At 55.9% G+C, this 54,970-nt stretch carries 59 protein-coding genes and 2 tRNA genes (2 of these 61 running past the window's edge); 23 read left to right on the plus strand and 38 right to left on the minus strand.

Features of this window, described 5'->3' with window-relative positions; genetic code table 11:
• Positions 1-270, plus strand: the final stretch of a protein-coding gene (locus HMPREF3143_RS08240) for a L,D-transpeptidase LdtE (protein ID WP_070532595.1). It extends 744 nt beyond the left edge of the window; the window shows 270 of its 1,014 coding nt (coding positions 745-1,014); the start codon falls outside the window, past its left edge; its stop codon occupies positions 268-270.
• Positions 271-330: 60 nt separating this feature from the next.
• Here the strand turns inward: HMPREF3143_RS08240 and lpp are convergent, their stop codons facing one another.
• The 4 genes from lpp to HMPREF3143_RS08260 all read right to left on the minus strand — a co-directional run bounded on the left by lpp (position 331) and on the right by HMPREF3143_RS08260 (position 5,194).
• On the minus strand, positions 331-567 hold the full coding sequence (gene lpp / locus HMPREF3143_RS08245) for a murein lipoprotein Lpp (protein WP_001082307.1): 237 nt from the start codon (positions 565-567) through the stop codon (positions 331-333).
• Positions 568-876: 309 nt separating this feature from the next.
• On the minus strand, positions 877-2,289 hold the full coding sequence (gene pykF, locus HMPREF3143_RS08250) for a pyruvate kinase PykF (protein WP_008500621.1): 1,413 nt from the start codon (positions 2,287-2,289) through the stop codon (positions 877-879).
• Between the two features lie 377 nt (positions 2,290-2,666).
• On the minus strand, positions 2,667-3,812 hold the full coding sequence (locus tag HMPREF3143_RS08255; protein WP_021241113.1) for a trans-sulfuration enzyme family protein: 1,146 nt from the start codon (positions 3,810-3,812) through the stop codon (positions 2,667-2,669).
• 11 nt (positions 3,813-3,823) lie between these two features.
• Positions 3,824-5,194, minus strand: a complete 1,371-nt coding sequence (locus HMPREF3143_RS08260) for a pyridoxal-phosphate dependent enzyme (RefSeq protein ID WP_070532599.1) — start codon at positions 5,192-5,194, stop codon at positions 3,824-3,826.
• A 400-nt stretch (positions 5,195-5,594) separates the two neighbouring features.
• Between HMPREF3143_RS08260 and HMPREF3143_RS08265 the strand changes: the two genes are divergently transcribed.
• From HMPREF3143_RS08265 to fumD, 4 genes are all read left to right on the plus strand, one after another.
• A complete protein-coding gene (locus HMPREF3143_RS08265; RefSeq protein ID WP_021241114.1) occupies positions 5,595-6,617 on the plus strand; it encodes a methionine ABC transporter ATP-binding protein in 1,023 nt (340 codons plus the stop codon).
• Positions 6,610-7,278, plus strand: coding sequence for a methionine ABC transporter permease (locus tag HMPREF3143_RS08270; protein WP_039266186.1), 669 nt, complete (start codon positions 6,610-6,612; stop codon positions 7,276-7,278). The genes HMPREF3143_RS08265 and HMPREF3143_RS08270 overlap by 8 nt, the downstream gene beginning before the upstream one ends.
• Before the next feature lie 148 nt (positions 7,279-7,426).
• Positions 7,427-8,239, plus strand: coding sequence for a MetQ/NlpA family ABC transporter substrate-binding protein (locus HMPREF3143_RS08275; protein WP_008500616.1), 813 nt, complete (start codon positions 7,427-7,429; stop codon positions 8,237-8,239).
• 110 nt (positions 8,240-8,349) lie between these two features.
• Positions 8,350-8,559, plus strand: a complete 210-nt coding sequence (gene fumD / locus HMPREF3143_RS08280; RefSeq protein WP_070532794.1) for a fumarate hydratase FumD — start codon at positions 8,350-8,352, stop codon at positions 8,557-8,559.
• On the opposite strand, the gene HMPREF3143_RS08285 is transcribed toward fumD, so the two are convergent.
• The 4 genes from HMPREF3143_RS08285 to HMPREF3143_RS08300 are packed head-to-tail and all read right to left on the minus strand — an operon-like array spanning position 8,540 to position 11,633.
• On the minus strand, positions 8,540-9,226 hold the full coding sequence (locus HMPREF3143_RS08285) for an amino acid ABC transporter permease (protein WP_023292645.1): 687 nt from the start codon (positions 9,224-9,226) through the stop codon (positions 8,540-8,542). The genes fumD and HMPREF3143_RS08285 overlap by 20 nt on opposite strands.
• Complete coding sequence (locus HMPREF3143_RS08290) at positions 9,210-9,986, minus strand: amino acid ABC transporter permease (RefSeq protein ID WP_008500613.1); 777 nt, start codon at positions 9,984-9,986, stop codon at positions 9,210-9,212. The genes HMPREF3143_RS08285 and HMPREF3143_RS08290 overlap by 17 nt, the downstream gene beginning before the upstream one ends.
• The gene (locus HMPREF3143_RS08295) at positions 9,986-10,801 is read right to left on the minus strand and encodes an amino acid ABC transporter ATP-binding protein (RefSeq protein WP_021241118.1); all 816 of its coding nucleotides are present in this window, start codon (positions 10,799-10,801) and stop codon (positions 9,986-9,988) included. Before HMPREF3143_RS08295 ends, HMPREF3143_RS08290 begins: the two co-directional genes overlap by 1 nt.
• Before the next feature lies 1 nt (position 10,802).
• The gene (locus tag HMPREF3143_RS08300; protein WP_084832162.1) at positions 10,803-11,633 is read right to left on the minus strand and encodes an ABC transporter substrate-binding protein; all 831 of its coding nucleotides are present in this window, start codon (positions 11,631-11,633) and stop codon (positions 10,803-10,805) included.
• 245 nt (positions 11,634-11,878) lie between these two features.
• On the opposite strand from HMPREF3143_RS08300, the gene HMPREF3143_RS25920 reads away from it, so the two are divergent.
• A complete protein-coding gene (locus HMPREF3143_RS25920; RefSeq protein WP_008500610.1) occupies positions 11,879-12,046 on the plus strand; it encodes a hypothetical protein in 168 nt (55 codons plus the stop codon).
• A gap of 144 nt (positions 12,047-12,190) precedes the next feature.
• The gene (locus HMPREF3143_RS08310) at positions 12,191-13,597 is read left to right on the plus strand and encodes a DUF1996 domain-containing protein (protein WP_070532602.1); all 1,407 of its coding nucleotides are present in this window, start codon (positions 12,191-12,193) and stop codon (positions 13,595-13,597) included.
• A 45-nt stretch (positions 13,598-13,642) separates the two neighbouring features.
• Here HMPREF3143_RS08310 and HMPREF3143_RS25570 read toward each other — a convergent pair whose 3' ends face one another.
• Positions 13,643-13,783: a hypothetical protein gene (locus HMPREF3143_RS25570; RefSeq protein WP_008500607.1), complete on the minus strand. Its 141-nt coding sequence runs from the start codon at positions 13,781-13,783 to the stop codon at positions 13,643-13,645.
• 125 nt (positions 13,784-13,908) lie between these two features.
• Here HMPREF3143_RS25570 and HMPREF3143_RS08320 point away from each other — a divergent pair, with 125 nt between their 5' ends.
• Both HMPREF3143_RS08320 and HMPREF3143_RS08325 read left to right on the plus strand, forming a co-directional pair.
• Positions 13,909-14,691, plus strand: coding sequence for an MBL fold metallo-hydrolase (locus HMPREF3143_RS08320; protein ID WP_021241121.1), 783 nt, complete (start codon positions 13,909-13,911; stop codon positions 14,689-14,691).
• Between the two features lie 72 nt (positions 14,692-14,763).
• Positions 14,764-15,399: a carbonic anhydrase gene (locus tag HMPREF3143_RS08325; protein ID WP_008500605.1), complete on the plus strand. Its 636-nt coding sequence runs from the start codon at positions 14,764-14,766 to the stop codon at positions 15,397-15,399.
• Positions 15,400-15,427: 28 nt separating this feature from the next.
• Here HMPREF3143_RS08325 and HMPREF3143_RS08330 read toward each other — a convergent pair whose 3' ends face one another.
• The 4 genes from HMPREF3143_RS08330 to mdtK form a co-directional block, all read right to left on the minus strand.
• Positions 15,428-17,023, minus strand: coding sequence for an FAD-NAD(P)-binding protein (locus HMPREF3143_RS08330; RefSeq protein ID WP_070532605.1), 1,596 nt, complete (start codon positions 17,021-17,023; stop codon positions 15,428-15,430).
• Positions 17,024-17,142: 119 nt separating this feature from the next.
• Positions 17,143-17,219: transfer RNA gene (locus HMPREF3143_RS08335), tRNA-Val, on the minus strand.
• 4 nt (positions 17,220-17,223) lie between these two features.
• Positions 17,224-17,300, minus strand: a tRNA-Val gene (locus tag HMPREF3143_RS08340).
• Positions 17,301-17,453: 153 nt separating this feature from the next.
• Positions 17,454-18,827, minus strand: coding sequence for an MdtK family multidrug efflux MATE transporter (mdtK, locus tag HMPREF3143_RS08345; RefSeq protein WP_070532608.1), 1,374 nt, complete (start codon positions 18,825-18,827; stop codon positions 17,454-17,456).
• Positions 18,828-19,052: 225 nt separating this feature from the next.
• Between mdtK and HMPREF3143_RS08350 the strand changes: the two genes are divergently transcribed.
• On the plus strand, positions 19,053-19,694 hold the full coding sequence (locus tag HMPREF3143_RS08350; RefSeq protein WP_008500602.1) for a riboflavin synthase: 642 nt from the start codon (positions 19,053-19,055) through the stop codon (positions 19,692-19,694).
• 31 nt (positions 19,695-19,725) lie between these two features.
• On the opposite strand, the gene cfa is transcribed toward HMPREF3143_RS08350, so the two are convergent.
• Complete coding sequence (gene cfa / locus HMPREF3143_RS08355; protein ID WP_008500601.1) at positions 19,726-20,874, minus strand: cyclopropane fatty acyl phospholipid synthase; 1,149 nt, start codon at positions 20,872-20,874, stop codon at positions 19,726-19,728.
• A gap of 298 nt (positions 20,875-21,172) precedes the next feature.
• On the minus strand, positions 21,173-22,372 hold the full coding sequence (punC, locus tag HMPREF3143_RS08360; RefSeq protein WP_045910322.1) for a purine nucleoside transporter PunC: 1,200 nt from the start codon (positions 22,370-22,372) through the stop codon (positions 21,173-21,175).
• Positions 22,373-22,486: 114 nt separating this feature from the next.
• Here punC and punR point away from each other — a divergent pair, with 114 nt between their 5' ends.
• On the plus strand, positions 22,487-23,398 hold the full coding sequence (gene punR / locus HMPREF3143_RS08365) for a DNA-binding transcriptional activator PunR (protein ID WP_008500598.1): 912 nt from the start codon (positions 22,487-22,489) through the stop codon (positions 23,396-23,398).
• Positions 23,399-23,415: 17 nt separating this feature from the next.
• Here punR and purR read toward each other — a convergent pair whose 3' ends face one another.
• The gene (purR, locus tag HMPREF3143_RS08370; RefSeq protein ID WP_008500597.1) at positions 23,416-24,441 is read right to left on the minus strand and encodes an HTH-type transcriptional repressor PurR; all 1,026 of its coding nucleotides are present in this window, start codon (positions 24,439-24,441) and stop codon (positions 23,416-23,418) included.
• 297 nt (positions 24,442-24,738) lie between these two features.
• Here purR and HMPREF3143_RS25575 point away from each other — a divergent pair, with 297 nt between their 5' ends.
• Positions 24,739-24,828 carry a cytochrome bd-I oxidase subunit CydH gene (locus tag HMPREF3143_RS25575; RefSeq protein WP_008500596.1) on the plus strand — a complete coding sequence of 30 codons (90 nt, stop codon included), beginning with the start codon at positions 24,739-24,741 and terminating at the stop codon, positions 24,826-24,828.
• A 163-nt stretch (positions 24,829-24,991) separates the two neighbouring features.
• Entirely contained in the window at positions 24,992-26,158 is a 1,167-nt protein-coding gene (locus tag HMPREF3143_RS08380) for an MFS transporter (protein WP_021241126.1), read from the plus strand.
• A 38-nt stretch (positions 26,159-26,196) separates the two neighbouring features.
• Here HMPREF3143_RS08380 and sodB read toward each other — a convergent pair whose 3' ends face one another.
• On the minus strand, positions 26,197-26,778 hold the full coding sequence (gene sodB / locus HMPREF3143_RS08385; RefSeq protein ID WP_023292633.1) for a superoxide dismutase [Fe]: 582 nt from the start codon (positions 26,776-26,778) through the stop codon (positions 26,197-26,199).
• Between the two features lie 122 nt (positions 26,779-26,900).
• Positions 26,901-27,674 carry a C40 family peptidase gene (locus HMPREF3143_RS08390; protein ID WP_021241128.1) on the minus strand — a complete coding sequence of 258 codons (774 nt, stop codon included), beginning with the start codon at positions 27,672-27,674 and terminating at the stop codon, positions 26,901-26,903.
• 338 nt (positions 27,675-28,012) lie between these two features.
• Here HMPREF3143_RS08390 and grxD point away from each other — a divergent pair, with 338 nt between their 5' ends.
• Positions 28,013-28,360, plus strand: a complete 348-nt coding sequence (gene grxD / locus HMPREF3143_RS08395; RefSeq protein WP_003832760.1) for a monothiol glutaredoxin 4 — start codon at positions 28,013-28,015, stop codon at positions 28,358-28,360.
• 78 nt (positions 28,361-28,438) lie between these two features.
• Here grxD and rnt read toward each other — a convergent pair whose 3' ends face one another.
• The 5 genes from rnt to eptA all read right to left on the minus strand — a co-directional run bounded on the left by rnt (position 28,439) and on the right by eptA (position 33,117).
• Positions 28,439-29,095 carry a ribonuclease T gene (gene rnt / locus HMPREF3143_RS08400; RefSeq protein ID WP_032674625.1) on the minus strand — a complete coding sequence of 219 codons (657 nt, stop codon included), beginning with the start codon at positions 29,093-29,095 and terminating at the stop codon, positions 28,439-28,441.
• 95 nt (positions 29,096-29,190) lie between these two features.
• On the minus strand, positions 29,191-29,598 hold the full coding sequence (gloA, locus tag HMPREF3143_RS08405; protein WP_008500591.1) for a lactoylglutathione lyase: 408 nt from the start codon (positions 29,596-29,598) through the stop codon (positions 29,191-29,193).
• 100 nt (positions 29,599-29,698) lie between these two features.
• A complete protein-coding gene (locus HMPREF3143_RS08410) occupies positions 29,699-30,796 on the minus strand; it encodes an alkene reductase (protein ID WP_044596746.1) in 1,098 nt (365 codons plus the stop codon).
• Positions 30,797-30,850: 54 nt separating this feature from the next.
• Positions 30,851-31,450, minus strand: coding sequence for a TetR/AcrR family transcriptional regulator (locus HMPREF3143_RS08415; RefSeq protein WP_070532611.1), 600 nt, complete (start codon positions 31,448-31,450; stop codon positions 30,851-30,853).
• Positions 31,451-31,491: 41 nt separating this feature from the next.
• Positions 31,492-33,117 (minus strand): phosphoethanolamine transferase EptA, encoded by a 1,626-nt coding sequence (gene eptA, locus HMPREF3143_RS08420; RefSeq protein ID WP_070532613.1) that lies wholly within the window; start codon positions 33,115-33,117, stop codon positions 31,492-31,494.
• A 149-nt stretch (positions 33,118-33,266) separates the two neighbouring features.
• Here eptA and HMPREF3143_RS08425 point away from each other — a divergent pair, with 149 nt between their 5' ends.
• The 3 genes from HMPREF3143_RS08425 to sodC all read left to right on the plus strand — a co-directional run bounded on the left by HMPREF3143_RS08425 (position 33,267) and on the right by sodC (position 35,050).
• On the plus strand, positions 33,267-33,506 hold the full coding sequence (locus tag HMPREF3143_RS08425; RefSeq protein WP_008500587.1) for a DUF1289 domain-containing protein: 240 nt from the start codon (positions 33,267-33,269) through the stop codon (positions 33,504-33,506).
• A gap of 48 nt (positions 33,507-33,554) precedes the next feature.
• On the plus strand, positions 33,555-34,451 hold the full coding sequence (locus HMPREF3143_RS08430; protein ID WP_008500585.1) for an aldo/keto reductase: 897 nt from the start codon (positions 33,555-33,557) through the stop codon (positions 34,449-34,451).
• Positions 34,452-34,531: 80 nt separating this feature from the next.
• Complete coding sequence (gene sodC, locus HMPREF3143_RS08435; protein WP_008500584.1) at positions 34,532-35,050, plus strand: superoxide dismutase [Cu-Zn] SodC; 519 nt, start codon at positions 34,532-34,534, stop codon at positions 35,048-35,050.
• Here the strand turns inward: sodC and HMPREF3143_RS08440 are convergent.
• The 3 genes from HMPREF3143_RS08440 to HMPREF3143_RS08450 are packed head-to-tail and all read right to left on the minus strand — an operon-like array spanning position 35,029 to position 38,161.
• Entirely contained in the window at positions 35,029-37,062 is a 2,034-nt protein-coding gene (locus tag HMPREF3143_RS08440; protein ID WP_070532616.1) for an FUSC family protein, read from the minus strand. The genes sodC and HMPREF3143_RS08440 overlap by 22 nt on opposite strands.
• A complete protein-coding gene (locus HMPREF3143_RS08445; protein WP_023292627.1) occupies positions 37,062-37,922 on the minus strand; it encodes an efflux RND transporter periplasmic adaptor subunit in 861 nt (286 codons plus the stop codon). Before HMPREF3143_RS08445 ends, HMPREF3143_RS08440 begins: the two co-directional genes overlap by 1 nt.
• A gap of 2 nt (positions 37,923-37,924) precedes the next feature.
• The gene (locus HMPREF3143_RS08450) at positions 37,925-38,161 is read right to left on the minus strand and encodes a DUF1656 domain-containing protein (protein WP_039266199.1); all 237 of its coding nucleotides are present in this window, start codon (positions 38,159-38,161) and stop codon (positions 37,925-37,927) included.
• A 186-nt stretch (positions 38,162-38,347) separates the two neighbouring features.
• On the opposite strand from HMPREF3143_RS08450, the gene slyA reads away from it, so the two are divergent.
• Complete coding sequence (slyA, locus tag HMPREF3143_RS08455) at positions 38,348-38,788, plus strand: transcriptional regulator SlyA (protein ID WP_021241135.1); 441 nt, start codon at positions 38,348-38,350, stop codon at positions 38,786-38,788.
• A 35-nt stretch (positions 38,789-38,823) separates the two neighbouring features.
• On the opposite strand, the gene HMPREF3143_RS08460 is transcribed toward slyA, so the two are convergent.
• Positions 38,824-40,185: a sensor domain-containing diguanylate cyclase gene (locus HMPREF3143_RS08460; RefSeq protein ID WP_070532619.1), complete on the minus strand. Its 1,362-nt coding sequence runs from the start codon at positions 40,183-40,185 to the stop codon at positions 38,824-38,826.
• 199 nt (positions 40,186-40,384) lie between these two features.
• The gene (slyB, locus tag HMPREF3143_RS08465; protein ID WP_008500578.1) at positions 40,385-40,852 is read right to left on the minus strand and encodes an outer membrane lipoprotein SlyB; all 468 of its coding nucleotides are present in this window, start codon (positions 40,850-40,852) and stop codon (positions 40,385-40,387) included.
• 255 nt (positions 40,853-41,107) lie between these two features.
• On the opposite strand from slyB, the gene anmK reads away from it, so the two are divergent.
• The 5 genes from anmK to pdxY all read left to right on the plus strand — a co-directional run bounded on the left by anmK (position 41,108) and on the right by pdxY (position 45,690).
• Positions 41,108-42,232 (plus strand): anhydro-N-acetylmuramic acid kinase, encoded by a 1,125-nt coding sequence (gene anmK, locus HMPREF3143_RS08470; protein WP_070532623.1) that lies wholly within the window; start codon positions 41,108-41,110, stop codon positions 42,230-42,232.
• An 87-nt stretch (positions 42,233-42,319) separates the two neighbouring features.
• Entirely contained in the window at positions 42,320-42,649 is a 330-nt protein-coding gene (mliC, locus tag HMPREF3143_RS08475; protein ID WP_085930290.1) for a C-type lysozyme inhibitor, read from the plus strand.
• Positions 42,650-42,706: 57 nt separating this feature from the next.
• Positions 42,707-43,363, plus strand: coding sequence for a pyridoxamine 5'-phosphate oxidase (gene pdxH, locus HMPREF3143_RS08480; RefSeq protein WP_008500575.1), 657 nt, complete (start codon positions 42,707-42,709; stop codon positions 43,361-43,363).
• A 125-nt stretch (positions 43,364-43,488) separates the two neighbouring features.
• Complete coding sequence (gene tyrS / locus HMPREF3143_RS08485; protein ID WP_008500574.1) at positions 43,489-44,763, plus strand: tyrosine--tRNA ligase; 1,275 nt, start codon at positions 43,489-43,491, stop codon at positions 44,761-44,763.
• Between the two features lie 66 nt (positions 44,764-44,829).
• On the plus strand, positions 44,830-45,690 hold the full coding sequence (gene pdxY / locus HMPREF3143_RS08490) for a pyridoxal kinase PdxY (RefSeq protein WP_023292624.1): 861 nt from the start codon (positions 44,830-44,832) through the stop codon (positions 45,688-45,690).
• 77 nt (positions 45,691-45,767) lie between these two features.
• Here the strand turns inward: pdxY and gstA are convergent, their stop codons facing one another.
• The 10 genes from gstA to HMPREF3143_RS08540 form a co-directional block, all read right to left on the minus strand.
• On the minus strand, positions 45,768-46,373 hold the full coding sequence (gstA, locus tag HMPREF3143_RS08495) for a glutathione transferase GstA (protein WP_008500572.1): 606 nt from the start codon (positions 46,371-46,373) through the stop codon (positions 45,768-45,770).
• 105 nt (positions 46,374-46,478) lie between these two features.
• On the minus strand, positions 46,479-47,987 hold the full coding sequence (gene dtpA / locus HMPREF3143_RS08500) for a dipeptide/tripeptide permease DtpA (RefSeq protein ID WP_008500571.1): 1,509 nt from the start codon (positions 47,985-47,987) through the stop codon (positions 46,479-46,481).
• A 592-nt stretch (positions 47,988-48,579) separates the two neighbouring features.
• Positions 48,580-49,215 carry an endonuclease III gene (gene nth, locus HMPREF3143_RS08505; protein ID WP_008500570.1) on the minus strand — a complete coding sequence of 212 codons (636 nt, stop codon included), beginning with the start codon at positions 49,213-49,215 and terminating at the stop codon, positions 48,580-48,582.
• The gene (locus HMPREF3143_RS08510) at positions 49,212-49,898 is read right to left on the minus strand and encodes an electron transport complex subunit E (RefSeq protein WP_008500569.1); all 687 of its coding nucleotides are present in this window, start codon (positions 49,896-49,898) and stop codon (positions 49,212-49,214) included. The genes nth and HMPREF3143_RS08510 overlap by 4 nt, the downstream gene beginning before the upstream one ends.
• A gap of 2 nt (positions 49,899-49,900) precedes the next feature.
• Complete coding sequence (gene rsxG / locus HMPREF3143_RS08515) at positions 49,901-50,521, minus strand: electron transport complex subunit RsxG (protein ID WP_008500568.1); 621 nt, start codon at positions 50,519-50,521, stop codon at positions 49,901-49,903.
• 10 nt (positions 50,522-50,531) lie between these two features.
• Positions 50,532-51,584 (minus strand): electron transport complex subunit RsxD, encoded by a 1,053-nt coding sequence (gene rsxD / locus HMPREF3143_RS08520; protein ID WP_059363754.1) that lies wholly within the window; start codon positions 51,582-51,584, stop codon positions 50,532-50,534.
• Positions 51,585-53,606: an electron transport complex subunit RsxC gene (gene rsxC, locus HMPREF3143_RS08525; RefSeq protein ID WP_070532626.1), complete on the minus strand. Its 2,022-nt coding sequence runs from the start codon at positions 53,604-53,606 to the stop codon at positions 51,585-51,587. It abuts the gene before it with no gap.
• A complete protein-coding gene (gene rsxB, locus HMPREF3143_RS08530) occupies positions 53,599-54,177 on the minus strand; it encodes an electron transport complex subunit RsxB (RefSeq protein ID WP_008500565.1) in 579 nt (192 codons plus the stop codon). Before rsxB ends, rsxC begins: the two co-directional genes overlap by 8 nt.
• Complete coding sequence (rsxA, locus tag HMPREF3143_RS08535; protein WP_008500564.1) at positions 54,177-54,758, minus strand: electron transport complex subunit RsxA; 582 nt, start codon at positions 54,756-54,758, stop codon at positions 54,177-54,179. The genes rsxB and rsxA overlap by 1 nt, the downstream gene beginning before the upstream one ends.
• 76 nt (positions 54,759-54,834) lie before the next feature.
• Positions 54,835-54,970, minus strand: partial view of a DUF2569 domain-containing protein gene (locus HMPREF3143_RS08540; protein WP_021241142.1) — the end only. The gene runs 305 nt beyond the window's last position; 136 of the gene's 441 nt are visible here — the last part of the coding sequence; its start codon lies off the right edge, out of view; its stop codon occupies positions 54,835-54,837.

Genomic DNA, 54,970 nt, shown 5'->3' on the forward strand with positions numbered 1-54,970 from the left:
TATATTGAGGTCCACCGTCCGCTGGCGCAGGTAGAAGGGGAAAATCCGCAGGTCTCGCCCATTACCCATTCCGCCGACTTTGCGGCCTTTGTTTCTCAGGCAGGAAGCGATAAGGCGCTGATTGATAAAGCGCTGTCACGTCGTGCCGGGATCCCGGTTATCGTGTCGTCCGGTAGCGGCCCGTCAGCCAGCAATAGCGTGTTGTCGGTGCAGAACAGCCGGGTGTCTGCTGCGGTGGCGGAAGATGAAGGGGAGAGGGTGACGCAGTAGGCGTTTGACGCAGGCAAAAAAAATGGCGCACAATGTGCGCCATTTTATTAACAGGTACTATTACTTACGGTATTTAGTAGCCTGGTTGTCCAGACGCTGGTTAGCGCGAGCTGCGTCGTCTTTAGCAGCCTGAACGTCGGAACGCATTGCGTTCACGTCGTTGCTCAGCTGGTCAACTTTAGCGTTCAGAGTCTGAACGTCAGAAGACAGCTGATCGATTTTAGCGTTGCTGGAGCAACCAGCCAGCAGAGTAGAACCCAGGATTACCGCGCCCAGTACCAGTTTAGTACGATTCATTATTAATACCCTCTAGATTGAGTTAATCTCCATGTAGCGTTACAAGTATTACACAAAGTTTTTTGGGTTGAGAATATTTTTTTGATGGGAATACACCTATTTTTGATCGTTCGCTCAAAGAAGCACCGAATCAGCCCTTTTCAGGCAAAAATCTAAGGAAAAAAAGGCATTTATCATCGGATTCATCTTAGATAATTCGCAATTAAATAGAAAAACCCGATTTGCATTTTGAATGCGTTTGGCTAATGCCGGGAATAAAAAAAGCGCCCAATGGGCGCTTTTTATCCAAATTAATTCGTTCGGGAATTATTACAGCACGTGAACAGATGCGGTATTGGTGGTGCCGCTTGGTACCAGGGCGCCAGAAACCATGACCACAACGTCGCCTTTCTGTGCCAGACCGCTTTCCAGAGCCAGTGCTTTACCCTGAATGTAGAAATCGTCAGTAGAGGCGATCTCTTTAACCAGGTGCGCAACGACGCCTTTGCTCAGCACCAGCTGACGAGCAGTGGTTTCGTTGGTGGTCAGGGCCAGGATGGTCGCATCCGGGAAGTATTTACGCACGGCGCGCGCAGATTTACCGCCCTGAGTAGCAACCACAATCAGTGGTGCTTCCAGTTTCTCAGCAGTTTCTACCGCACCGCGGCATACTGCTTCGGTGATACGCAGCTTGCGGCTGTCGTTGTTGAAGTCCAGACGGCTGGTCATCACGCGGTCAGTACGTTCACAGATGGTCGCCATGATGCCGACCGCTTCCAGCGGGTATTTACCTTTCGCGGATTCACCGGACAGCATTACTGCGTCAGTACCGTCGAGAATGGCGTTTGCCACGTCGCCTGCTTCAGCGCGGGTTGGGCGTGGGTTTTTGATCATGGAGTCCAGCATCTGCGTGGCGGTGATAACCACTTTACGCGCGCGCACACACTTCTCGATCATCATCTTCTGCGCGAAGATCACTTCTTCAACCGGGATTTCAACGCCCAGGTCACCACGTGCAACCATGATGCCGTCAGACGCTTCGAGGATTTCGTCGAAGTTGTTCAGGCCTTCCTGGTTTTCGATTTTGGAGATGATCTGGATCTTCTCGCCGCCGTGTGCTTTCAGGTGCTCACGGATTTCAACCACGTCGGAACGCTTACGGATGAAGGAGGCCGCGACGAAGTCAACGCCTTGCTCGCAGCCGAAGATCAGGTCCTGCTTGTCTTTTTCAGCCAGGGCTGGCAGCGCGATGGAGACGCCCGGCAGGTTAACGCCTTTGTTTTCGCCCAGGTCGCCGTTGTTCAGCACTTTACAGATAACTTTGTTGCCTTCGATAGCGGTGACTTCCATACCGATCAGGCCATCGTCGACCAGCACGGTGTTACCAACGGACAGATCGCTGGTGAAGCCTTCGTAGGTCACTGCAACGATTTCGCTGTTGCCGATAACGGATTTGTCGGTGGTGAAGGTGAAGGTCTGGCCCGCTTTCAGAGAGACGTCGTTACCGCCTTCCAGCTTGATGGTACGGATTTCTGGACCTTTGGTATCCAGCAGGATGGCCGCTTTTTTACCGGTCTTGCTCATCACGTTGCGCAAGTTCTGGATGCGCTGGCCGTGCTCTGCGTAGTCACCGTGGGAGAAGTTCAGACGCATCACGTTCATGCCGGCATCCAGCATTTTGCTCAGCATCTCTTCAGATTCGGTTTTCGGGCCGATAGTACAAACAATTTTCGTCTTTTTCATGACAGTCTTAGTCTTTAAGTTGGGAAGGATATGGAAATCTCGCTCCGGGGGCGCACCGCCGCGGAGTCAAACCTGTGTTGCAAAAGAGTATATGACACGCACTAAGGATAGGAGACATCAAATGAGCGTGCAGAAGAAAGTGTGCCTGAGTGACAGCCCAACGAAGGAGAGGAGAAGTTGTACGTTGTTTTTTGTATTCCAAGCGCTGAAACCATTCACCAGGGATTAGGCGCGCATTATACGCTGATTTTAAGATAAAAGGAAAATGGAAACGGTGTTTCAGAAATAATCTGTGCTGTTTCACATAATATTGTTATCAAGGCGTTAAGCCATGATGACAACTTATCGCGGCAGGTGAGGGACCTGCCGCACTTTGCTTATTTTTGCAGCGCCTGGCTGAGGTCGGCAATCAGGTCTTTAGGATCTTCAATCCCCACCGACAGACGGATCAGCTGCGGCACAATGCCGTTCGCCAGACGTTGCTCAAGCGGAATTGAGGCGTGGGTCATGCTGTAAGGCTGGCTCACCAGACTTTCCACGCCGCCCAGGCTTTCCGCAAGGGTGAACAACTTCAGGTTGCGAATCACCTCGGTGGCGCGTTGCGCATCGCCTTTTACCACGACGGAAATCATGCCACCGGGCAGCGCCATCTGCGTGCGGGCAAGCTGGTACTGCGGATGCGATTCCAGTCCTGGATAGTACACGTTTTCGACCAGCGGATGCTGCTCCAGCCATTGCGCAATGGCCAGCGCGTTGGTGCTGTGCTTTTCGACCCTCAGCGCGAGCGTGCGAATACCGCGCAGCGTCAGGAAGCTGCTGAACGGATCCAGAACGCCGCCCACCGCGTTCTGCAGATAGCCGAGCTTGTCCGCCAGCGCCTTGTTATCGCCCACCACCGCCAGCCCGGCGACGACGTCAGAGTGGCCGTTAAGGTATTTAGTGGCCGAGTGAACTACGATATCGAACCCGGACTCCAGCGGACGGTGGATCACCGGCGACGCGAAGGTGTTATCCGCCACGCTGATGACGTTATGACGACGGGCGATCGCCGCAATCGCCGCCAGATCCGCCAGCTTCAGCAGCGGGTTGGTTGGCGTTTCGACCCAGACCATACGCGTTTCCGGGCGAATGGCGGCCTCGAGCCCGGCCAGGTCGTCCGGTTTGACCCAGCTGACCTGCAGCCCGGTGCTGCGCTTGCGCACGTTTTCAATCAGGCGGTACGTCCCGCCGTATACGTCATCAATGGCGACAATATGGCTGTCTTTATCCAGCAGCTCGAGCACCGTGGAGATGGCCGCCAGACCGGAGGCAAAAGCGTAGCCGCGCGTGCCGCCTTCCAGTTCGGCAATCGCCGTTTCCAGCGCATGGCGGGTAGGGTTGCCGCTGCGGGAGTACTCGTAGCCGGTATGCTCCCCGGGCGCGGGTTGCGCAAACGTCGAGGTGGCGTAAATTGGCGGCATAACGGCGCCGTGCTGGTCGTTAAATTCGCCGCTGTGAACGCTGAGGGTGGCCAGATTTTTCATCATTGATTCCTTTATTGCTGTAGACGGTTGCGCCAGGCGGTCAGAACGTCGCTGCGCGTAATCAGACCGAGAAAACGGTCGTTGTCATTAATGACGGCCACCAGGCCGCGGTCGAAGATGGCGTGCAGGGCGCTTTCCGGCGCGTGCTTGTCAAGGAACTCGACCTGACGCGTCATGGCTGCCGTCACCGGCAGCGCGAAGCGATCGCCGTCGCCGCCGATATGCCGCAGGAGATCCCACTCGTCGATAATGCCCCCCACCTTGCCGTTCTCCAGCACCGGCAGCTGGGAGATGTCATACAGACGCATGCGCGCCAGGACGGTGGAAAGCGTGTCGTCCGGGGCCGCGGTGACGGTGGCACCTTCGTCGTGGCGCAGGGCGATGTAGTCGGAGAGATCGCCGGCCTGAGGACGCGTGATAAGCCCCTGCTGTCGCATCCAGTCGTCGTTAAACATCTTCGAAAGATATTTATTGCCGCTGTCGCAGGCGAAGGTCACCACGCGCTTCGGTGTGCTCTGCGCCTGGCAATATTTCAGCGCGGCCGCCAGCAGCGTGCCGCTGGAGGAGCCCGCCAAAATGCCTTCCGTTTTCAGCAGCTCGCGCGCGGTGGTGAACGCTTCGCGGTCGGTGATGCGCCAGGCGCGATTCACCCCTTCAATGTGGGCCAGCGGAGGAACAAAGTCTTCGCCAATGCCCTCAACCAGCCAGGAGCCCGCGTCGTGGTAGCGTCCGGTTTCCACCTGGTCGGCGAGAACGGATCCGGCCGGGTCAGCCAGGACAAATTCCGTGTGCGGAGAGTGCTCGGCGAACCACGCCTGCAGGCCGCCCAGCGTGCCGCCTGAGCCGACACCCACGACGATGGCGTCGATCCTGCCGTCAAGCTGTTCATACAGCTCAGGCGCCGTGGTGGTGCGGTGCGCCAGCGGGTTGGCTTCGTTGTTGAATTGGTCGATGTAAAACGCGCCCGGCAGTTCGTTAGCCAGACGCTGGGCGTAATCCTGGTAATAGGCAGGATGGCCTTTGTTAACGTCGGAGCGGGTCAGCACCACCTGGGCACCCAGCGCGCGCAGGTGGAAAATCTTCTCGCGGCTCATTTTGTCCGGCACCACCAGGATCAGCGAGTAGCCTTTCTGGGCGGCGATCAGGGCCAGGCCGAGACCGGTATTGCCCGCCGTGGCTTCAATTATCGTGCCGCCAGGCTGCAGCTTACCGGTACGTTCCGCTTCGTTAATCATCGACAGCGCAACGCGATCCTTAATCGAACCGCCCGGATTTTGGTTTTCCAGCTTCAGAAAGAGCGAGCAGGGACCGGTATCAAGCTTATGCAGCTGGATCAGCGGGGTACGACCAATCAGTTCGGTGACGGAGTGATAAATCGTCATGATGTTTTCCTTTCTGGATGTCATGACGGGATGATAGGGCGGTGAAATTTTCTCAATAAAGAACCATTCACTGCTTTTTAGAACAGAAAGGAATATAAATGATGTTTTTGGATGTCAGGACAGCAAGACGTAAAGTTGTCTGGATGTGAGGATGGCTATATCCGCATAAAATGCTGCAAAAATGAGCGTTTTTGCAGGGTGTCAGCCAGCAGATATACATCAGGCAGATAATCATTGCTGAAATTCATCTAAATGCTGCCCACCCGGTAAATCCGCTATTTATTCCCCAAAGTTATAACACATTCTTTTTTGTTCATTTAAAAGCTGATAACGCCTGTTTACTATCGTTTGGACATCCATACTTCTAAACCGCCGCGGGCGGCACGGATAACGAATAAGAATGATAGTTCTCAGCAATATTTCGAAGGTTTTTGACAACGGAAAGGTGGCGCTCACGGCCGTTGATAACGTCAATTTGACGATAGCACAGGGACAGATATACGGGATCATCGGTTACAGCGGCGCAGGTAAAAGTACGCTTATTCGCTTGCTGAATGGTCTGGAAAAACCGAGCAGCGGCAGCGTAACCATCAACGGGCAGAACATTTCTGCCGCAAAAGGTGAAGCCCTGCGCCAGGCGCGTCTGAAGATCAGCATGGTGTTTCAGCACTTCAACCTGCTGTGGTCGCGCACGGTCAGCGAGAATATTGCGTTCTCGATGCAAATTGCCGGCGTACCGAAAGCCGACATTAAGGCCCGCGTGGCCGAGCTTATTGAACTCGTTGGCCTGAAAGGTCGCGAGCATGCCTATCCATCACAGCTGAGCGGTGGGCAAAAGCAGCGCGTGGGCATTGCGCGTGCGCTGGCTAATCGCCCGGATGTGCTGCTCTGCGATGAAGCCACCTCCGCGCTTGACCCGCAGACCACCGATCAGATCCTCGATCTGCTGCTGGATATTAACCGTCGTTTCAGGCTGACCATCGTGCTGATCACGCACGAGATGCACGTAGTGCGCAAAATCTGCGACCGCGTGGCGGTGATGGAGAACGGTAAAGTGGTGGAAGAGGGAGACGTGCTGAGCGTCTTTACCCATCCGCAGCAGCCGATTACGCAGCAGTTTGTCCGTCAGGTGAGCCAGTATGCTGAAGAAGAAACCTTCAATACCGAACTGGCAAACGATCTGGAAGGCACGGTCATCAGGCTGACCTTTACCGGGCACAGCACGCACAAACCGATTGTGGGCGAACTGACGCTGCGCTACGGCCTGCCGTTTAACATTCTGCACGGAAAAATGACCCAAACCGCTCACGGCGTGTTTGGTCAGCTCTGGGTGCACGTCGTGGCATCTGATGAACAACTGAACAATATCCTCGCCGACCTGCAGCACAGCGATATTGAAGGCGAGGTGATTAAACATGGCTGAGAATTTCTTTCCGCATCTCAAGTGGGATCAGCTCTGGGCGGCGACGCTGGAGACGCTGTACATGACTGCGCTGTCCGGCGTGGCAACTTTCGTCCTGGGCATCGTGCTGGGCCTGGCGCTGTTTTTAACCGCGCGCGGCGGACTGTTCCACAACCGCACGGTATATAGCGTCATTTCGATTGTGGTGAACGTGTTCCGCTCGATTCCGTTCATCATCCTGATCGTTCTGCTGATCCCGTTCACCAAGACCGTTGTCGGCACCATTCTTGGCGCCAACGCGGCGCTGCCGGCCCTGATTGTGGGTGCCGCACCGTTCTACGCACGCCTGGTGGAGATCGCCCTGCGTGAAGTGGATAAAGGCGTCATCGAAGCCACACGCTCGATGGGCGCACGACTGAGCACGCTCGTGTTTCGGGTTTTACTGCCGGAATCATCACCTGCACTGGTATCGGGTATTACGGTGACGCTGATTGCGCTGGTGAGCTACAGCGCCATGGCGGGGGTGATTGGCGCCGGTGGTTTGGGAAATCTGGCTTATCTGGAAGGATTCCAGCGCAACCATGGTGACGTCACGCTGGTGGCAACGGTGACCATTCTGATCATCGTTTTCATTATCCAGTTCTGCGGCGATGTCATTACTTCACTGTTAGATAAACGCTAATACCCGTCATATTTCGAGCCTCAGGCGCGTTGGCTGCATTCGTTCACCCCAGTCACTTACTGTATGTAAGCTCCTGGGGATTCACTCACTTGCCGCCTTCCTGTGACTCGAACTATTTAGGGTAACAACAACACACAGGAACCACATCATGAAAAAGACACTGACACTGATCGCCGCTGCAACCCTGAGCGCCCTGAGCTTTGCCTCCTGGGCCGACACCCTGACCGTGGGCGCGTCCAACACGCCGCATGCGGAAATTCTGGAGCAGGCAAAGCCGATTCTGGCGAAGCAGGGTATCGACCTGGAGATTAAACCGTTCCAGGACTACATTCTGCCGAACACCGCGCTGGCGGGTCATGACATCGACGCGAACTATTTCCAGCACATTCCTTACCTGAACAGCGTGCTGAAAGATCATGCGGGCGATAAAGACTACGATTTTGTCAGTGCGGGCGCGATCCACATTGAGCCAATCGGCATCTACTCCAAAAAATACAAGTCGCTGAAAGACCTGCCGGAAGGTGGCAAGATCATCATGCGTGACGCGGTTTCTGAAGAGGGCCGTATTCTCTCCATCTTCGAGAAAGAGGGCGTGATCAAGCTGAAGCCGGGCATCGATAAAGTCACCGCGCGCATCAGCGACATCGTCGAGAACCCGAAAAAACTGAAGTTTACGCCTAACGTGGAAGCGTCTCTGCTGCCGCAGATGTACAACAATAACGAAGGCGACGCGGTGGTGATTAACGCCAACTACGCGATTGACGCGGGTCTGGATCCGGTTCATGACCCGATTGCGGTTGAGAGCGGTGAAAACAACCCGTACGCTAACATCATTACCGTGCATCGCGGTGACGAGAAGAAGAAAGACATCGTCGCGCTGGTGAACGTGCTGCACTCGAAAGAGATTCAGGACTGGATCCGCACCAAGTACAAAGGCGCGGTCATTCCAGTAAACAACTAATTGACTGATTTTACAGATGAAGCCCGGCGAGTCTCTCGCCGGGCTTCTTTTTTGTATCCGGCAGGAGAATCATTTAAGCTCAACGTTTAACAGGCAATGGAGTGATGACGATGGGTAACGTGACCAAAGATGAAGCGCTGTACCAGGAGATGTGCCGGGTGGTCGGAAAGGTGGTGCTCGAGATGCGTGATTTAGGGCAGGAGCCAAAGCATATTGTCATTGCCGGTGTTCTGCGTACCGCGCTGGCGAACCAGCGCGTGAAACGCAGTGAATTGACAACCGAAGCGATGGAAACGGTGGTTAAAGCGCTGGTCGGGTAAGGCGCCAGCGCTTCGCAATCTGCTCAAGCGAGCAGCAGAGCAGGTAATAGACCACGCCCGTAAAGATAAAAATGGCCGCCGGGTAGATTTGCACCCGGTTGTTGACCTGTCCCGCCACCGTGGTCAGCTCCGGGACGTTCACGATAAACGCCAGCGACGTATCCTTCAGCAGGCTGATAAAAATCCCCACCAGCGACGGCAGAATATTCCCCAGCGCCTGCGGCAGCAGCACGCGCCACAGGGTTTGCTGCGTGCTGAATCCCTGTGACAGCGCGGCTTCGAACTGCCCGGTCGGCAGCGCGCTCAGCCCGGCCAGCACCGAGTGCATCACGGTGGCCGCCGTAAACCAGGCCAGCGCCAGCGTGACGGTCAGCGCTCCCGGCAGATCGCCCCCGGTGATGAGCGGCAGGAGATACCACATCCAGAAAATCACGAAGATGAGCGGGATCCCGCGAATCAGCTCTGCCCATAAAAAGAGGGCTTTGCGCACGAGCCCGGTAAAGCGCCAGGCCAGGCACGCGAGCGCAATCCCAGCGGGCAGGGCGATAACGGCTGCTCCAGTCGCCATCATCAGCGAGAGCAACACGCCCCCCGGTTCACCGGCTGCCGCGCGTCCCCACAGCAGATAATCGAGGTTATCGGTGATGACATTAAGTCCGGCAATCATGTTTTTCACTCCCTGCGGTAGCGACGATCGGACGTTTACGTTTCGCCTGCGGCCCAAGGCGAACCAGCACCATTCCCATGACCAGACCGGTCAGGAGATAGAGTGCGGTACCGAGGGTAAATGCCTCCAGCGCGTGCGCGTTATAGCTTTCGATCTGCCTGACCTGGTAGGTGAGCTCGGCGAAGCCAATCCCGCTGGCGAGCGAGGAGAGCTTCATCAGGTTGAGATACTGTCCCACAACTGGCTGCCAGGCGTTAGCCAGCCCCTGCGGCAGCAGGATGTAGCGAAACACGCGCCACGTGGAGAAACCCTGGGCGAGCGCCGCCTCCCGTTGCCCGGCTGGCACAGACCGCAAGCCTGATTCCACTTCTTCGATTAAAAACGCCGAGGTAAATACGCCCAGCCCCCAGGCAGAACATAAAAATTCGGGCGTAAACCACCAGACGTCGCCGGGCAGAATGGACCAGCTGTGATCGGCGTTGACCGCGTCGCGAAACGCCTGCGGCAGGCCGTTCCAGGCGGCAAAATACCAGAACAGCAGCTGCACCAGCAGCGGGGTATTGCGAAACAGCGATACCCAGCCGCTGACGATCGCTTTCCCGACGCGTCCACCGGACAGGCGCAGGAGCATAAAGAGCAGTGCGAGCAGGCTGGCCAGCGCGATCCCCGCCAGCGTCACCCACAGGGTGGTGAGAAATCCGGAAAGTATCCACTGCAGAGGCTGTCCGGTCAGTACCCCCTGCCAGTCGAGCGCGGGCATTACAGATGCTCCTGATGCAGCGGGTCCAGCACCTTTTGCAGGAACCGCTGCGCGCGCGGATGCGCTGGCTGGCTGAAAAACTGCGCTGGCGGCGCGGTTTCCAGAATGTGCCCGCCGTCGATAAAGACAATCCGGTCGGCGATTTCCCGGGCAAACTGCATCTCATGAGTCACCACGATCATCGTGATCCCGCTGTGGGCGAGGGCTTTCATCACAAACAGCACTTCACCAATCATCTCGGGATCGAGTGCCGACGTCGGCTCGTCAAAGAGAATGATTTGCGGTGACGAGGCCAGGGCGCGGGCAATCGCCACCCGCTGCTGCTGACCACCGGAAAGCTCAGCCGGGTAGTGGTGGGCTTTTTCCAGCATCCCGACTTTCTCCAGCAGGGCCAGCGCGCGCTCCTGAGCGGGGAGCGGCTTCCAGCCGTGGACGTGCTCAAGCGCCAGGGTGATGTTCTGGCTGGCGGTGAGGTGGGCATAAAGATTGAACTGCTGAAACACAAACCCCACGCGGCTTCGCAGCTGGCGCAGCCCGCTACCGGAGAGCCTGCCGGTAGGCTTGTTGTCGACCAGGATCTCTCCGCCGCTCAGGGGTTCAAGCTGGTTGATAAGACGAATCAGGGTGGATTTACCGGAACCCGACGGGCCGAGGATGGCAACCACTTCACCGGGCGTGATGGTGAGGTTAATGTCGTTTAAAACCTGATGGTCACCGTAGCGTTTGTCCACGTGGCGAAACTCGACGCTGGCCTGTTCCAGATGTGAAAAATCCGCGGCACCGGCCGCGGAGTGTGAAAATAAACCTGAGAGCATATTACTTAGCTTCTATTTTAAAGGCGCGAGGCTGTGGGGCTGGGGTGCCTGGACCAAACCAGACGTCGTAGATTTTTGCCGCCTGGCCGTTCTTCTCGAGATTGACCAGCTCATCGTTGACGGCTTTCAGCAGCGCCGTTTCACCTTTTTTCACCCCGACGCCAATCTCTTCTTTGCTCAGCAGGTCGGGCAGGATTTTGAAGTTGGCTTTATCCGGCGCCTGCGCCAGCAGACCGGCCAGAATGGTGCTGTCCTGAGTGATGGCCTGTACGTTGCCGTTGCGCAGCGCGGTCAGCGCCAGCGGAATATCGTCATAAGAGAGGACGCGGGACTGCGGGAAGCGCTGGTGCAGCGCCTGCTCGCCCGTCGTGCCTTTGACCGCGCCAATGCGCGCCCGGCTGTAGTCATCGAGCTTGTCCGGAGATTTCGCCGGAACGAGGAACTGCTGGCCGGTAACGAAGTAAGGCGTCGAGAAATCAATGACCTGTGCGCGTTCTGGGGTGATAGTAATATCCGCCACGATCAGGTCGGCTTTGCCGGACTGCAGCAGCGGAATGCGGTTGGCCGGATTGGTGGCAACCAGTTCAAGCTTCACGCCGAGCGATGTTGCCAGCGCTTTGGCGAAGTCCACGTCGTAACCCACGATCTCATGCGTTTTGGCATCACTCGAGCCAAACGGCGGGTTGGCATCAAACGTGGCGACTTTCACCACCCCTGCTGCCTTGATATCCGCCAGCTGATCGGCCTGCGCCTGCGCTGAAAACAGGCCCCAGGCTGCCACTACGCCCAGAACCAGCGTCCGTTTTTTAAACCCTTTCATTTTTGCTGCCATAGTCATACGCCATCCCGTTGTTTTTGTTTTACCCCGTTACGCTCCCATAAGGGAAAGCTATCGCCAAATAAGAAATCGTTCTTTGCTATGAGCAAAAAAGCATTAGTGAACAAGGTGTTAATGAAGCGTGAAAAGGACGGGGCGCTATTTGCAGATCCTGCACATCGACAGTGGATTTTGGTATTTCCCCTGCACGGGAGTGGGGTGCTTAACTGAAGGCAGATACGGCGAGAGAGGGTAAAACGATGAAAAAATGGATCAGCACGTTACGGCGGTTTTTTGCGACCCGACCAGCGAATGCGGAGAACAGCGCGCAACGTGTTCTTGAGTCGATACTGCCTGTCGCCAGCCTGTATGGCGTAGACGTTGCCAACATTGACCCGGAGTGGTTCCATGATAAAACGCCACGCTGAACTGCGCCGCACGCGCGAAACGTACTGGAATGAGGTGTGCGTGACGTCTGTAAAGCCTCAAAAGACGGAAAAGTACGCTCTGAATCATTCGGTTAATTAGCCCGCTTTTGTTACCAATGTGTCCTTTCAGTCATGGAGAAAATGATGAAACGGACCACGTTAACACGCGCGCTTTCTGTCCCTGCGCTACTTTTCACAATTCATGCGGCACACGCCGCACCGCAGGCGCATGTTGTTTGCGGCTATTCCCATACCCTTGGCGATGACGCCATTATGATGTACGGCATGCCCAACGAGGCCATGCTGCACGACTTCTTCGGCAACGTGCAAACGGATGCTGACTCCAGCCGTGAATCCCTGCGCCGGGATGAAAAGACCACCTGCGATAACAAAGCCGACAGCTCTGCCTACTGGGCACCTTCGCTTCGCCTGCCTGACGGCACGGTCGTCAAACCGGCGTATCAAAAAACCTATTATCAGGCATCGAACGTGGACGCCTGGCCGCTACACCCTTTCCCGGCGGGGCTGTCGCTGCTGGCGGGCGACCATCACGGTAGTGCGCCGAATCCACATATCACCTTTTTATGTGCCAACGGCAAGGGTTACACCACCAAAACCGGTGAGGTCTGCGGCTTGCGCAAGGCGAACGATGCCGTGCAGTTTAATATCGGCATTCAGTTTCCTAACTGCTGGGATGGAGTGAACCTGAAGCCTGCCCATGGTCTGATTAACGCCACCTACGACGTCAAGGGGCAGTGCCCGTCCACCTTCCCGGTGAAAATTCCCACCGTGAACATGAACATTGCTTACGTACTCCCGACGATTAGCTCGCTTGATACCAGCAAAGTGCAGCTCTCCATGGACCCCATCATGCACGGCGATGAGCGAGAAGAGCGGTGGGGTAGCCTGTATACGGCGCATGCAGATTTCATGAACGGCTGGACGGAAGACGCCGCGCGCTTTATGACGGACCTGTGCATGAACCGCGGGTTAGATTGTGGCACCACCGTCCCGTATGGTTATTCCAGAGCGAAGGCCAACGTCTGGCTCAGCAGCCTGGAGCCAGACCTCTCCCAGCCCGAACCGCAGGTTTTACTGGTGCAGGATAACTGGCAGAACGGGGGGCGCACGAAAAACAGCGAAACGCTGTCGCTGGTGAAGTTCCACATTCCCCCTCTGCCTGCCGGGCAGGATCCTTCGCAGTTTACATACCGCGTGCGGATTTATGGCGGTAAAGTGGAAACTAACGGTGCCGATCAGATCTTCTTCTATCCGGCCAGCAATGACTGGGATCCTGCTACCGTAAGATGGGCCTCGCGTCCGGCCTGTAACTATCGCTCCGACGCAGTGCTCTATCTGAACCATTCTCGTGAATACCGGATGGTGAACGTGGACAAAGCCGTGCGCAAGGCGCTGGCGGAAGGAAAAACCGAAATCTCGTGGTATATCGGCGGTGACCGCCAGGGGAATCATTACCAGTTCGAACCGGCGTCTTCATTAGAAAGCCTGGTTCTGATGCTAACGGGGTTTAAAAAGACGCCTGAGCTGTAATCTTCCCCGCAATGAAAAAAGCACCGGTTTTCCGGTGCTTTTTTATCAGATCTTGCAGGCGTCGCCGCAGTCGTCGTCGGCAATAATCGCCTGCGCTTTTTTATCCGCATCGTCCAGACGTTCTGCGTTACGCTCTTCCGCTTCATCCAGACCGTTAAAAACTAAGTTATCGAGATCAATTTCCATCTTGCACCTGCTCTGTTCGGTTTTTGATACTGGCACAGTATAGGGTAAAAAACGCCAGCAATGTACCTCGCAGCACATAAGGATAATCCCTGCCATACTCAGTGCTTTATCACTGAGGAGCGCTCATGATTACACTCTGTAGAACCTGCGGTACTTCTTATGAGGGAACGCCGGAGAGATGTGCCATTTGCGAGGATGAACGTCAGTATGTTCCGGCCAGCGGCCAGGCGTGGATCGATTACGCGACGGTAACGGCGACACACGCCAACAAATGGCAGCAGCTGGAGCCGCAGTTATTCAGTATCAAGACGGTACCCGCTTTTGCCATTAACCAGCGGGCACTGCTCCTGCGTACTCCCCACGGTAACATTCTCTGGGACTGCATCGCCAACCTTGATCCTGCAACCCAAACGCTCATCGCCGCACTCGGCGGCCTTCGCGCGATTGCGATTTCGCATCCGCACTATTACACCACGATGCAGGAGTGGGCCGCGGCTTTCGACGCGCCGGTCTATCTGCACGTGAGCGATAGCGAATGGGTGATGCGCGACAGCCCGGCGATTCATTTCTGGGATGGCGATGCGCTGGAGATAGTACCGTCGGTTACGCTGCTGCGTCTCGGCGGGCATTTTGCGGGCGGAACGGTACTGCACTGGCAGGAGGGCGAGGGCGTTTTACTGGCGGGAGATATTTTGCAGGTGACCCCAGGGAAAGAGGCCGTGTCGTTCATGTGGAGCTACCCGAATATGCTTCCGCTGCCTGCCCGTACGGTTGAGGACGTGACCCGGCGCCTGTCGGGAAAATCGTTCGCCCGTCTTTACGGCGCGTTCGAAGGGCAGAACATTCCGGCAAACGCCGATGACATCGTGCAGCGGTCGGGCCAGAAATATATTGCTTGTCTCAAGTGAAGCACGGTGGGTAAACTTTGCGAGTGTGATCTCGATCATGCCTAAACGAAAACAGATAAAAGAGAAATTGCTATGCAACATATCATTGAAGGTTTTCTCAGCTTTCAAAAAGAGATTTTCCCGCAACGTAAAGAGCTCTTTCGCAGTTTAGCGTCCAGCCAGAATCCCAAAGCGCTGTTTATCTCCTGCTCCGACAGCCGTCTGGTCCCTGAACTGGTCACCCAGCAAGAGCCGGGACAACTCTTTGTTATTCGTAATGCTGGCAACATTGTTCCACCGTTCGGGCCGGAGCCAGGCGGCGTCTCTGCAACTATCGAGTACGCGGTAGTGGCGCTGGGCGTGACCGACATCGTGATCTGCGGCCACTCCAACTGCGGCGCGATGAAGGCGATTGCCGATAACGCGAACCTGGAGCCGATGCCTGCTGTATCGCACTGGCTGCGCTATTCCGACGCGGCAAAAGCCGTGGTAGAGAAAAAAAGCTGGGATAAGCCGATCGATAAAGTGAATGCGATGGTGCAGGAAAACGTCTTTGCGCAGCTCAGCAACATCAAGACCCACCCGTCCGTCGCGGTGGGCCTGCGTAATAACTCGCTTCGCCTGCACGGCTGGGTATACGACATTGAAAGCGGCAAAATTCTCGCCCTGGATAAAGCGACGAAAAGCTTCGTCTCGCTGTCTGAAAACCCGGAAGTGTTCTTCGAATAATCTCGCGTTGCAGGGCATGGAAGCCCTGTCAGTTCTCCACGTACGGTAACCGACGCCGTATACCTGAGGCCGGTTTTTCAGCCGCCTTCGCCATCGCTTCTGCAATCTCCGCACACTCTGCCAGCCCCTGAACGAAGGGACGATCGTGCATCAGCCACGGTATTGCGCCGAAGGCGATGCGCCCACGAACCGTTTCTGGCGCTTTTAACGTGTAATCCTCGCCGATGTCGGGGATCTCATCGCCCGTCTCCTCAAGCTGTCTGCGCAGCGATGGGAAAGGCAGATCGTTTGTTTTAAGCGGCTTTTGCCCGCGCGCATCAATAAAGACGTCGAAACGATAAACGGTCTCTTGTGTGGTGATGACTGTCCGATCGCTGCCGGCATCAAGCGTGTAATCATCGCCGAGCGCCGCCACGCTAATGATGCCGGCCTCGCGAAGCGCGAGAAGCCTGCGAATAGACTGCGGCGGGATGGCAGCATAATTGTCGATAAACACGCGAGCCAGGCCCTGCTTAAAGCGTTTTCTGTCCTGCTCGCTAAGATGGGGCACGATCTCCTGAACGACCTCATGCAGCCGCAGCACGGTATAGCGCCAGGCCACGGTACGGCGTTCCCGTTTGTTGCGTTCAACCTCGTTGAGATTCTCTTCCGCCCAGGTAAAGGGCCCGTGGCGCTTACGATCCTCAAACCAGGCCTCACGAATGGTGTCCGCATTCAGCGTATGCAGAGACATTTTCTCGCACCACGCCGGGTCGGCGAGTTCAAGCTCTTTCACCATCAGGGCAAAGACTCGGTCAAGCAGGCCATCCGGTCCTTTGGCTATCTCGCTTTCCACTACGAATTCGGTCAATACCGACAGCGGTTCATAAGGGATGGGGCAGTAAAAATCGGCTTCCGGGAGAATGCCCGTCCGTGACATCAGCGTAATGTTTAACCCTTCGCTGCCGCTGTCGAGGATGAATTTACCGTCACGAAACTCGCCGTGCTGCATCACCACCGCCATAGCCGCGTCCAGACCGCTCAATGAGGTGCCCATAATGCCCACGCGGCAAGGGGGAATGCGGGCGTCCATCAGGCCGGACCACGGGCTTGGGAAGAACGTGGGCGTGGCTTCATCCTCCTCTGGCCAGACGTGGCCGGTGGCAATAACCGCCAGGTCAAATTTATCCGCTAATGTGCGGTCATTGACCGAAATCGTCACGCCGTTTGTCGAAGGGTTGATGTCGGTGACCTTCGCAGATTCATGGACCTCAACCTGGAAGCCCAGCTTTTTCGCCTCTTTTACGATTGAACGAAAGCTGTCGCGAAAATACTCTCCCAACAGGATCCTGGGCAGGAACTGCCGATCGTGCAGGCTGGCTTTATCAACTTTAAAGTGCGCCAGATGGTCGTCGCTTTGCTCCTTAAGCCAGTCGAGGTAGGTCATAAAAATGGGCGGGATTTCAATGCTCGCAATGTTCGCCAGCATCAGCCGGGAATTATCGTCATCGTTATAGGGCATGCCCACGCCAGCTTCATCGGCCTGTTCAAAGACGGAAACGGAGAGTGGGGTATTGTTATTAAGCAGATGATAAAAGGTGTAAATTCCCGTGGGGCCGGAGCCGATAATCGCGATCTTCTTCATCAACACGTTTCCTGTGTTTCTTTCCATAGGAAAAGCGTAGCAGGAGAATAATGATGAAAATAAGGGATTAAGAAAATTCAGGATAACTGAAGAGAATTTGCACCATTTCAGGACTGAAATGGTGCGTCCGAGTGGACTCGAACCACCGACCCCCACCATGTCAAGGTGGTGCTCTAACCAACTGAGCTACGGACGCAGAATGGTGCGTTCAATTGGACTCGAACCAACGACCCCCACCATGTCAAGGTGGTGCTCTAACCAACTGAGCTATGAACGCAACGTGTTGTCGGTGACAACGGGGACGAATATTAGCGGCACAGCACCGAGGTGGCAAGAGGGAAAATGCAATTTTCTCTCTGATTTCACGCGATTGCTGTATTACCGCGCAAAGTGAAGAGAAAGTAGCCGCCGGGCGGCGGCTACTGCGTATTTAACGTGCAGCGCGTTGCAAAATGATCGTTGATGGCTGGCGCTGCAGGAAGCGCATGCGCAACATCATCATAATTGCCGCCGACGTCAGGCCGATGATAAAGCCCATCCAGAACCCCGCCGGTCCCATGCGGTCAACCACCAGGTCGGTCAGGGCCAGAATATACCCACACGGCAGACCCAGCACCCAGTAGGCGATGAAGGTGATAAAGAAAATGGAACGCGTGTCTTTATAGCCGCGCAGCACCCCGCTGCCAATCACCTGGATGGAGTCCGGAATCTGGTAAATCGCGGCCAGCAGCATCAGGTGCGAGGCCAGCGCGACGACTTCCGGATTGTCGTTGTAGAGCAGGGCAATCTGCTCGCGCAGCGCCACGGTAAAAAGCGCCGTGCAAATGGCCATGCAGACGCCGACGCCCAGTCCGGTGCGCGCGGCGGTTTGCGCATCGAGCGTCGAGCCTTGCCCCAGGCGGAAGCCCACGCGAATCGTCACTGCTGCGGCCAGCGACATCGGCAGGACAAACATCAGGGAGCTGAAGTTGAGCGCAATCTGATGCCCGGCGACGTTCACAATGCCCAGCGGGGAGACCAGCAGGGCGACCACGGCAAACAGGGTCACCTCAAAGAACAGCGCAAGGGCAATCGGCAACCCTAACTGCACCAGGCGCGTCATGATATTCCAGTCCGGCGTGCTGAATCTGTTCTCGTTACGAATATCGCGCATGGAGCGAGCGCGCTTCACGAAGGTAAGCATTGAGAAGAACATGACCCAGTAAACGGCGGCCGTCGCCACGCCGCAGCCGACGCCGCCCAGCTCCGGCATCCCGAAATGACCGTAAATAAAAACATAGTTAACGGGAATGTTGACCAGCAACCCGATAAAGCCCATCACCATGCCGGGCTTGGTTTTCGCCAGACCTTCACACTGGTTACGCGCCACCTGGAAGAAGAGATATCCAGGCGCCCCCCAGAGCAGGGCGCGCAGATAGCCCACGGCTTTGTCCGCCAGGGCCGGGTCAATGTTATGCATAGCGCGAATGATATGGCCCGCGTTCCAGAGCACGACCATGATCAGCACAGAGACAAACCCGGCCAGCCAGAAACCCTGGCGGACCTGATGGGCAATGCGCTCGCGGCGCCCCGAGCCATTGAGCTGAGCGATAACAGGCGTGAGCGCGAGCAGCAGACCGTGGCCGAACAGGATGGCCGGAAGCCAGATTGACGTGCCGATAGCCACGGCCGCCATGTCGGTGGCGCTGTAGCCACCTGCCATTACCGTATCCACAAATCCCATTGCGGTCTGGGCCACCTGCGCGACGATCACGGGTATAGCCAGTGCCAATAACTGGCGCGCTTCATTCATGTACTTCTGCACGTGAACACCTTTATTTTGTAGTTATATGAGAGACTAAAAAAGCCGCCGAAACGGGCAGCAAGAAGAAAATGCAGGGGGGTGCCAGCTATTGTAGCGGGCTTTAGCTATTTATCTAGTGAAAAAATCGCCAGAAAATGCGCTCCGCTGGCAACCTGTTTTTCCAACTGTTATTGTGGAGGGATTAAACGGTGTCATCACCGTTCGGAAAAAACAGGAGTTGTAAGCATGTTTACTGGTATTGTGCAGGGCACTGCCAAAGTGGTGTCCATTGATGAAAAACCTAATTTCCGTACTCATGTTGTTGAGCTGCCGGAATATATGCTTGAGGGCATCGAAACCGGCGCCTCGATTGCCCATAACGGCTGCTGCCTGACCGTGACCGAAATTAACGGCAACCAGATTAGCTTTGATTTAATGAAAGAGACGCTGCGGATCACTAACCTGGGCGAGCTGGTGGTAGGCGATACCGTCAACGTTGAGCGCGCGGCGAAGTTCAGCGATGAGATTGGCGGCCATTTGATGTCCGGGCACATCATGACCACTGCCGAAGTGGCGAAAATCGTGACCTCGGAAAATAACCGTCAAATCTGGTTTAAAATGCAGGACCCGTCATTAATGAAATACATCCTCTATAAAGGATTTATTGGCATTGACGGGATTAGCCTGACGGTGGGAGAAGTGACGCCAACGCGTTTTTGCGTGCATTTAATTCCTGAAACGCTGCAGCGCACCACGCTGGGCGCGAAAAAATTGGGGCATCGCGTGAATATCGAAATCGATCCGCAAACCCAGGCCGTGGTTGATACGGTGGAGCGCGTGCTGGCAGCAAAAGAAGCCGCAATAATAAAGACCGCAGAAGAAGAATAAAAAATAACCCCGGCTATCCGGGGTTATTTTTTTAGCGTGCGACACGCAGTCCGTGTTCAATCCCCCGGCTGAATACCACCTGCCAGAGCTGAATATCCCGTGCGCGAAACGCCCCCGCGCAGGCATTCAGATAATAGCTAAACATCCGTTTAAATCGTTCTGAATAGTTGTCCGCAATCTCGGGCCAGGCTTTCTGGAAACGTTCATGCCATGCCATTAAGGTGGTGTCGTAGTCTGCGCCAAAGTTATGCCAGTCTTCCATTACGAAATGGGATTCACTGGCGTTGGCAATCTGGCGAACGGACGGTAAACAGCCATTCGGAAAGATATATTTATTGATCCACGGGTCAACGTTGTTGTCGGTCCGCTTAGAGCCGATGGTGTGCAGCAGGAAGAGGCCGTCCGGTTTCAAATTACGATCCACCACCTCAAAGTAGGTGTCGTAGTTTTTTGGCCCCACGTGCTCGAACATGCCGACGGAAACGATCCGGTCGAACTGCTCGTTCAGGTCACGGTAGTCCTGCAGCCGGATATCCACGTCAAGACCCTGACAGCGCTCCCGCGCCATTTTTTGCTGTTCCGCTGAGATCGTGACGCCGACCACGCTGACGCCGTAGTGCTTCGCCATAAAATACGCCAGCCCGCCCCAGCCGCAGCCGATATCCAGCACGCGCATGCCGGGCTGTAGCTGCAGCTTCTCGCTGATCAGGCGCAGCTTGGCCTGCTGTGCTTCCTCAAGCGTCGACGCGTCTTTCCAGTAGGCGCAGGAATATTGCATGAAAGGGTCCAGCATGCGGCTGAACAGGTCGTTGCCGAGATCGTAATGTTCTTTGCCGACGATCCATGCGCGTTTTTTACTTTGCAAGTTAAACAGTCGGGCAGAGGCGACACGCAGGGTGTCTTTCAGATTGCGGGGGAGTTGATTTTCCAGACCGGCGCGCAACACGCTGGCAAAAAAGATATCCAGACGTTCGCACTCCCACCAGCCGTCCATATAACTTTCTCCCAGGCCTAACGATCCTTCCCGCAACACGCGTTTAAAAAAGTCGGGATGTTTTACCTGGGGATCGGATGGCGAAGATCCGTTGATAGTGATGCCTGCTCGACCTAACAGTTCACTGACGATCCGGGACCAGTTGTCGTCCGGAACGCTGACTTCTTCTATACACGATGAACTCATAGCTTCTCCATCACCCTGATGTGATCAGAACCTTCAAACAGCGTAGACGCTTTTTTTGTTTTGTGAGAAATCTCACGGTAAATACCGCGAGGCTAGTATCCGACGTAGAACAGAGGAAGGGAGATAACCCTTGCCGAAATGCCTTCCATGGTAAAACGGGAGCACTCCGGCTCCCGTTAACACTTAATATTTATCGTATTTAATCGAACCAAATTTAGTATAGGCCTCAAAATTTGGTGATTCAATAGAAAATTGTTAGCAACCTAATCACTGAAATGTAACATGATTTCTGGCGCGATCAGGCATGCGAAGTTTCCACCTGCGCACCGCTATCCTGCTCACGCTGCGCGGACGCCTGCATGCGGTAACCCAATACCGCCAGCGCAACGGTGACCAGCATCACGCTGGTGGTGGTTAACAGCGGTGTCGCAATCAGCGCCGAGACCACCAGGCTTGCGAGGAAGCACAGACCCAGCTGCAGGGTATTTTGCAGCGCGGCGGCGCGGCCTGTCGCCTGCGGGAACGGACGTAACGCCTGTGCCACCACGATCGGGTAAATCGCCCCGTTCGCCACGGCCATCACGCAGAAGGGAATCAAAATTTCAGCCAGGCCCGCGCCCGGAATAAACCCGACGGCCCAGGTACCGATGACGCTCAGCGCATAGAGCACCAGCAGCCATGGTAGCATCTGCTGACCTTCCCATTTTTGCAGCGCCGCGCGGCAGCCGTACCCGCCCACCAGGAACGCGATGGTCTGCGGAACATAGCTCAGACCGATGGCCGCCGGGCTGTAGCCCATATCGTGCAGAATAAACGGCGAGCCGGTGAGCCACGCGAAGAAGCTGGCCGAACAGGCGGCATAAATCAGGACATTCCCGCGATACGCCTTGGCGCTCAGCAGGGAGGTGAAGGTAATCGGCTTCGCGTCGGCATGCGCCTCTTTTTTATGCGCGGGCTTAAGGGCAAACGCCGGCAGCATCAGCACCAGCGTGATGGCAAACAGCGTGGCAAAAATGGCCTGCCAGTCAAAGTGCGCGAGGATCCAGCTGCCCAGCAGCGGAGCCAGGGCAGGGGAAAGACCCACCAGCGGCATAATGGTGGCGAAAATACGGTTTGTGCGGTTAGCCGGGTAGTAGTCGGTCACCAGCGCCTGCCAGGTCACCGCCGCAGCACAGACGCCCACGGCCTGAATAAAGCGCAGCACCAGCAACCAGGTAGCATCGCGCACCCACAGCATCCCCAGGCAGCCCACGGCAAAAATGGCCAGACCCAGCAGCAGTACTGGTTTACGGCCGAAGCGATCCGAGAGCGGTCCCCAGAGCAGCTGGGCGAAAGCAAAACCGGCAAGGAACAGGCTCAGGCTGGCGCTGATGGCCGCGGCAGGGGTTTGCAGGTCTTCCTGCATCGCGGCAAACGCGGGCAGGTACATGTCGGTGGCCAAAAAGCCCAGCACGCTTAAGCCGCCGAGCCAGACTAAAAATCCTTTCCTGGGTTGCATTCTTTTATTCTCCTGAGGAGGCAGGTGTACGTTGGCGCAGAGTGTAGGGAGTGCAAAGCGGCTTGTGAAACGCTAATATTTGGCGGGTGCATTCAAATTTTTTGCAGGCAGAAAATGTGGTCAGATTATTCTCTTGAAGTGGTCGATGCTGTGGCGCGTAACGGCAGCTTTAGCGGTGCAGCGCAGGAGTTGCACCGCGTCCCTTCGGCCATCAGCTACACGGTGCGTCAGCTTGAGGAGTGGCTGGCGGTTCCGCTGTTTGAACGGCGGCATCGCGACGTGGAATTAACGCCCGCCGGAGCATGGTTTTTGAAAGAAGGGCGTTCTGTTATCAAAAAAATGCAGATCACCCGCGAACAGTGTCAGCAGATCGCCAACGGCTGGCGGGGGCATCTCGCCATCGCGGTAGATAACATCGTGAAGCCGGAACGCACCCGACAAATGATCGTGGATTTCTATCGTCATTTCTCTGACGTCGAGCTACGGGTCTCGCAGGAGGTGTTCAACGGCGTCTGGGATGCGCTGGCGGACGGCAGGGCGGAGATGGCGATTGGCGCGACGCAGGCGATCCCGGTCGGGGGACGTTACGCCTTTCGCGACATGGGGATGCTGAGCTGGAAATGCGTGGTGGCCAGCGATCATCCTCTGGCAGCGATGGAAGGTCCGCTGAGCGACGATACGCTGCGCAACTGGCCATCACTAGTGCTGGAGGATACGTCCCGTTCATTGCCCAAGCGTATCACCTGGCTTCTGGACAACCAGCGGCGGGTGGTGGCTCCTGACTGGGAATCATCGGCGACGTGCCTCAGCGCCGGGCTGTGCGTCGCGATGGTGCCCGCACATTTTGCGCGTCCGCGCATCGATACCGGAGAATGGGTTGAACTGACGCTGGAGAATCCGTTCCCGGACGCGGCCTGCTGCCTGACCTGGCAACAAAATGATGTCTCGCCCGCCATGGCCTGGCTGCTGGATTATCTGGGGGACAGCGAAACCCTAAACCGGGAATGGTTACGGGAGCCAGCGTAGCTGGCCCCGTCAAGGGATTAACGACGGTAGTCGCGGAACGGACCGTCCGCAACGGAACGGCGTTCAATCAGGCGCGGGTGAACTTCAATGGACTGCGACTCTTCGCGCTTGTTGACGATCCTGTCCAACAGCATATTGAAGGCCGTTTCGCCCAGCGAATCTTTTGGCTGGTGAATGGTTGTCAGCGCCGGGGTGAAGAAGCGCGCGTTACGCACGTTGTCATACCCGATCACGGAAATATCCTGCGGTACGCGCAGACCCAGCTCATCGGCGGCGCAGAGCGCGCCCATGGCCATGATGTCACCGCCGCAGAAAACGGCGGTCGGGCGGTGCGGCTGGGAAACGATCTGCTGCATCGCGCGGTAGCCTGATTCCGGCTCAAAGTCGCCCTGCACGATCCAGTTTTCCGGCACGGTGATCAGCGCTTCTTCCATTGCTTTCATAAAACCGGCCAGACGGCCCGCGCCGGTGTTACGCTCCAGCGGGCCGGGGATCACGCCAATCTCGCGGTGACCGCGTTCGATCAGGTAACGACCCGCCATGTAACCGCCTTCAAAGGCGTTGTCGATAACGGAGTCGGTGAAGTCCGCGCGCGCTTCACCCCAGTCCATGACCACCATGGGGATATGGCGATACTCTTCCAGCATCGACAGCACGGATTCCGGGTACTCGGAACACATGACCAGCAGGCCATCGACGCGCTTTTGCGCCATCATCGACAGGTAGGCGCGCTGTTTTTCTATGCTGTTCCACGCGTTGCCCAGAATCAGGGTATAGCCTTTCTGGAAGCAGTTCTTCTCTACCGCTTCTATGATCTCGGCAAAATAGGCCGCTTCACTGCTGGTCGCCAGCAATCCAATGGATTTGGTGTGATTAACCTTGAGGCTGCGCGCAACCGCACTTGGCGAATAGTGCAGCTCTTTGATTGCTGCCCAGACGGCGTTGCGCGTCTCTTCCGCCACAAAGCGGGTTTTGTTAATTACATGTGATACGGTTGTAGTGGAAACGTTTGCGCGTTTTGCTACGTCTTTAATTGTTGCCATTAAATGTCACTCCAGACCATATCCTAAACTCCTGAAAAACTTGAAGGTAAACGTTTGCCTTCTCTCACCCTTATCACGCAATCTTGAATTGCGGCACGCCGGGAAAACGACACGGGACGTCAGGAGGGGGTCAATGGCCGGTACGCTAATAAATTTAGCGTGGAATTTTGTCCTATCTTGATGAAAAGGGGAAGAGGTAAAGTGTTTATCAGCCTAAATCCAGGAAGATTTTTGACGTAAATTATGCAAAAATGAGCAGGCTCACTTTTCGTGGGGGGATTAAAAGGAGAAAAATTGATGAGTTCCGATCTGAAGTTTTCGCTGTTCACCACCGTGGTTGTGCTGGCTCTGATTGTCGCGGCGGGTCTGACGGCCGCGCTGCACTGATTTACGCGGAGGGAGAGCCTTCTCCCTCCCGCTCACCTCGATTGTTACTCCTAAGGCAAAAATCTTTTGCCATTTTGTTAACTTCTCATTTTTTGTGATTGATGTCATGCTTTCCGCTTCTTTGTTCTGTGTCACCACATGACACGGCATCCGGAGTTGACGCATGAAAATCAATTTTCCCCTGCTGGCCCTGGCGATTGGCGCTTTTGGGATTGGCACCACTGAATTTTCCCCGATGGGGTTACTGCCCGTTATCGCCCGCGGCGTGGACGTCTCGATCCCTGCGGCCGGCATGTTAATCAGCGCCTACGCCATTGGCGTGATGGTGGGGGCGCCGCTGATGACGCTTCTCCTTTCACACCGCGCGCGCCGCAATGCGCTGATTTTCCTGATGGCGATTTTCACCCTCGGCAACGTGCTTTCGGCCATTTCGCCGGACTACACCACGTTGATGCTGTCGCGTATTCTGACCAGCCTTAACCACGGCGCGTTCTTTGGGCTCGGATCGGTTGTGGCGGCTAGCGTGGTGCCGAAACACAAGCAGGCCAGCGCCGTAGCCACCATGTTTATGGGCCTGACCATCGCTAACATCGGCGGCGTTCCTGCGGCAACCTGGCTGGGCGAGGTCATTGGCTGGCGGATGTCCTTCCTGGCGACGGCCGGACTGGGCGTGGTCGCGATGGTGGCCTTGTTCTTCTCCCTGCCAAAGGGCAGCGCCGGAGAACGTCCGGAAGTGCGTAAGGAGCTGGCGGTGCTGATGCGCCCGCAGGTGCTCTCCGCGCTGCTGACCACCGTGCTGGGGGCAGGGGCGATGTTTACCCTCTACACCTATATTTCACCTGTGCTGCATGACATCACCCACGCAACGCCTCTCTTCGTTACCGCGATGCTGGTGCTGATTGGCGTGGGCTTCTCGATTGGCAACTATCTCGGCGGGAAATTTGCCGACCGTTCCGTGAGCGGAACGCTGAAGGGCTTCTTAACCCTGCTGATTGTTATCATGATCGCCATTCCGTGGCTGGCGCGCAACGAGTTTGGTGCCGCGATCGCAATGGTCGTCTGGGGGGCTGCAACGTTCGCGGTGGTGCCACCGCTGCAGATGCGCGTGATGCGTGTCGCGCATGAAGCGCCGGGCCTCTCATCCTCGGTCAATATTGGTGCTTTCAACCTGGGCAATGCGCTCGGTGCGGCGGCCGGGGGGGCCGTGATTTCCGGTGGGCTGGGGTACAGTTTTGTGCCGGTGATGGGGGCGATTATTGCCGCGCTCGGTCTGCTGCTGGTGATGATGTCGGGTCGTAAACAGCCAGAAGCAGCCTGCGCTGCGGAATAAACCAAAAACGCAGAAGGGCGAACCCTTCTGCGTGTCTCTTACGCGGCGAAGTTCTTCGCCACAAAGTCCCAGTTAACCAGTGCCCAGAAGTGCTCCAGGTAGTTAGGGCGCGCGTTACGGTAATCGATGTAGTAAGCGTGTTCCCATACGTCCACGGTCATCAGCGGCTTCGCGCTGGTGGTCAGCGGGGTGCCTGCGTTAGAGGTAGACACGATAGCCAGTTTGCCATCCGCCTCTTTGACCAGCCACGTCCAGCCTGAACCGAAGTTCTTGATGGCGGCATCGGTGAACTTCGCTTTGAATTCCGCGAAGCTGCCAAAGGCGGCGTTAATGGCGGTAGCCAGTTCACCGACAGGTTCGCCACCGGCGTTTGGCGCCAGGCAGTGCCAGTAGAAGGTGTGGTTCCACACCTGAGCGGCGTTGTTGAATACGCCACCCTCAGAACTGCGCACGATCTCTTCCAGCGTTTTGCCTTCAAAATCGGTGCCCTTGATCAGGTTATTCAGGTTGGTGACGTACGTCTGGTGATGCTTGCCGTAGTGATATTCCAGGGTTTCCGCAGAAATGTGCGGGGCCAGGGCGTCTTTTGCATACGGTAGTGCAGGTAATTCGAACGACATTGCTTCTCTCCTTATTGTATTTTGTGTTGCCAATAACCACACAGACAACAAGGACAGGATAGCAAATTGAAAGGGTATGCAAAAGAGGAACTTACCCTGCCACGGGTGTGGCAGGGTAGGGGTTAGCGAATGGTTTTCGGCGTCATCACGCGACGCGCGCCGACGTAATGGCGTACCCAGTAGTCTTCACTGAGCGAGGTGATCTGAATATCCTGGCCGCTACGCGGTGACTGGATGAATTTTCCGTTGCCGACATAGACGCCAACGTGGTCAGCTGTCCCGCGGCCCTGCGTGCGGAAGAAGACCAGATCGCCGTTCTCCAGCTCTCCACGGTTGACCGGGGAAGCATCGCGCAGGTGGTACATCTCGTTGGCGGTACGCGGAATGCGGAACTTGACCAGATCTTTATAGGCGTAATAGACGAGGCCGCTGCAGTCAAAACCGGTACGTGGCGAAGTCCCGCCCCAGTGATACGGTTTGCCAATCTGCCCCATCAGCTTGTTCATTGCGGTTTTTTGCGCTTTCTGGACGCGCACTTTATGCACTTCCGCTATTTTGGTGACCTTGGTGCATTTCGCCTTATGGCCTTTACGCGCGATGCATTTTTCAGTCACGAGGTTAGCGGCGGTTTGCGAAGCTTTACTTTTGGCGGTGTGGGCAGTGCGGGAAGAGGTGGTTTTCGTCTTGCTGGAAGCGGTTTTTTTAGTCTGTGTGGTTGTCTTTTTCTTGTCGTTCTTAGCGGTGGTTTTTTTCTTACGTTCTGTGGCTTTCACCAGATGGTTTTTTTGTACAGCAGAATGCCGCGCCTGCTGAGAGGCGTTTGCCACTGGCGTGAAGGTGAGTGAAGTAAACAGTAAAGCACAGAGCGTGATCGAGATTTTATTTATCCGCGCCACTGGGCAGTCCCCTGATAAATGCAGGTCATCAATAATACCCGCGTGTGATTTACAAAGCCCGTCGATTCTAATCCATAAAAAGCCAGAAAGTTAATAGCATTTTTCAATCTACGATCCTGTTTCGTTAGCAAGTGCAAAAAAATTCATCGTTCTGTCGTACATTTGCCCATTCCCTAAGCAAAACCCTGGCTGACGCAGGGGTAAACACCATTTGCAATGCAACTTTTCATCACTCGGAGTAGAATGTCTATACGTGACAAAAATGTTATTTTCCGATGCCAGTCTGAACCGCTACAATGTCAGACGAATGCCGTAACAGAAGTTAAAGGAAGCAAGACATGAGCACCACTATTGAAAAAATCCAGCGCCAGATCGCTGAAAACCCGATTCTGCTGTATATGAAAGGTTCTCCAAAGCTGCCAAGCTGCGGCTTCTCCGCGCAAGCGGTTCAGGCGCTGTCTGCCTGTGGTGAGCGTTTTGCTTACGTTGATATCCTGCAGAACCCGGACATCCGCGCTGAGCTGCCTAAGTACGCGAACTGGCCGACCTTCCCACAACTGTGGGTAGACGGTGAACTGGTTGGCGGCTGCGATATCCTGATTGAAATGTATCAGCGCGGCGAACTGCAGCAGCTGATCAAAGAAACCGCGGCGAAGTACAAAACGGAAGAGCCGGACGCAGAGTAACTTTCTGCGGAAATAAAAAAGCGACCTGCTATGTGGTCGCTTTTTTTTTGTCGGGTGGCGCTGTGCTTACCCGACCTACTATTGGCGCTCGGCCTCATCATCCATCGGCAGCGGCCAGCCACCCAGACGCTTCCAGCGGTTGACGATCTCACAGAACAGCTCTGCGGTACGCTCCGTGTCATACAGCGCGGAGTGCGCCTGCGTGCCATCGAACGGAATGCCAGCCGTAATACAGGCCTTTGATAACACCGTTTGTCCCAGCGCCAGGCCGCTCAGCGCGGCGGTATCGAAGGTCACAAACGGGTGGAAGGGGTTGCGCTTGAGCGCGGCCCGCTCGGCGGCGGCCATGGTAAAGCTGTGATCGAAGGTGGCGTTATGAGCCACCATAATGGCGCGGCTGCAGTTGCTCTCCTTCATGCCTTTGCGCACCATTTTAAAAATGGCGTGCAGCGCATCATATTCACTGACGGCACCGCGCAGCGGGTTATGCGGATCGATACCGTTAAACGCCAGCGCTTCCGGCTGTAAGTTTGCCCCTTCGAAAGGTTCAACGTGGAAATGCAGCGTGGTGTCCGGTGTAAGCCAGCCCTGTTCATCCATCTTCAGCGTGATGGCGGCAATTTCGAGCAGCGCATCGGTTTTAGCGTTAAATCCGGCTGTTTCTACATCAATGACAACGGGATAAAAACCACGAAAACGGTCGCACAGACCGCTAAATTGAGCGTTATCGGACATCAGGGTCTCTTACATGGGGAAAAAGCAGAGCGCATTATGGCAAATTTTGCGGGGTGATGCAGTAAAACTACGGGCGCACGTTGCGCCCTGAGGGATCAGTTGCCCAGACCGCGACCGGCGTCTTTGGCTTCAATCAGCTCGATTTTGTAACCGTCCGGATCTTCCACAAACGCAATCACGGTGGTGCCGCCTTTTACCGGGCCCGCTTCGCGCGTAACGTTACCGCCATTTTTGCGAATGCGTTCGCACGCGTCAGCTGCGTTGTCCACTTCCAGCGCGATATGGCCGTAGGCCGTGCCCAGCTCATAGCTGTCAACGCCCCAGTTGTAGGTCAGCTCGATCACCGCTTCATCCGTTTCCGGGCCGTAACCCACGAATGCCAGCGAGTATTTGTATTCCGGGTTTTCGCTGGTGCGCAGCAGCTTCATGCCCAGGACGTTAGTGTAGAAATCGATTGAACGTTGCAGGTCGCCAACGCGCAGCATGGTGTGAAGTAGGCGCATAATTTCCTCATTAACCAATGGAATAAAAAAGCTTTTTGAACAGAAACGATGTTTTAGTATAGCGGCGAAGTGTCGCCGCTATCAATGAACAATGGCGAGATTACAGAGAAGGGTAGTCGGTGTAGCCTTCCGCGCCGCCGCCGTAGAAGCTTTCCGGACGCTGCGGGTTCAGCGCCGCTTTCTGCTGCAGACGGGCAACCAGATCCGGGTTGGCGATGTAGTCGCGGCCAAACGCGACGGCATCGATCAGCCCTTTATTAATCAGATCTTCGGCTTTTTCAGGCGTATAGGCACCTGCACCGATGATCACGCCGTGGAAGCGCTCGCGCACTTTCTGGCGGAAGGCTTCAGTGTAAGGCTTACCGCCGGCCCAGTCAGGCTCGGACATGTGCAGATAGGCAATACCGCGTTTGGCCAGCTCGTCAATCAGATAGAGCGCGTCCGCTTCCTCGTTCGGGCCGTTGTCGACGTTCTGGAAAGACCCGATTGGGGAAACGCGAATGCCGATACGGTCCGGGCTCCACTCCTTGCATACCGCATCCACCACTTCCAGCACCAGACGGGCGCGGTTTTCGACGCTGCCGCCGTACTGATCGGTGCGATGGTTTGACGACGGTGACAGGAACTGGTGCAGCAGATAGCCATGCGCGGAGTGCAGCTCAATCAGGTCAAAGCCGGCTTCACGGGCGTTGGCCACGGCCTGACGGAAGTCGTTAACAATCCCCGGGATTTCGTCCAGCTCCAGCGCGCGCGGCATAGAGGTATCCACGCGGATCGCGTTACCGTTTTCATCGCGCAGGGACGTACGGGTATTGGCGCTCAGGGCCGACGCGGAGACCGGTGCCTGACCGCCAGGCTGGATGCTGCTGTGAGAGATACGACCGGTGTGCCACAGCTGAACCGCAATGCGGCCCTCTTCAGCGTGAACGCCCGCGGTGATTTTCTGCCATGCCGCGATCTGCTCCGGGCTATGGAGGCCCGGCGCACCGGCGTAACCCTTCGCCTGAGCAGAGATCTGCGTGGCTTCCGTAATGATCAGGCCAGAGCTTGCGCGTTGACGGTAGTATTCGCCCATCAGCGGGGTTGGGATGTCACCCGGCTCAATGCTGCGCAGACGGGTCAGCGGAGCCATGAACACGCGGTTTGGCGCCGTGACGGCACCCACTTTCAATGGGGTAAACAGTTTTTCAGCTGACATAAAGACTCCTGAGTAGACCAGTCGACTAGTAATAAAGTAAATAAAAAGCGCCCGTTATACGCCAGGCGCAGTAATGCTGTTTTGCACATGTGCCAGCGCGCTTTCCAGCGGCAAGGCACTGCGCGAAATTTTTGCCTGCAGATTGGCCCCTAACCACAGGGAATAGAGCACCTGAGACTGCATTAAGGGGTCGCCGGTAAAGGCCAGCGTTTTTTCGTCGCGGCCTTTTTCCAGCGCCTGGGCCAGCAGGGCGATCACGCCGCGGGCACCCTTATCCATCGCCGAGCGCATATCTTCGGAAAGATCGCACACCTCGGCAGACAGCTTGACCGTCAGGCATCCGCTGATAATGCCCTGCTGACAGAACTGGTTCAGCGTTTCCTGATAGTAGTTCAGAACACGATCCCGATAGTTTCCTTCACCCGACGCAAAGTGGGTCGCCAGACGCTGGTGGTAGCCCGCGTAATGACGCTCCAGCATTGCCACGCCAAAGGCTTCTTTGGACCGGAAGTAGTGATAAAACGACCCCTTCGGTACCTCAGCGGTTTTTAATAACTCGCTCAACCCCATACCGGTAAACCCGCGATGCATGCAAAGACGCTCGCCGGTTGCCAGGAGATGTTCGCGGGTATCGTGTTCAGTATTTCTGCTCATGGCCGCACTCTAATAGACCGTTCGGTCTAATGCAAGCGAGTTTATTGCCGACATGCGTTCAGAATATCCAGCTGCTGTTGATAAACGTTTGATTTCACGTCCATCATACCCAGTACGGTCGAGAACAAATTGTCCTGGGAAACCGCATTTTTTGCAGCGTGGTCGCGTAAACACTGTTCATTGATGCCAAAGTTTTTCGCGTAGTCGGGTGACAGCCAGAACATAAACGGAATGTGCGTTTGCTGCTCCGGCGCCAGCATGTACGGCGTACCGTGCAGATAAATGCCGCTTTCACCCAGTGACTCACCGTGATCCGAGAGATAAATCAGGGCGGTGTTCATGCTTGCCTTGCGCGCTTTTAGGGCATCAATGGTTTTGCTGACCATGCTGTCGGTATACAGGATGGTGTTGTCATAGGTATTCATCAGCGCCTGATGGTCGCAATCCTGAATTTCATTGGTGTCGCAGGTTGGGGTAAATTTACGGAAAGTGTCCGGGTAACGGCGATAGTATGCCGGACCGTGGCTCCCCATCAGGTGGATAACCAGCACCGTGTCCTGCTTCAGACCATCCAGCACGTTGTCCAGACGGTAGAAATTCACATCATCAATACAGGATTTGTCTTTGCAGAACTGATCCAGATTCCACTGCGTCATATCGGTATGCGGTACGCGATCGCAGGCGCCTTTACAGCCGCCGTCGTTGTCGCGCCAGAGCAGGTTGATCCCCGCATGCTTGAGCACATCGAGCAGGCCTTCCTGATGGTGAGCCAGGTCGGCATCGTATTTGCTGCGCGTCATGCCCGAGAACATGCACGGAACGGAAACGGCGGTTTCAGTGCCGCATGAGGAGGCCTGCGGGAAGTTAATCACATCCTGCTTTTTCAGCTCCGGGTTCGTTTCACGATCGTAACCATTCAGGGAGTAGTTCGCCGCGCGAGAGGCTTCCCCAACGACCAGCACCAGAACGGTTTTCTTTTGCTGGCCGGAAATCAACGGTCCTTTATGGGCATCTTCGCCAATCCGCACCAGCGTTTGATCGCCGGCAAACCAGCGCATTTTGCTGTACTTCACCACGGCGCTGACATAGTTGGCCGGGGTCACCATTTTGACGATGCTTTTGTTGTTGCGAAACAGCGACGCGTAATCTTTATAAAACAGCGCCGCAATCAGGATAATCACCAGCAGGGCACCGAGCATCGCGGCGACGCGCGTCAGCAGGGCATACCACCATTTCCCGGTACGAATGCGGGTCAACGCCAGCACCACGGAGGGAACGAGGCCTGCGATAACAATCCACAGAATCATCTGCGGGGTCACCAGGGCTGTCGCTTCCTGAGAGTTGGTTTCGAACACGTTCACAATCATGTTCTGATCGATCACCGCGCCGTAGGTGTACATAAAGTAGGTGGCCGCGGCGCATCCGACCGTTAAGACGATCAGCAGCGGCTTACGGATATAGGGGATATTCAGCAGGCTAAAGACAATCACCCAGCCGCAAAACAGCACCAGCGGTACGGACGCGGCAAAGAGGATGTCGTGCAGGTGCGCAGGGGCAATAATGGCCCAGCTGCGCTGGATAAACAGCCCATTAATCAACGTAAAAAAGAGTGCACAGCCCAGAGTAAATTTAATGTCGTTACATTGTAACTTTTTGATTAACCACATCGATCGGTAAACCTGTCATTGTCATGATGGGCCGAGTATAAAGAAGGAAGATTAGTGAAACCTTAATGCCACAAATCTGTGGTATGGGCCTTGCACGTGGCGCGTTTAGCGTCTTCACTGTAGGTGAGAGTGGTTATCCGGAGGTGAGTGTGGCAGAGCAGCTGGAGTTTTTCCCCATCCAGAGCCCGTGCCGGGGGATTTGTCAGGTGGATGAACGCGGATATTGCCGCGGGTGCATGCGTACCCGCGATGAGCGTTTTAACTGGCAAAACTTTAGCGACACGCAAAAGCAGGAGGTGTTACGCCTCTGCCGTCAGCGTCTTCTGCGCAAAATACGCGCAAACAAAGCCGGTGAGACCGAAGAACCCCAGCAACCTTCACTTTTTTAACACGGTAATTGCGTATACTCATGACATCACGTCCTTGAGGAAAATGTTATGGTTCAGCGAATTACCCTTGCCCCCCAGGGGCCAGAATTCTCCCGTTTTGTGATGGGCTACTGGCGCCTGATGGACTGGAATATGTCCCCCCTCCAGCTGGCGAGCTTTATTGAAGAGCATATCGATCTGGGCGTTACCACGGTCGACCATGCGGATATTTACGGTGGCTATCAGTGTGAAGCCGCATTCGGCGAGGCGCTCAAGCTGGTTCCGGCACTCCGCGACCGCATGGAGATCGTCACGAAGTGCGGGATTGCCACCACGGCAAAACCGGAACACGCCCTTGGGCATTACATCACCGACAGCGCGCATATCATCAGGAGCGCTGAGCAGTCTCTGGTCAACCTGGCGACCGACCGTATCGACCTGCTGTTAATCCATCGTCCGGACCCGCTCATGGATGCCGATGAGGTGGCAGAAGCCTTCCTGAACCTGCATCAGAGCGGCAAAGTGCGTCACTTTGGCGTTTCCAACTTTACCCCGGCGCAGTTTGCGCTGCTTCAGTCTCGTCTGCCGTTTACCCTCGCTACCAACCAGGTGGAGATCTCCCCGGTACATCAGCCGCTGCTGCTGGACGGGACTCTCGACCAGCTGCAGCAACTGCGCATTCGCCCGATGGCCTGGTCATGCCTGGGAGGCGGACGCCTGTTCAATGATGATGAATTCCAGCCGCTGCGTAACGAGCTGGACACCATCGCCCGCGAGCTGAACGCGGAGAGCATCGAACAGGTGGTTTACGCCTGGATCCTGCGTCTGCCGTCAAAACCGCTGCCGATTATTGGTTCTGGCAAAATTGAACGCGTGCGTTCTGCACTGGCCGCTGAAGAGCTGCAGATGACCCGCCAGCAGTGGTTCCGCATCCGCAAGGCTGCGCTGGGTTACGACGTGCCATAAACCGCCAGAAGATGACTTTCCGGTGAAATCTTTGCCCCTGGTATACACTTAAGGGGCAAAAAATAACCAGCGGAGGTCATATGAAGCGTTTTGCTCTGGCAATGGTCGCGCTGGTTGTTTGCGCAGGGGCGCAGGCAGCCAGCGACGAAGTGGAAATGAATCTCGTCACCTCTCAGGGGGTAGGTCAGTCCATCGGAACAGTGAAAATCACGGAAACCGATAAAGGACTGGAGTTCGCTCCCAACCTCAAAGCACTCCCTCCCGGTGAGCATGGTTTTCATGTTCACGCTAAAGGAAGCTGTCAGCCCGCGTTAAAAGAGGGGAAACCGTCGGCTGCGGAAGCGGCAGGCGGTCACCTTGACCCGCAGCACTCCGGCAAGCATGAGGGCCCGGAAGGCATGGGACATCTGGGCGATCTGCCCGTGCTGGTGGTCAATAACGACGGTAAAGCCACCGATCCCGTTGTCGCGCCGCGGCTGAAAAAGCTGGATGAGGTGAAAGGCAAAGCGCTGATGATCCATGTCGGCGGCGACAATATGTCCGATCAGCCTAAACCGCTTGGCGGCGGCGGGGCGCGTTATGCCTGCGGCGTGATCTGATCTCCAATCGTACCCGGCGGTGGTGCCTGTTCCAGCTGCGACAGCGAGCAGTGCAGCCGCCAGATTATCGAGGCCAAATCGCGGGCGGCGGGGAGATGATGTCGTGCAAGCGTATCGCAGATCCGCTGCAGTTCATTCAGCGTGGCTTCCAGCGGCCGCTGCTGGACCCCGCGTTCGCTCATGACATCACGCAGCAGGGAGATGCAAACGTCACGCACCTGCGACAGCGGGTCGGAACGCGTTTCCCACCCGCGAAGCTGCCAGACCACGTGCGAGCAGTTCAGCAGCACCACGCCCCAGCGCAGCAGCCAGCGCCGGGAAAGCGCGTCCTGGCTGTTATTGAGCTGGCTGACGTGATGATAAACCAGCGATTCATACTCACTCTCACGAAGATGCGGCTTGCGGCTGAGCTGGTCGACAAACCCCCGGCGTAACTCCCGGATATGCCTGCGGCTTTTGCGGGCATCGGAGCCGGGACGCAGCACCGCGAAGGCCAGCCACGCCAGCCCCACGCCAAGGATCTTTGCCAGGTTGTCATTGAGAAAATCGGCGTAATCGTACACCGGTGGATTCGTCACGGAGATAAACGAGCCCATAAAGACAATCAGCTGTCCCCACAGTCCCGCCAGCTTCGGCATCTGCAGCTTGAGTAGCTGCATGGTGGTCAACAGCGGAAAGAGGAACAGCAGGAACTGCCAGAGATCGCTTATCTGCACCATCAGGCCAAACTTCACCACGAAACTGAACAGCGACAGCAGCACCAGGGTGCGCAGCAGGAGCGTCAGCGAGTTAAACGGCGAGGCCGCGACGGAGTAAAGCACGCAGCTGATGGCGGCGAGCGTCAGGGCCGCCGTACCGGACTCCCACTGCGTGGTGATACTCCACGCGCCCACCAGCATCAGCGCGCAAAAGGTGCGAAAACCGCTCCACAGCGCCTCCAGGTAGTCAGTATGGCGGGCGAGAGCCGGGCTCCCGGGAACGTTGAACTCCGTAACCGGCGTGGCGTTCTCAACCGCGTTAATCCAGCGGCTGCTGCGCAGGTAGAGGCGGCAAAAGTAATTCAACCGCTGCCAGAAGGCGCGATGGCGATAATCATATTCATCCACGGGGGCGAGCGGGGCGATTATTCGCGCGACCGTGTAGATGTCTGCATCCGGGCGCGCAAGGGCCACGAGCAGCGTTTCTATCACCGCGCGCGTGTTTTCCGGCGGCGTCGGCCAGTTGAGCAGCATCCGGCGCAGGCTGGAGATGGCGCTGGTCATGCGCAGCTGCTGGTGCAGTAAATAATTAAGCAGGGTGTTCTGACGGCGAAAGCGGTAGTGGCTCCAGAACGCCTGAATACGCAGCAGATTCATTGTCAGGATCTGTCCTATCACCTTTTCATGGGCGAGACGGATCTCATCGCTGGTATCCGGTTGCCACAGCAGGCTCGCGTGTTCAAGCAACCGGGTGTGCATGGTTTTAAGGGCGGTGATGAGTGCGGTGCCGTCGGAAGTGCTGGGGAGGATCATCATCATAAATCCGCCGCAGAGGATCCCGACAATCACTTCGCAGACGCGCGCCTGTGCAATATCCCACAGCTCGGTGGTATCGAGCACATTCACCACCGGGAAGGCAATAATGGCGGCGGTATAGCCCGCCAGCTGGAAAGCGTAGGCGACGTTGTTGGTGAAATGGGCGCAGGCCCAGGTACAGCATCCCAGCCATGCCGCCATGCTCAGGAGGAACAGCCATGGGTCGTTCAGCGTGTGGCCGGCGATAATTAACGCCGCCGTGGCACCCAGCAGGCTGCCGGCGATACGCCCAAGGCTTTTACTGATCACCCCACCAACGGTGGGAAAACTCACCACTGCGGCAGAGGTCATCGCCCAGTACGGCTCATCCAGGTTCAGGTAATAGGCGACGGTCAGCGCCAGACACATGGCAATGCCGTTACGCAGCGCGTAGCGCCACTGAGGACGCGTCGCTTTCATCCACGGCGAGTTTTGCCAGGAGAGCGCCTGCAGCTTCATTAAGGGGTTCCGATGGAGACAGTGCAGGTGGTGCCGGATACCAGCGTGATGCCCTGCGGTAAATGGTCAAACTCCACGCGAACAGGCACGCGTTGAGCGAGACGCACCCAGGGGACGTTCGGCTTGATATCCGGCACCAGGCCGGAATCTGTTTCAACGCTTTGATCGTAAATGGCGCGACCAATGCTGGAGACGTGACCCTGTAACCTTTGCGAGCCGCTGTACAGCGTAATCGCTGCTGGCGATCCCTCGCGAATATGTCGAAGCTTGGTCTCTTCGAAGTAGCCCACTACGTAGAAGGAGTGGCTGTCGACCAGGGCGAAAACGGGCTGTCCCGTGGTGGCATAGTTACCCACGCGGGCGGAAAGGTTGGTCACCCATCCATCGACAGGGGCGGTAATCACGGTTTGGGTCAGCTCCCACTGCGCCTGCTTCAGCGTCGCCTCAGCCACGTTGACGCTCGCCTGCATCGCCTTAACGTTGAGGTTGGCGGTATCTAAATCTTCCGCGGAGATGTAGTTTTGCGACAGGTGACGGCGGCGGTTGGCCTCGTTGTTGGCCTTTGCCAGATCAGACTGGGCTTTTGCCAGCTGCGCCTGGGCATTCAGAATCGCGATATGGTACGGCGTGTCGTCGATTCGGAATAAAACCTCTCCCTTTTTAACGTACTGGTTATCCTTAACCAGCAGCGACGTAATGCTTCCCGATACCTGCGGGGTAATGCTGACCTGCTCAGCGCGAATCTTACCGTCACGCGTCCAGGGCGACTGCATGTAATAATTCCAGAGCCACCATCCGGCGACCAGCGCAAGGACCAGGACAAACAGGGTGGAAAAGTACTTCAGCGTTTTCAGGGGCATAGTCACCACACGATCAGAACAGCAAGGCCCAGGCACACGGAGAGGGCAAACAGGGAGAGATCCATCAGCATGGGATGCCAGATTTCGCCGGAGTACATCCAGTCGCGAAGCAGGCGATGCGCGATGAGCCAAAGAATAAAGCCCACCAGCACGGCCTTAAACAGAGGGGGAAAGTAGACTGACGCACCGAAGATCAGGTCCTGGAGGGGTAAACCCTCTGAGCGATGAAAAAAGGTCACGAGCAGAGATCCTTTGCAGTGAACAGAATGCCGTGTTGGCTTGTCTGAGTATGAAGAAGCATCACAATTCAGTGTAAGTCATACTTTTGAGTTAGATGAATGCAGTATTGCATTTGTTTTGCCATTACAAATGCTGCACACTATTCTAAAATCAGTATAATAACTTAGCAAGCTAATTATAAGGAGATGAAATTGGAATCGCCATTAGGTTCTGATCTGGCAAGGTTGGTACGCGTCTGGCGTGCTCTGATTGACCATCGCCTGAAACCTCTGGAATTGACGCAGACGCATTGGGTCACGCTGCACAACATTCATCAGCTGCCGCCCGACCAGTCGCAAATTCAACTGGCAAAAGCGATAGGCATTGAGCAACCGTCACTGGTGCGCACGCTTGACCAGCTGGAAGAGAAGGGGCTGATCTCCCGACAAACCTGCGCCAGCGATCGTCGCGCCAAGCGGATAAAACTCACTGAGAAAGCGGCGCCTATCATTACTGAAATGGAAGCTGTGATTACCAAAACGCGCGGTGAAATCCTTTCAGGCGTTTCACCGGCGGAGCTGGAAATGCTCATTAGCCTCATTGCTCGCCTTGAGCAAAACATCCATGAGCTACAGTCTCGCGACTGATAAACACTAAGGCCTTGCAGCAGCAAGGCCTTTTATTACTTAAAGACCACCACTCGATTACGGCCTGTCTCCTTCGCTTCATACATCGCCTTGTCGGCACTCTCCACGCACGCTTCTGCGGTCACGGACGATGACGTCGCCGTAAATACTCCCATGCTGATGGTAATCGGCTCAGGTAGCTGCCCTCCGCTGCTGGTTTTATCAAAGCTGCTTAGCTTCAACCGAATACGTTCCGCCACCTGGTGGGCTGCATCTGAAGAGGTGTTGGCCAGCATCAGCACAAACTCCCCACCGCCGATTCGAGCCGCGATGTCCTGCGGGCGTACGGAATCCATCAGCAGATTGGCGACAAACTGTAAGACTTTGTCTCCCTGAAGGTGGCCATAGTTATCGTTGATACGCTTGAAGCGGTCGAGATCGCTGACGATAACCGAAACTGGGCGGCTGGGTTTCGCCATGTCCAGCGCCTGGTTTAACGATTCATAAAAATAGCTGCGGTTATACAGGCGCGTAAGCGGATCGCGAATCGAATTTTGATATGACTGCTGATATTTTAAATGGGAATCACGGTACAGCATGAAGACGTCGTAGAGCAGTACAAAAATAATCATCAGCGTAGCGACGGTTTCAAATAGCCGGGCGCGATACCACGATATATCTTCAGCATGTCCGCCTACTAACAGCATGGCGAGCGTGACGATATAGCAAACGCACAGGAAATTTCCGCCTACCCAGAATAAATTGCGCACGCGCGTGACAAACATCAGCGTTACTAATGAAACCACCCAGAAGACAATTAAAGAAATATTTATGCATTGGCTCCAGAGCACCATAAACTGACGGGTTTCGTTATCAACCAGGTCAATGGATAACAAGGGCGAGTGACTGGAATATATCCAGGCCAGTCCCACAACGCAGGCGGTAAAGAGAAACGCCCCGCTCACAATTGAGATATGCGCCAACCGTGAAAAAGGGTAATCGCGCGTAGGATAGAGTATTGCCGCAACGATGAACAACACCGCCATTAAAAAGTGGCGGAACATAAAGTAGATCATCGCATCGTTGTAGTTCACGACGTTGAACTGATAGAGGTTCAGCCATGCTGGAAAGCTGGACAGCGTTCCGACCATCAACAATGCCGAACCGGCAAAGGCAAAGGCGATCGCAACCAGATAGAGCCGCCGCTTATCACACCAGTATTTCATTGCCATAAAGCAGGCAATAAACAGGTGAAACACGAGTAAAAAAATGGTGAGCGTAGGGAACAAAAGAGGCGAGAAGGAGGGAACCCATTCAACCACTTTTGAAAAGAGAGCTTGTAATATTCCGATGACGACAAGGCAACCGAAACAGAACGAGATATAACGACCTTTTAGACAACGACTATTCGCAAGCATATAAGTTTTTACAAAATGAGAAATAAATTATGAAGAGGTAATTGCGAAGAGTCTAAGCAAGTAATGCAATAAATACTTTGCGCGGAGACAATATACGATGAGATTAAATATTTGTGGGGCGAATATATTTTGTAAAAATATTCGTATAAGTGATGTATATTGTAAATGGATGTGGCCCAATGGCCACATCCATTTTTAATTAACGTGGAGAAACGGTCACCTGGCTTCCGTTGCTTGCCAGCACAACGCGCTGACCTGCGGAGAAGCGTGTGCTGCCTTGTTTCTGAACAACCATAATGGTGCTGCCGTCGTCTTTACGAATTTCCAGCTCGACGCCCTGAGTTTTGTTCATCGCACCCTGAACACCCTGGCCTGCTACACCACCGGCCACTGCGCCTGCGGCTGTTGCCAGAGAACGGCCCGTACCGCCGCCGACGGTATTACCCAGGAAACCACCCAGAACGGCACCGCCGATGGCGCCCATCACGTTGTTTTCATCACCACCCTGAATCTGTACAGGGCGTGCGTTAACAACGGTACCGTAAGTCACGTTCTGAACCTGTTTCGCTTCAGAAGCGCTATACACGTCGCCAGAAAGTGAACTGTCATTCACACAGCCAGCCAGAGTTAAACCAATCAGCGAAACGCCCAGTACACGTAAAATCATTTGAATCTCCTGTTCACCAAAAACGCCCGATGGGGGGCATCCGTTATGGCTAAATTATATGGCATAAGGGGCCATCGTTCATATCTTTGCACTAACAATAGGAAAATTGTACTTGAATTTGACTTAACGAGACATAAACAGGATCCGCCCGCGCTACCCGTCTGACATTGTTAAAAAATATTATTGCCGGATGGCAAAGCGACGCCGTTTATGGTTGAGTGGATATCCTTAGCCCACGCAACGTAAGGAAAGCGCATGAAATCGGGTCGCTACATTGGTGTGATGTCAGGCACCAGTCTGGATGGGGTAGATGTCGTTCTGGCAGCCATTGATGAGAACATGGTGGCGCAGCAGGCGAGCCTGACCTGGCCAATCCCCCTTTCACTGAAAGAGGATATTCTCAGTATCTGTCAGGGGCAGCAGCTGACCCTTTCGCAGCTTGGACAGCTGGATGTCCGCCTGGGGGCGCTGTTTGCAGATGCGGTGCAGGCTTTGATGCAAAAAGAACATCTTCGTCCGCAGGATGTGGTGGCCATCGGGTGTCACGGACAAACGGTCTGGCATGAACCCATCGGCGATGCCCCGCACACCCTGCAAATCGGCGATAACAACCAGATTGTGGCGAAAACGGGCGTCACGGTGGTCGGCGATTTCCGTCGTCGCGATATTGCTCTTGGCGGACAGGGCGCACCGCTGGTGCCCGCGTTTCATCAGGCGCTGCTGGCGCACCCTTCAGAACGGCGTATGGTGCTCAACATTGGTGGGATCGCCAATCTGTCGATGCTTATTCCGGGGCAGCCGGTCCGCGGCCACGATACCGGCCCGGGCAATATGTTAATGGATGCCTGGATCTGGCGTCAGTGCGGTCAACCGTATGATAAAAACGCGGAGTGGGCGAGTGAGGGTAAGGTGATTCTCCCGCTGCTGCAGTCCATGCTGAGCGATCCTTATTTTGCCTTACCGGCACCGAAAAGCACGGGGCGTGAATACTTCAACTTTGGCTGGCTTGAGCGCCAGCTGGCGTCATTCCCGGCGCTCGCGCCGCAGGATGTTCAGGCGACGCTTGCCGAGCTTACGGCCGTGTCGATTTCTGAACAGGTGCTGCTTAGCGGCGGATGTGAACGCCTGCTGGTGTGCGGCGGGGGAAGCCGTAACCCGCTGGTGATGGCGCGTCTTGCCGGGCTGCTGCCGGGTACCGAAGTGTCGACGACCGATGAGGCCGGCATCAGCGGGGATGATATGGAGGCGCTGGCCTTTGCCTGGCTTGCCTGGCGCACCGTTGCCGGGCTGCCGGGCAATTTACCGTCGGTCACCGGCGCGCGCGAGGCGAGCGTGCTAGGGGCGATTTTCCCGGCAAATCCGCGTCATAATCAGAGTTAACTGAAATTCAGCGCGGCGCGTCGTCGTTAGAATGGAACGAAACAGGGGGGCAGCCATGCCCTCCAGGACCAGGATAGTCTTCGGAATATGCCCATGAAAAAACTTCTTCTTATTGCCGCCCCTTTGCTGCTGTCAGGATGCAGCGTCTACAACCAGCTCGTTGAGCGCATGCAGACCGATACCCTGGAGTATCGCTGCGACGAAAAACCGCTGACCGTGAAGCTGAACAATCCGCGCCAGGAAGCCAGTTTTGTTTACGACAATAAATTGCTGACGCTGAAGCAGGGCATTTCGGCCTCGGGCGCACGCTACACCGACGGTATCTATGTCTTCTGGTCGAAAGGCGACAGCGCCACGGTCTACAAACGCGACCGTATTGTGCTGAACAATTGCCAGCTCGAAAATCCGAAGCGTTGAGATTTTTACAGGGGCGGCGCACAATAGCGCCACCCACTCTCAATGTCAGCTAACGCCATGTCAGATAACGACGAACTGCAGCAAATTGCGCATCTGCGCCGTGAATACACCAAAGGCGGCCTGCGTCGCCAGGATCTTCCCGCTGAACCCCTTGTGCTTTTTGAACGCTGGCTAAAACAGGCCTGCGAAGCGAAACTTGCCGACCCAACGGCGATGGTTGTCGCAACGGTAGATGAAAACGGTCAACCGTATCAGCGTATCGTATTGCTCAAGCATTATGACGAGAAAGGGCTGGTGTTCTATACCAACCTTGGCAGCCGCAAAGCGCACCATCTGGAAAACAATCCGCGTATCAGCCTGCTGTTCCCGTGGCACATGCTGGAACGTCAGGTCATGGTGACCGGCAAAGCGGAACGTCTCTCGACGCTGGAAGTGGTGAAGTATTTCCACAGTCGTCCGCGTGACAGCCAGATTGGCGCCTGGGTATCAAAACAGTCCAGCCGCATTTCCGCCCGCGGCGTGCTGGAAAGTAAATTCCTCGAGCTGAAGCAGAAGTTCCAGCAGGGTGAAATCCCGCTGCCGAGCTTCTGGGGTGGTTTCCGCATCCCGATTGAGCAAATCGAATTCTGGCAGGGGGGCGAACATCGCCTGCACGACCGCTTTTTATACCAGCGCGAGAATGGCGGCTGGAAAATCGACAGACTGGCGCCGTAATCCCCGAAATTTGTTGATTTAAGCGCTAGCGCACACCGCGCTTGCGCTTTATTCTATGGTCCTTTCGCATCAGGCGAAAAGTCGTGTACCGGCAAAGGTGCAGTCGTTTATACATGGAGAATTTGATGGCAAGCAGTAACTTGATTAAACAATTGCAAGAGCGGGGCCTCGTGGCCCAGGTGACGGACGAGGAAGCGTTAGCAGAGCGACTGGCGCAAGGCCCGATCGCGCTCTATTGCGGCTTCGATCCCACCGCTGACAGCTTGCATTTGGGGCATCTTGTTCCATTGTTATGCCTGAAACGCTTCCAGATGGCGGGCCATAAGCCTGTTGCCCTGGTGGGCGGCGCGACCGGTCTGATTGGTGACCCAAGCTTCAAAGCCGCTGAGCGTAAACTGAACACCGAAGATACCGTGCAGGAGTGGGTCGATAAGATCCGCAAACAGGTTGCACCGTTCCTCGACTTCAACTGTGGCGATAACGCCGCGATTGCCGCGAACAACTACGACTGGTTTGGCAGCATGAACGTGCTGACCTTCCTGCGCGACATCGGCAAGCACTTCTCTGTTAACCAGATGATTAACAAAGAGGCCGTGAAGCAGCGTCTGAACCGTGACGACCAGGGTATCTCCTTTACCGAGTTCTCCTACAACCTGCTGCAGGGGTATGACTTTGCCTGCCTGAACAAACTGCACGGTGTTTCCCTGCAGATTGGCGGTTCTGACCAGTGGGGTAATATCACCTCCGGTATCGACCTGACCCGTCGCCTGCACCAGAATCAGGTCTTTGGTCTGACCGTTCCGCTGATTACCAAAGCTGACGGTACCAAATTTGGTAAAACCGAAGGCGGCGCGGTATGGCTCGATCCGAAGAAAACCAGCCCGTACAAATTCTACCAGTTCTGGATCAACACGGCGGATGCCGATGTTTATCGCTTCCTGAAGTTCTTCACCTTTATGGATATTGAAGACATCAATGCGCTGGAAGAAGAAGACAAGAACAGCGGTAAAGCGCCACGCGCGCAGTACGTGCTGGCAGATGAAGTGACCAAACTGGTTCACGGTGAAGAAGGTCTGGCCGCGGCAAAACGCATTACTGCAAGCCTGTTCAACGGTACCCTGAGCGATCTGAGCGAAGCGGACTTCGAACAGCTGGCGCAGGACGGCGTGCCAATGGTTGAGATGGAGAAAGGGGCTGACCTGATGCAGGCTCTGGTGGATTCTGAGCTGCAGCCTTCCCGCGGTCAGGCGCGTAAAACCATCGCCTCAAACGCGATCACCATCAACGGTGAAAAGCAGGCTGACCCGGAATACACCTTTGTTGATGGCGACCGTCTGTATGGCCGCTACACCCTGCTGCGTCGCGGTAAGAAAAACTACTGCCTTGTCTGCTGGAAATAATTAACAGTCTCGAGGGGCGTGGGAAACCACGCCCCTTTTGTTTTTTCAGGGTTTGGTAAGCATAAAATGAAGAACATCCTCGCCATTCAGTCCCACGTTGTTTTTGGACATGCTGGCAACAGCGCTGCGGAATTCCCGATGCGCCGCCTCGGCGTCAACGTCTGGCCCCTCAATACCGTTCAGTTCTCTAACCACACGCAGTATGGCAAATGGGCCGGCTGCGTGATGCCGCCTTCGCACCTCACCGAGGTGGTGCAGGGCATTGCGGATATCGACCAGCTCAAGCGCTGTGACGCCGTATTGAGCGGTTATCTTGGTTCAGCGGAGCAGGGGGAACATATCCTCGGCATCGTGCGTCAGGTAAAGGCTGCCAACCCGTCGGCAAAATACTTCTGCGACCCCGTCATGGGCCATCCGGAGAAAGGCTGTATCGTGGCGCCAGGCGTGGCAGAATTCCACGTTCGCCATGCGCTGCCCGCCAGCGATATCATTGCGCCAAACCTGGTCGAACTGGAAATTCTCTGCGAGCATCCGGTTAACAGCGTAGAAGAGGCCGTAAGCGCGTCACGCGAGCTGATCGCGCAGGGGCCTGAGGTTGTGCTGGTAAAACACCTCGCGCGCGCAGGGCTAAGCCAGGATCGCTTTGAGATGCTGCTGGTGACGAAAGAGGATGCCTGGCATATCAGCCGCCCGCTGGTGGATTTTGGCACGCGTCAGCCGGTGGGCGTGGGCGATGTGACCAGCGGGCTGCTGCTGGTGAAATTGCTTCAGGGTGCAACGGTGAGGGACGCGCTGGAGCACGTTACGGCAGCGGTGTACGAAATTATGATTGCGACGAAAGAGATGCAGGAATATGAACTGCAGGTGGTCGCGGCACAGGATCGTATCGCGAAGCCGGAGCACTATTTCAGCGCAACCCAGCTTTAAACGATGCCGGGTGGCGCTGCGCTTACCCGGCCTACAAAACCCGTAGGCCCGTGCCAGCGCAGCGCCGCCGGGCGATATTAGTTAAGACCTTCCGCTTTCAGCGCCGCAGCCACCGCAGGACGTTCAGCCACGCGTTTCATATATGATGCAATGTGGTCTAACCCTTCCAGATTCAGCTTAACCGCACGTGCCCAGCGCAGCACGGTGAACAGGTACGCATCAGCGATCGTGAAGCGTGAGCCGCCGATCCACTGTTCGTCTTTCAGCGATTCGTTAACGTACTGCAGCTTTTTCTCCAGCAGGGCGCGCAGGGTCGGCTTAAACTCTTCCGGCGTATCCGGGCGGAACAGCGGCGTAAAGCCTTTGTGCAGCTCGGTGGCAATGTAGTTCAGCCATTCCAGCGTCTTATAGCGAGAAATCGTACTGACCGGGGCCAGCAGCTGGCGATCGGGCACGCTATCGGCCAGGAACTGCATAATCGCCACGCCTTCGGTCAGCAGGGTACCGTCATCCAGCAGGAGCGCCGGAACCTGTCCTTTCGGGTTAATAGCAAGAAAGTCATCGCCGTTTTCCAGACGTTTTTTCATCAGATCAACGCCATCCAGCGTGAAATCTTTGCCGCTCTCGCGCAGGGTGATATGGGAAGCAAGAGAGCACGCGCCCGGTTTGTAGAACAGTTTCATCGGTAACTCCTTTTCGCTGAGGTTTCAGCTATGTTAGTGCGCAAACGGATAAAAAAAAAGCCGCTAATCAATTAGCGGCTTCTGGTCAGTCGTTTCTCACGGATTTCACGCAGTAGCGGTTTTGGTCGCCTTAGCGGTCTTGTCGTCGTCCTGAGTCATGCGATTCAGTTTCGGTGCGGTCAGCAGCATCAGAGCGGCAATAACGGCAGTCGCGATACCAATCTGCATGAACACGGTACCGTAGACGTTCAGGGAAACCAGTGGGTCAGTGACGTTTTCCGGCACGGCCATCAGGTTCGCAATCTTACCGGCGATAATTGCTGCACCGGCAGTGGTCAGGAACCAGCTACCCATAATGAAGCCCATCAGACGCTGCGGAACCAGCTGTGCAACCATTGCCAGACCCAGACCAGAGATCATCAGTTCGCCGATAGACTGCAGCGCGTAGCTCAGGATCAGCCAGTTAACGGATACGATACCCGCGTCGGTAGCAAATTTGGTACCCAGCGGCAGCACCAGGAACGCGCCGGAGCACAGCACCATACCGATAGCAAACTTGTGCGGCATTGGCAGACGGTCGCCCATCTTGTTATAGATCGCGGCCAGAATCGGGCTACCAATCATGATCCAGAACGGGTTCAGTGCCTGATACTGCTCCGGTTCGAACGCGATGCCCAGAATAGAGTGCTCGACGTTACGAATGGCGAAGAAGTTCAGAGAGGTTGGCATCTGGCTGTACAGTACGAAGAAGATAATCGCTTCCAGCATCAGAATGAAGGCCACGATCATCTTACGACGGGCAGCACCCTGCATAGCGAATGCTTCTTTCGCGAAGATAACCACGATACCCAGCGCCACAACGCCCAGAACGGCACGTGCGATACCCTGGTTGTGCAGCAGCCAGGTAGCGATGGCCGCCAGGACCACAACGCCTACGATGGTCGCCAGCAGTTTGCCCATATGCACAGGCTCGAAGTCTGGTTTTGAACCGTAGTTTTTAACCCAGCTGCGGCAGAACAGGAAGTTCACCACGGTGATCAGCATACCGACGAAGCTCAGTGCAAACGCCACGCTCCAGCCGAATTTTGCTGCGAGCCATGGGGTTGCCAGCATCGAGAAGAACGAACCGATGTTGATGGACATGTAGTACATGGTAAATGCACCGTCCAGACGCGGGTCATCTTTGCTGTAGCAGGTAGAGAGCAGGGAAGACGGGTTCGCTTTGAACAGACCGTTACCCACGGCGATCGTGGCCATGCCCATATACACGACAGCGGCATCATGCCCTGACCATGCTACCAGTCCATAGCCAATCGCCAGAACAATGGCGCCCAGCATAATGACACGTTTAGTTCCGAGGACTTTATCGCCCAGCCAGCCGCCGATAGCGACCAGACCGTACACCAGAGCACTGAAGGAGGAGAACAGCGTGATGGAATCGGCTTCGGACATACCCAGCTGTTTCACCAGGTAAACCGCCATGATCCCTTGCAGGCCGTAGTAACCAAAACGCTCCCATAACTCAATAGAGAAGATGAGATAGAACGCTTTAGGTTGTTTAAAAGCGTTCAGACTCACGCTTTCATCTGTTGGTTTATTGTTTGCAGTCGACACATATACCTCTTTTTTTACATCCCATATTAACGGGGGTGTTCATAGCGTGATGGCCGTAGCCCATACGCCTTATAGTTATATTGGGAGGAGAAACGGCGGGTAATGTTCACTATCCTGCCCCATCTGGCAATACGTTTGTAATAATCTGTTACATATATCCTGAATGGTATAATCGTCGGTTCATGCAAATGTTATTCAGCGTTAAATTTCATACGCTGAGTAAAGGTAGTTTTTTCGACTGGTAATCACCGGTCAGTACGGGCTGCTGGCGATATGTTCTGCTATTTGCCGCTTGTGGCAGTGATATAGCCCATATTCTGAAAAATAGCTGGTCTTATCGTCGGCAAAGAAAGAGGGGTGTCTTGTCAGATAAAGGGTTTAGGTCGATTTTGACAACAAAAATACAACATGAAGTTATCAGGGTGATCGCGATCACAGATGTATAGAAATTTTCGGCTATGAAAAAAGTATTAACCTGTTTCAGCGTTAAAGAGCCGAATAAGTGACAGGTAAGGCGAAACGAAAGGCGGACAAATAACGGTCAAAAGAAGAGCGTTTGAAAGCCCTTCTTTAGCCAGGGGATTGAGATGCCTCAGGGGTACACTTTTTCTTTGTATTCGCAGAGATCTTCAATAATGCAGGAGCCGCAGCGAGGCTTACGGGCAATACATGTGTAACGACCGTGCAGAATCAGCCAGTGATGGCAATCAACCTTAAATTCTGCCGGAACCACTTTCAGCAGCTTCTCTTCGACCTGCTCGACATTTTTCCCCGGCGCGAAGTTGGTCCGGTTAGACACGCGAAAGATATGCGTATCGACGGCGATAGTGGGCCAGCCAAACGCGGTATTGAGCACCACGTTCGCGGTTTTACGACCCACGCCCGGCAAGGCTTCCAGCGCTGCGCGGTCTTCCGGCACTTCGCCTCCGTGCTGCTCCAGCAGAATTCGGCAGGTCTTGATGACGTTCTCGGCTTTGCTGTTAAACAGGCCGATGGTTTTGATATAGGACTTCACGCCTTCCACGCCCAGCTCCAGCATGGCCTTCGGCGTATTGGCGACCGGATAGAGCAGGGCGGTGGCTTTATTGACGCTCACGTCGGTAGCCTGTGCAGAGAGCAACACGGCGATCAGCAGCTCAAACGGGGAGGTAAAATTCAGCTCCGTCGTCGGGTGCGGGTTCTCGTCCCGCAGACGGGTCAGGATCGCAATGCGCTTTTCTTTATTCATGAGGCCTTCTCGGGTGTCCCTTCCAGAACGCTGCGCTCTGCCGCGCGGCGCTTACGTTTCTCGTCAATCAGGTATTTTATCGCCAGCATCATGCCAAGACCAATAAACGCGCCAGGCGGCAGCATCGCCAGCAGGAATGGCGTATCGGTGTGGAACACTTCAATACGCAGCGCTTTGGCCCAGCCGCCCAGCAGCGCATCAGCGCCGTCGAACAGCGTACCGTTGCCGAGGATCTCGCGCAGCGAGCCCAGCACGAACATGGCGCAGGTGGCACCCATGCCAATAGAAAAACCGTCCAGCGCCGACATGGCCGGACTGTTTTTCACCGCAAAGGCTTCCGCACGCCCGACCACGATACAGTTGGTGACGATAAGGGGAATGAAGATCCCGAGCGACTGGTACAGACCGAACGCGTAGGCGTTAATCAGCATCTGAACAATACTGACCACCGACGCAATGATCATGACGTAAATCGGAATACGAATTTCCGACGGCGTCCAGCGGCGCAGGGCAGAGATGGAGAGGTTGGTCAGGGTCAATACCAGCGTGGTTGCCAGACCCAGACCGAGCGCGTTGGTGGCGGTGGATGTCACCGCCAGCAGTGGGCACATCCCCAGAAGCTGTACCAGCGCGGAGTTGTTCTTCCACAACCCCTGGACAATAACCTCTTTAACCTGGCTCATGATTACTCCTCACAGGCCGGAAGATTGTTGATTTGCGCGGGCAGCGTTTCAGCGTACAGCCCGGCTCGTTTTACGGCATTCACCACCGCACGTGGGGTGATGGTCGCCCCGGTGAACTGGTCAAACTCGCCGCCATCTTTCTTCACCGCAAACGCGGTGTCATCTTCACCATGGATCACTTTACCGGCAAAGTGCAAAATCCAGTCGCTCAGACGGGTTTCAATTTTATCGCCAAGACCCGGCGTTTCATGGTGTTCCGTCACGCGGGTGCCCAGTATGGTGCCGGAGAAATCACTGCCCACGAGGAGCTGAATGGCACCGGAATAGCCGTCAGGCGCCGTCGCTTCCATCACCGCGCCGACCGGTTTATCCCCTTTTCGGGCAATAAAGAGGCGGTGCGGGCCTTTCCCAAGCTGCGGCGCGTCTACCACAAAGCAGCTTTTTTGCAGGTCGTTATCGTAGAATTCCGCCGGGATCACCTGATCGAACAGCGCCTTTTGCTGCTTCGAGGCCTGCTCTTCGATGGTCGTTTTGGTCAGCGCATTTACCAGCGCCGTCAGCCCTGTCAGGACCGCGGCGAAGACAGCCAGCGTGACGCCGTGTTTTTGCATCGTTTTGAACATGGCGAGACCCTTAGCGATGACCGTACACGCGCGGACGCGTGTAATAGTCGATGAGCGGAACGGTAATGTTGGCAAGCAGGACGGCAAAAGCCACGCCGTCCGGGTACCCGCCAAAGCTGCGGATGAGCCAGACCAGCAGGCCTGCCAGCGCGCCGAAGATCAGGCGCCCGCGGTTAGTCGTTGAGGCCGTCACCGGATCCGTCAGGATAAAGAAGGCACCCAGCATGGTCGCCCCGGAGAGCAGGTGCAGCTGCGGGCTGGCCAGGGATTCAGGAGAGAATACCCACCCCAGCGTGGCGCAGATCGCCAGCGTCACGAGGAAGCTGACCGGAATATGCCAGCGGATGGCTTTCTGCTGCAGCAGGAACAGGCCGCCCAGCAGATACGCCAGGTTGACCCACTGCCAGCCGGCTCCCGCCAGCACGCCGCTGTAGATCGCCGATTTCATGATTTGCTCGACGCTGTGCCCGGCATGCAGGGACGTTTTAAAGGTATCAAGCGGCGTCGCCTGGCTGATCCCGTCCACGCCCATGCGCAGCGCGTTCATATCGGCACCGAGCGCCGTATGGCCGGTAAAGATCACGTGCAGAGCATCCATGAAGCCCGGAACCGTGGCCGCAATCTCGTGCGGTGGCAGCCAGCTGGTCATCTGTACCGGGAAGGAGATCAGCAGCACCACGTAGCCAATCATCGCCGGGTTAAACGGGTTATGGCCGAGTCCACCATACAGCTGTTTGGCAATGATCACCGCAAACACGGTGCCGAGGACCACCATCCACCATGGAGCAAACGGCGGGATACTGATCGCCAGCAGCAGCCCGGTCAGCAGCGCGGAGTTATCGGCCAGAATGCGGGAGACCGCCGCCTTGCGCAGCTTAAGGACAAGGGCTTCCGCCGCTAAGGCGCTGGCACAGCCCAGGATTATCTGGAACAGGGTTCCCCAGCCGAAAAACCAGCACTGAACGGCAATGCCCGGCAGCGCCGCCAGGCAGACCAGCATCATGATGCGCGATGTCTGGCGCTGATTGTGGGTGTAAGGGGAGCTTGCGATTCTGAAAACCATTTAATCCTCGTTAACTGCTTGCTGTGCGGCTTTCTTTGCCTGAACGCGCGCAATGGCGGCGGCGACGGCGGCTTTGCGCGGGTCATCGTTGGCGGCCTGCGGTTGCTCATCCTGCTGCGCTGCTTTACGGGCTTTAGCGCGGGCAATCGCCGCTTCGACGGCGGCTTTACGCGGATCGACCGGCGCGTCGGGTTCTGCGGTTGGCGTCTGCTGCGCCGCTTTGCGGGCTTTGGCACGGGCAATCGCCGCCTCAACGGCCGCTTTGCGAGGGTCGACCGCTTCCTGCTCAACCACCACGTTCTGCTCGCCGGCTTTGCGCGCTTTGGCACGGGCTATTGCCGCTTCAACGGCCGCTTTACGCGGGTCGATCTCAGCATCCGTCTGGACCGTTTGCGCTTTTTCAGCCTGACGGGCGCGAGCCTGAGCTTTACGCGCTTCACGCGCAGCAATCGCTTCGCTGTTGTCCGGCTTCTCGCCGACCGGGATCACCACAGGCTGCGCCGCGGTCGCTTTTTTCTCGCGAACGCGGGCCAGTGCGGCATTAATCGCATCCTGATCTTTCTCGCCGGGCTGAACGGCGGCCTGCTTATGGCGCTCCTGACGGGCGATTTTTTCACGCTCCAGTCGCGCCTGGCGCGCTTCAAAGCGTGCTTTGGCTTCCGCCGCGCGTTTTTCTTCCATGGAGATGGCATAAATTTCCGCCTTCTCCTGGCGGAAATACTGCACCAGAGGAATGTTGCTAGGGCAGACCCAGGCGCAGGCGCCGCATTCGATGCAGTCGGCCAGGTTATGGGCTGTCGCCTTGTCGTGCAGCTGGCCTTTGCTGTACCAGTACAGCTGCTGCGGAAGTAGATCCGCCGGGCAGGCGTCGGCACAGGCGCTGCAGCGAATACAGCCTTTTTCTTCCTGCTCTTCACCCATCTCGGTCGGGGAAGGGGCGAGCAGGCAGTTGGTGATTTTGACTACCGGCACATCGAGCCACGGCAGAGTAAAGCCCATCAGCGGGCCGCCCATGATCACCATCTGGTCGCTTGACGGGCAAAACTCAGCCTGCTCCAGCAGGTGACGCACCGGCGTACCCAGACGCGCCCAGACGTTGCCCGGACGAGAGACCGCTTCCCCGGTCAGCGTTACCACGCGCTCGGTCAGCGGCTCGCCGTCGATCACCGCGCGCTTCACGGCGTACGCGGTCCCGACGTTCTGCATCAGCACGCCGATATCTGAAGAGCGTCCGCCGTGCGGAACCTGCTTACCGGTGAGAATTTGCGTCAGCTGTTTAGCACCGCCAGAGGGGTATTTGGTCGGGATAACGCGCAGGCTAATATCGTGACTGCCCGCCAGCACGGCGCGCAGCATTGATATAGCCTGCGGTTTATTGTCTTCGATACCAATCAGCACTTCTCGCGGCTGCAGAATGTGCGCGAGGATGCGGATGCCTTCCACCACCTGGGCGGCGCAGTCCTGCATCAGACGATCGTCGGCGGTGATGTACGGTTCGCATTCGGCGGCGTTGATAATCAGCGTCTGAATGTTATCGCCACCGCCGCGCAGCTTGACGCCGGTCGGGAAGCCTGCGCCACCCAGGCCAGCAACGCCGAACTGATGAATGCGTTCGATAAGCGCCTCGCGGCTGCGGGAGCGGTAGTCACTCCAGCCATCGCGGTCGATCCAGCGGTCTTCGCCGTCGGCTTCAATAATCACGCTCAGCTCTGCGAGCGCTGACGGATGCGCCACCGTATGAGGCGCGATAGCGACCACCTTACCGGAGGTGGGGGCGTGCACCGGCAGCATACGTCCGCGACCAAAGGTCAGCGGCTGGCCGCGAAGAACCGTATCGCCTTCTTTCACGCACAGCTCACCCTCAGCGCCAATGTGCTGCTTGAGCGGCATGACGAAACGGGTCGCCAGCGGAATTTGACGCAGCGGCGTGCCATTAGACTGGGTTTTCATCTCCGGTGGGTGAATACCGCCGTCAAAGTCCCAAATCTTCTCTTTTCTGAAAGCAGAAAATAACTTAAGCATGTTGTTCCACAGGAATATTGCGAACCGGAATGGTCTGAAGATCCCATTTCCAGCTTTCGGTAGTCGTTTCAACCGGGCGCAGCTCGATACATTGCGTCGGGCAGGGGGCTACGCAGAGGTTACAGCCGGTGCACAGGTCCGCCACCACGGTGTGCATGGCGCGCGTTGCGCCAACAATGGCGTCGACCGGGCAGGCCTGAATACATTTGGTACAGCCGATGCAGTTCGCTTCGTCGATCACGGCCAGCGCGCGGACCGGCTCCTGCACGTCCGCGTCGCCATCAACCGGCTGCGGATCAACGTTAAGCAGGGCGGCAATTTTCAGCATGACTGCTTCGCCGCCGGGGGCGCAGCGGTTAATTTTTTCGCCCTGGATGCCTACCGCTTCAGCGTAAGGGCGGCAGCCCGGGTAGCCACACTGCCCGCACTGGCTTTGCGGCAGAAGCTCATCAATTTTCTCAACAACGGGATCGTCCTCTACCGCGAAACGGCGGGAGGCGTAACCCAGGATAAGGCCAAACACCAACCCCAGGACGCTGATAGAGGCGATGGCAATCCAGATAGCATTCATTACAACTTCACCAGACCACTAAAGCCCATAAAGGCCAGAGACATTAAACCGGCGGTGACCAGCGCAATCGCGTTACCGCGGAAGGGCGCAGGAATATCCGCTGCTGCCAGGCGCTCGCGAATAGAGGCAAACAGCACCATGACCAAAGAGAAACCGACAGCCGCAGAAAAACCATACAGCGCCGATTGCATAAAGTTATGACCCAGGTTGATGTTCAGCAGCGCCACGCCGAGAACGGCGCAGTTAGTGGTGATCAGCGGCAGGAAGATGCCCAGCAGGCGATAGAGCGCCGGGCTGGTTTTGCGCACCACCATTTCGGTAAACTGCACCACCACCGCGATAACCAGAATAAAGGCCAGCGTACGGAGATAGGTTAACCCCAGCGGGATGAGGATCCAGGTATCAATCCACCACGCGCAGATGGACGCCAGCGTCATGACGAAGGTCGTCGCCAGCCCCATACCCATTGCCGTTTCCAGCTTTTTGGAAACGCCCATAAACGGGCACAGGCCAAGGAACTTCACCAGAACGAAGTTGTTAACCAGCACGGTGCCGACAAAGAGCAGTAAGTAATCGGTCATTATTTAGCCTGAAATAAAAAAGCCGCCTATTATCGGACAAACCCAGGCAGGCGACAACAGGTTATCTGTAGGGTTATTACGGGTTCACGAAGGTGTTTTTCACCCGCGTCGAACGCTTGAAGTAGGGCACCAGCAGCGCCGCGGCCAGCAACGGGAAAAGCAGCTGACGAACAGCCAGCGCGTCTGAAACGGGCGAAAAAGCAAACGCCTTC

Origin of the sequence: Enterobacter sp. HMSC16D10 (genome assembly GCF_001807145.1) — a bacterium.
GTDB lineage: Bacteria > Pseudomonadota > Gammaproteobacteria > Enterobacterales > Enterobacteriaceae > Enterobacter > Enterobacter roggenkampii.

Bases quoted from the DNA above. Each gene is read 5' to 3' on its own strand.
- HMPREF3143_RS08260 (WP_070532599.1), bottom strand. From the start codon at position 5,194: ATGACGATTTATCACTCCGTCACCGAACTGATTGGTCGTACCCCGCTG.
- nth (WP_008500570.1), bottom strand. From the start codon at position 49,215: ATGAATAAAGAAAAGCGCATTGCGATCCTGACCCGTCTGCGGGACGAG.
- HMPREF3143_RS08310 (WP_070532602.1), top strand. From the start codon at position 12,191: ATGAAACGGACCACGTTAACACGCGCGCTTTCTGTCCCTGCGCTACTT.
- HMPREF3143_RS08440 (WP_070532616.1), bottom strand. From the start codon at position 37,062: ATGAAGCTGCAGGCGCTCTCCTGGCAAAACTCGCCGTGGATGAAAGCG.
- HMPREF3143_RS25575 (WP_008500596.1), top strand. From the start codon at position 24,739: ATGAGTTCCGATCTGAAGTTTTCGCTGTTCACCACCGTGGTTGTGCTG.
- gstA (WP_008500572.1), bottom strand. From the start codon at position 46,373: ATGAAACTGTTCTACAAACCGGGCGCGTGCTCTCTTGCTTCCCATATC.
- HMPREF3143_RS08265 (WP_021241114.1), top strand. From the start codon at position 5,595: ATGATAGTTCTCAGCAATATTTCGAAGGTTTTTGACAACGGAAAGGTG.
- HMPREF3143_RS08460 (WP_070532619.1), bottom strand. From the start codon at position 40,185: ATGCTTGCGAATAGTCGTTGTCTAAAAGGTCGTTATATCTCGTTCTGT.
- HMPREF3143_RS08380 (WP_021241126.1), top strand. From the start codon at position 24,992: ATGAAAATCAATTTTCCCCTGCTGGCCCTGGCGATTGGCGCTTTTGGG.
- HMPREF3143_RS08325 (WP_008500605.1), top strand. From the start codon at position 14,764: ATGCAACATATCATTGAAGGTTTTCTCAGCTTTCAAAAAGAGATTTTC.
- punR (WP_008500598.1), top strand. From the start codon at position 22,487: ATGTGGTCAGATTATTCTCTTGAAGTGGTCGATGCTGTGGCGCGTAAC.
- sodC (WP_008500584.1), top strand. From the start codon at position 34,532: ATGAAGCGTTTTGCTCTGGCAATGGTCGCGCTGGTTGTTTGCGCAGGG.
- HMPREF3143_RS08320 (WP_021241121.1), top strand. From the start codon at position 13,909: ATGATTACACTCTGTAGAACCTGCGGTACTTCTTATGAGGGAACGCCG.
- punC (WP_045910322.1), bottom strand. From the start codon at position 22,372: ATGCAACCCAGGAAAGGATTTTTAGTCTGGCTCGGCGGCTTAAGCGTG.
- rsxA (WP_008500564.1), bottom strand. From the start codon at position 54,758: ATGACCGATTACTTACTGCTCTTTGTCGGCACCGTGCTGGTTAACAAC.
- rsxB (WP_008500565.1), bottom strand. From the start codon at position 54,177: ATGAATGCTATCTGGATTGCCATCGCCTCTATCAGCGTCCTGGGGTTG.
- pykF (WP_008500621.1), bottom strand. From the start codon at position 2,289: ATGAAAAAGACGAAAATTGTTTGTACTATCGGCCCGAAAACCGAATCT.
- HMPREF3143_RS08295 (WP_021241118.1), bottom strand. From the start codon at position 10,801: ATGCTCTCAGGTTTATTTTCACACTCCGCGGCCGGTGCCGCGGATTTT.
- HMPREF3143_RS08290 (WP_008500613.1), bottom strand. From the start codon at position 9,986: ATGCCCGCGCTCGACTGGCAGGGGGTACTGACCGGACAGCCTCTGCAG.
- purR (WP_008500597.1), bottom strand. From the start codon at position 24,441: ATGGCAACAATTAAAGACGTAGCAAAACGCGCAAACGTTTCCACTACA.
- tyrS (WP_008500574.1), top strand. From the start codon at position 43,489: ATGGCAAGCAGTAACTTGATTAAACAATTGCAAGAGCGGGGCCTCGTG.
- HMPREF3143_RS08270 (WP_039266186.1), top strand. From the start codon at position 6,610: ATGGCTGAGAATTTCTTTCCGCATCTCAAGTGGGATCAGCTCTGGGCG.
- HMPREF3143_RS08430 (WP_008500585.1), top strand. From the start codon at position 33,555: ATGGTTCAGCGAATTACCCTTGCCCCCCAGGGGCCAGAATTCTCCCGT.
- cfa (WP_008500601.1), bottom strand. From the start codon at position 20,874: ATGAGTTCATCGTGTATAGAAGAAGTCAGCGTTCCGGACGACAACTGG.
- sodB (WP_023292633.1), bottom strand. From the start codon at position 26,778: ATGTCGTTCGAATTACCTGCACTACCGTATGCAAAAGACGCCCTGGCC.
- HMPREF3143_RS25920 (WP_008500610.1), top strand. From the start codon at position 11,879: ATGAAAAAATGGATCAGCACGTTACGGCGGTTTTTTGCGACCCGACCA.
- rsxC (WP_070532626.1), bottom strand. From the start codon at position 53,606: ATGCTTAAGTTATTTTCTGCTTTCAGAAAAGAGAAGATTTGGGACTTT.
- HMPREF3143_RS08255 (WP_021241113.1), bottom strand. From the start codon at position 3,812: ATGAAAAATCTGGCCACCCTCAGCGTTCACAGCGGCGAATTTAACGAC.
- HMPREF3143_RS25570 (WP_008500607.1), bottom strand. From the start codon at position 13,783: ATGGAAATTGATCTCGATAACTTAGTTTTTAACGGTCTGGATGAAGCG.
- HMPREF3143_RS08350 (WP_008500602.1), top strand. From the start codon at position 19,053: ATGTTTACTGGTATTGTGCAGGGCACTGCCAAAGTGGTGTCCATTGAT.
- rnt (WP_032674625.1), bottom strand. From the start codon at position 29,095: ATGTCCGATAACGCTCAATTTAGCGGTCTGTGCGACCGTTTTCGTGGT.
- HMPREF3143_RS08330 (WP_070532605.1), bottom strand. From the start codon at position 17,023: ATGAAGAAGATCGCGATTATCGGCTCCGGCCCCACGGGAATTTACACC.
- gloA (WP_008500591.1), bottom strand. From the start codon at position 29,598: ATGCGCCTACTTCACACCATGCTGCGCGTTGGCGACCTGCAACGTTCA.
- grxD (WP_003832760.1), top strand. From the start codon at position 28,013: ATGAGCACCACTATTGAAAAAATCCAGCGCCAGATCGCTGAAAACCCG.
- HMPREF3143_RS08445 (WP_023292627.1), bottom strand. From the start codon at position 37,922: ATGCCCCTGAAAACGCTGAAGTACTTTTCCACCCTGTTTGTCCTGGTC.
- HMPREF3143_RS08415 (WP_070532611.1), bottom strand. From the start codon at position 31,450: ATGAGCAGAAATACTGAACACGATACCCGCGAACATCTCCTGGCAACC.
- pdxH (WP_008500575.1), top strand. From the start codon at position 42,707: ATGTCAGATAACGACGAACTGCAGCAAATTGCGCATCTGCGCCGTGAA.
- rsxD (WP_059363754.1), bottom strand. From the start codon at position 51,584: ATGGTTTTCAGAATCGCAAGCTCCCCTTACACCCACAATCAGCGCCAG.
- HMPREF3143_RS08410 (WP_044596746.1), bottom strand. From the start codon at position 30,796: ATGTCAGCTGAAAAACTGTTTACCCCATTGAAAGTGGGTGCCGTCACG.
- mliC (WP_085930290.1), top strand. From the start codon at position 42,320: ATGCCCATGAAAAAACTTCTTCTTATTGCCGCCCCTTTGCTGCTGTCA.
- rsxG (WP_008500568.1), bottom strand. From the start codon at position 50,521: ATGTTCAAAACGATGCAAAAACACGGCGTCACGCTGGCTGTCTTCGCC.
- HMPREF3143_RS08510 (WP_008500569.1), bottom strand. From the start codon at position 49,898: ATGAGCCAGGTTAAAGAGGTTATTGTCCAGGGGTTGTGGAAGAACAAC.
- slyB (WP_008500578.1), bottom strand. From the start codon at position 40,852: ATGATTTTACGTGTACTGGGCGTTTCGCTGATTGGTTTAACTCTGGCT.
- pdxY (WP_023292624.1), top strand. From the start codon at position 44,830: ATGAAGAACATCCTCGCCATTCAGTCCCACGTTGTTTTTGGACATGCT.
- eptA (WP_070532613.1), bottom strand. From the start codon at position 33,117: ATGTGGTTAATCAAAAAGTTACAATGTAACGACATTAAATTTACTCTG.
- HMPREF3143_RS08300 (WP_084832162.1), bottom strand. From the start codon at position 11,633: ATGGCAGCAAAAATGAAAGGGTTTAAAAAACGGACGCTGGTTCTGGGC.
- slyA (WP_021241135.1), top strand. From the start codon at position 38,348: ATGAAATTGGAATCGCCATTAGGTTCTGATCTGGCAAGGTTGGTACGC.
- HMPREF3143_RS08285 (WP_023292645.1), bottom strand. From the start codon at position 9,226: ATGATTGCCGGACTTAATGTCATCACCGATAACCTCGATTATCTGCTG.
- fumD (WP_070532794.1), top strand. From the start codon at position 8,350: ATGGGTAACGTGACCAAAGATGAAGCGCTGTACCAGGAGATGTGCCGG.
- anmK (WP_070532623.1), top strand. From the start codon at position 41,108: ATGAAATCGGGTCGCTACATTGGTGTGATGTCAGGCACCAGTCTGGAT.
- lpp (WP_001082307.1), bottom strand. From the start codon at position 567: ATGAATCGTACTAAACTGGTACTGGGCGCGGTAATCCTGGGTTCTACT.
- HMPREF3143_RS08275 (WP_008500616.1), top strand. From the start codon at position 7,427: ATGAAAAAGACACTGACACTGATCGCCGCTGCAACCCTGAGCGCCCTG.